This window comes from Dyadobacter chenhuakuii (assembly GCF_023821985.2).
GTDB classification, from domain to species: Bacteria; Bacteroidota; Bacteroidia; order Cytophagales; family Spirosomataceae; genus Dyadobacter; species Dyadobacter chenhuakuii.
Genome location: NZ_CP099631.1, coordinates 1 through 57,671 on the forward strand (window position 1 = coordinate 1; position 57,671 = coordinate 57,671).

56 protein-coding genes and 3 pseudogenes (1 of these 59 running past the window's edge) are annotated in these 57,671 nt (G+C 42.6%); 34 read left to right on the forward strand and 25 right to left on the reverse strand.

The genetic code is table 11. The features are described from left to right. The first annotated feature begins 53 nt into the window (after positions 1–53). From NFI80_RS25140 to NFI80_RS25150, 3 genes are read left to right on the forward strand one after another with little or no spacing between them, the layout of a single operon-like run. On the forward strand, positions 54–716 hold the full coding sequence (locus NFI80_RS25140) for an AAA family ATPase (protein ID WP_254414207.1): 663 nt from the start codon (positions 54–56) through the stop codon (positions 714–716). Beyond that, a complete protein-coding gene (locus NFI80_RS25145; protein WP_254414208.1) occupies positions 688–963 on the forward strand; it encodes a hypothetical protein in 276 nt (91 codons plus the stop codon). The genes NFI80_RS25140 and NFI80_RS25145 overlap by 29 nt, the downstream gene beginning before the upstream one ends. 55 nt (positions 964–1,018) lie before the next feature. After that, positions 1,019–2,152, forward strand: coding sequence for a hypothetical protein (locus NFI80_RS25150; protein ID WP_254414209.1), 1,134 nt, complete (start codon positions 1,019–1,021; stop codon positions 2,150–2,152). Between the two features lie 1,044 nt (positions 2,153–3,196). Here NFI80_RS25150 and NFI80_RS25155 read toward each other — a convergent pair. Both NFI80_RS25155 and NFI80_RS25160 read right to left on the reverse strand, forming a co-directional pair. Then, positions 3,197–3,529, reverse strand: a complete 333-nt coding sequence (locus NFI80_RS25155; protein WP_254414210.1) for a hypothetical protein — start codon at positions 3,527–3,529, stop codon at positions 3,197–3,199. Positions 3,530–3,791: 262 nt separating this feature from the next. Further along, positions 3,792–4,181, reverse strand: coding sequence for a hypothetical protein (locus tag NFI80_RS25160; protein WP_254414211.1), 390 nt, complete (start codon positions 4,179–4,181; stop codon positions 3,792–3,794). Between the two features lie 75 nt (positions 4,182–4,256). On the opposite strand from NFI80_RS25160, the gene NFI80_RS25165 reads away from it, so the two are divergent. Further along, positions 4,257–4,817 (forward strand): hypothetical protein, encoded by a 561-nt coding sequence (locus NFI80_RS25165; protein WP_254414212.1) that lies wholly within the window; start codon positions 4,257–4,259, stop codon positions 4,815–4,817. A gap of 553 nt (positions 4,818–5,370) precedes the next feature. On the opposite strand, the gene NFI80_RS25170 is transcribed toward NFI80_RS25165, so the two are convergent. The 3 genes and pseudogenes from NFI80_RS25170 to NFI80_RS25185 form a co-directional block, all read right to left on the reverse strand. Beyond that, a complete protein-coding gene (locus NFI80_RS25170; protein WP_254414213.1) occupies positions 5,371–5,973 on the reverse strand; it encodes a cytochrome b in 603 nt (200 codons plus the stop codon). A 2-nt stretch (positions 5,974–5,975) separates the two neighbouring features. Beyond that, positions 5,976–7,075, reverse strand: a pseudogene (locus NFI80_RS25180) (catalase family peroxidase). Positions 7,076–7,171: 96 nt separating this feature from the next. Further along, positions 7,172–7,996 (reverse strand): helix-turn-helix domain-containing protein, encoded by an 825-nt coding sequence (locus NFI80_RS25185; RefSeq protein ID WP_254414216.1) that lies wholly within the window; start codon positions 7,994–7,996, stop codon positions 7,172–7,174. Between the two features lie 548 nt (positions 7,997–8,544). Here NFI80_RS25185 and NFI80_RS25190 point away from each other — a divergent pair. The 7 genes and pseudogenes from NFI80_RS25190 (at position 8,545) to NFI80_RS25215 (ending at position 15,939) form a co-directional block, all read left to right on the forward strand. Next, the gene (locus tag NFI80_RS25190) at positions 8,545–9,147 is read left to right on the forward strand and encodes a recombinase family protein (protein WP_310587989.1); all 603 of its coding nucleotides are present in this window, start codon (positions 8,545–8,547) and stop codon (positions 9,145–9,147) included. Positions 9,148–9,438: 291 nt separating this feature from the next. Next, positions 9,439–10,836 carry a serine hydrolase domain-containing protein gene (locus NFI80_RS25195; protein ID WP_254414217.1) on the forward strand — a complete coding sequence of 466 codons (1,398 nt, stop codon included), beginning with the start codon at positions 9,439–9,441 and terminating at the stop codon, positions 10,834–10,836. A 392-nt stretch (positions 10,837–11,228) separates the two neighbouring features. Beyond that, positions 11,229–12,041 (forward strand): S41 family peptidase, encoded by an 813-nt coding sequence (locus NFI80_RS25200; protein WP_254414218.1) that lies wholly within the window; start codon positions 11,229–11,231, stop codon positions 12,039–12,041. A 9-nt stretch (positions 12,042–12,050) separates the two neighbouring features. Next, positions 12,051–12,359: a S41 family peptidase gene (locus NFI80_RS25205; protein WP_256565298.1), complete on the forward strand. Its 309-nt coding sequence runs from the start codon at positions 12,051–12,053 to the stop codon at positions 12,357–12,359. A gap of 196 nt (positions 12,360–12,555) precedes the next feature. Continuing rightward, positions 12,556–12,807 (forward strand): annotated as a pseudogene (locus NFI80_RS25730) (Tn3 family transposase); the annotation flags it as partial. A gap of 1,162 nt (positions 12,808–13,969) precedes the next feature. Further along, positions 13,970–14,518: a hypothetical protein gene (locus tag NFI80_RS25210; protein ID WP_254414220.1), complete on the forward strand. Its 549-nt coding sequence runs from the start codon at positions 13,970–13,972 to the stop codon at positions 14,516–14,518. After that, positions 14,515–15,939, forward strand: a complete 1,425-nt coding sequence (locus NFI80_RS25215; protein WP_254414221.1) for a relaxase/mobilization nuclease domain-containing protein — start codon at positions 14,515–14,517, stop codon at positions 15,937–15,939. The genes NFI80_RS25210 and NFI80_RS25215 overlap by 4 nt, the downstream gene beginning before the upstream one ends. 203 nt (positions 15,940–16,142) lie before the next feature. On the opposite strand, the gene NFI80_RS25220 is transcribed toward NFI80_RS25215, so the two are convergent. The 3 genes from NFI80_RS25220 to NFI80_RS25230 form a co-directional block, all read right to left on the reverse strand. Continuing rightward, a complete protein-coding gene (locus NFI80_RS25220) occupies positions 16,143–16,802 on the reverse strand; it encodes a hypothetical protein (protein WP_254414222.1) in 660 nt (219 codons plus the stop codon). Positions 16,803–17,078: 276 nt separating this feature from the next. Next, positions 17,079–17,477, reverse strand: coding sequence for a hypothetical protein (locus NFI80_RS25225; protein WP_254414223.1), 399 nt, complete (start codon positions 17,475–17,477; stop codon positions 17,079–17,081). A gap of 16 nt (positions 17,478–17,493) precedes the next feature. Next, complete coding sequence (locus NFI80_RS25230) at positions 17,494–17,841, reverse strand: hypothetical protein (RefSeq protein ID WP_254414224.1); 348 nt, start codon at positions 17,839–17,841, stop codon at positions 17,494–17,496. A 5-nt stretch (positions 17,842–17,846) separates the two neighbouring features. Between NFI80_RS25230 and NFI80_RS25235 the strand changes: the two genes are divergently transcribed. From NFI80_RS25235 to NFI80_RS25250, 4 genes and pseudogenes are all read left to right on the forward strand, one after another. Next, positions 17,847–18,698, forward strand: a complete 852-nt coding sequence (locus NFI80_RS25235) for a DNA-formamidopyrimidine glycosylase family protein (protein ID WP_254414225.1) — start codon at positions 17,847–17,849, stop codon at positions 18,696–18,698. 73 nt (positions 18,699–18,771) lie between these two features. Continuing rightward, positions 18,772–19,500, forward strand: a complete 729-nt coding sequence (locus tag NFI80_RS25240; RefSeq protein ID WP_256565299.1) for a DNA-formamidopyrimidine glycosylase family protein — start codon at positions 18,772–18,774, stop codon at positions 19,498–19,500. 106 nt (positions 19,501–19,606) lie between these two features. After that, positions 19,607–20,184, forward strand: a pseudogene (locus NFI80_RS25245) (DUF5712 family protein). Positions 20,185–20,217: 33 nt separating this feature from the next. Further along, positions 20,218–20,667, forward strand: a complete 450-nt coding sequence (locus NFI80_RS25250; protein WP_254414227.1) for a hypothetical protein — start codon at positions 20,218–20,220, stop codon at positions 20,665–20,667. A 241-nt stretch (positions 20,668–20,908) separates the two neighbouring features. Here the strand turns inward: NFI80_RS25250 and NFI80_RS25255 are convergent, their stop codons facing one another. The 3 genes from NFI80_RS25255 to NFI80_RS25265 form a co-directional block, all read right to left on the reverse strand. Further along, positions 20,909–21,538: a hypothetical protein gene (locus tag NFI80_RS25255; protein ID WP_254414228.1), complete on the reverse strand. Its 630-nt coding sequence runs from the start codon at positions 21,536–21,538 to the stop codon at positions 20,909–20,911. Positions 21,539–22,080: 542 nt separating this feature from the next. After that, entirely contained in the window at positions 22,081–22,467 is a 387-nt protein-coding gene (locus tag NFI80_RS25260; RefSeq protein ID WP_254414229.1) for a hypothetical protein, read from the reverse strand. A 105-nt stretch (positions 22,468–22,572) separates the two neighbouring features. Beyond that, complete coding sequence (locus NFI80_RS25265) at positions 22,573–22,749, reverse strand: DUF3606 domain-containing protein (protein ID WP_254414230.1); 177 nt, start codon at positions 22,747–22,749, stop codon at positions 22,573–22,575. A 114-nt stretch (positions 22,750–22,863) separates the two neighbouring features. On the opposite strand from NFI80_RS25265, the gene ligD reads away from it, so the two are divergent. From ligD to NFI80_RS25290, 5 genes are all read left to right on the forward strand, one after another. After that, positions 22,864–25,557 (forward strand): DNA ligase D, encoded by a 2,694-nt coding sequence (ligD, locus tag NFI80_RS25270; protein WP_254414231.1) that lies wholly within the window; start codon positions 22,864–22,866, stop codon positions 25,555–25,557. Positions 25,558–25,581: 24 nt separating this feature from the next. Beyond that, a complete protein-coding gene (gene xth / locus NFI80_RS25275; RefSeq protein WP_254414232.1) occupies positions 25,582–26,364 on the forward strand; it encodes an exodeoxyribonuclease III in 783 nt (260 codons plus the stop codon). Positions 26,365–26,383: 19 nt separating this feature from the next. After that, the gene (locus NFI80_RS25280) at positions 26,384–26,572 is read left to right on the forward strand and encodes a DUF2188 domain-containing protein (protein ID WP_254414233.1); all 189 of its coding nucleotides are present in this window, start codon (positions 26,384–26,386) and stop codon (positions 26,570–26,572) included. 80 nt (positions 26,573–26,652) lie between these two features. Further along, on the forward strand, positions 26,653–27,189 hold the full coding sequence (locus tag NFI80_RS25285; RefSeq protein ID WP_254414234.1) for a hypothetical protein: 537 nt from the start codon (positions 26,653–26,655) through the stop codon (positions 27,187–27,189). Positions 27,190–27,417: 228 nt separating this feature from the next. Continuing rightward, positions 27,418–28,047, forward strand: a complete 630-nt coding sequence (locus tag NFI80_RS25290; protein ID WP_254414235.1) for a hypothetical protein — start codon at positions 27,418–27,420, stop codon at positions 28,045–28,047. Between the two features lie 379 nt (positions 28,048–28,426). Here the strand turns inward: NFI80_RS25290 and NFI80_RS25295 are convergent, their stop codons facing one another. Then, positions 28,427–29,023 carry a hypothetical protein gene (locus NFI80_RS25295; protein WP_254414236.1) on the reverse strand — a complete coding sequence of 199 codons (597 nt, stop codon included), beginning with the start codon at positions 29,021–29,023 and terminating at the stop codon, positions 28,427–28,429. Positions 29,024–29,527: 504 nt separating this feature from the next. Here NFI80_RS25295 and NFI80_RS25300 point away from each other — a divergent pair. Beyond that, positions 29,528–29,842: a DUF6970 domain-containing protein gene (locus NFI80_RS25300; RefSeq protein WP_254414237.1), complete on the forward strand. Its 315-nt coding sequence runs from the start codon at positions 29,528–29,530 to the stop codon at positions 29,840–29,842. A 37-nt stretch (positions 29,843–29,879) separates the two neighbouring features. Here the strand turns inward: NFI80_RS25300 and NFI80_RS25305 are convergent, their stop codons facing one another. Continuing rightward, positions 29,880–30,035 carry a hypothetical protein gene (locus NFI80_RS25305; protein WP_254414238.1) on the reverse strand — a complete coding sequence of 52 codons (156 nt, stop codon included), beginning with the start codon at positions 30,033–30,035 and terminating at the stop codon, positions 29,880–29,882. 99 nt (positions 30,036–30,134) lie between these two features. Between NFI80_RS25305 and NFI80_RS25310 the strand changes: the two genes are divergently transcribed. From NFI80_RS25310 to thpR, 3 genes are all read left to right on the forward strand, one after another. Then, a complete protein-coding gene (locus NFI80_RS25310) occupies positions 30,135–30,641 on the forward strand; it encodes a hypothetical protein (RefSeq protein WP_254414239.1) in 507 nt (168 codons plus the stop codon). Between the two features lie 373 nt (positions 30,642–31,014). Continuing rightward, positions 31,015–31,839: an SOS response-associated peptidase gene (locus NFI80_RS25315; protein WP_254414240.1), complete on the forward strand. Its 825-nt coding sequence runs from the start codon at positions 31,015–31,017 to the stop codon at positions 31,837–31,839. Between the two features lie 348 nt (positions 31,840–32,187). Then, positions 32,188–32,727, forward strand: a complete 540-nt coding sequence (gene thpR, locus NFI80_RS25320) for an RNA 2',3'-cyclic phosphodiesterase (RefSeq protein ID WP_254414241.1) — start codon at positions 32,188–32,190, stop codon at positions 32,725–32,727. Between the two features lie 50 nt (positions 32,728–32,777). Here thpR and NFI80_RS25325 read toward each other — a convergent pair whose 3' ends face one another. Further along, entirely contained in the window at positions 32,778–33,602 is an 825-nt protein-coding gene (locus NFI80_RS25325; RefSeq protein ID WP_254414242.1) for an XRE family transcriptional regulator, read from the reverse strand. Positions 33,603–33,672: 70 nt separating this feature from the next. Here NFI80_RS25325 and NFI80_RS25330 point away from each other — a divergent pair, with 70 nt between their 5' ends. Genes NFI80_RS25330 through NFI80_RS25345 form a run of 4 tightly spaced genes read left to right on the forward strand, consistent with a single transcriptional unit; the run spans position 33,673 to position 39,655 of the window. Continuing rightward, a complete protein-coding gene (locus NFI80_RS25330; RefSeq protein WP_254414243.1) occupies positions 33,673–34,410 on the forward strand; it encodes an ImuA family protein in 738 nt (245 codons plus the stop codon). A 53-nt stretch (positions 34,411–34,463) separates the two neighbouring features. Further along, positions 34,464–35,912, forward strand: coding sequence for a Y-family DNA polymerase (locus NFI80_RS25335; protein ID WP_310587990.1), 1,449 nt, complete (start codon positions 34,464–34,466; stop codon positions 35,910–35,912). A 20-nt stretch (positions 35,913–35,932) separates the two neighbouring features. Next, the gene (locus NFI80_RS25340; protein WP_254414245.1) at positions 35,933–39,166 is read left to right on the forward strand and encodes an error-prone DNA polymerase; all 3,234 of its coding nucleotides are present in this window, start codon (positions 35,933–35,935) and stop codon (positions 39,164–39,166) included. Between the two features lie 12 nt (positions 39,167–39,178). Continuing rightward, positions 39,179–39,655: a hypothetical protein gene (locus NFI80_RS25345; RefSeq protein ID WP_254414246.1), complete on the forward strand. Its 477-nt coding sequence runs from the start codon at positions 39,179–39,181 to the stop codon at positions 39,653–39,655. 321 nt (positions 39,656–39,976) lie between these two features. Here the strand turns inward: NFI80_RS25345 and NFI80_RS25350 are convergent, their stop codons facing one another. The 5 genes from NFI80_RS25350 to NFI80_RS25370 all read right to left on the reverse strand — a co-directional run bounded on the left by NFI80_RS25350 (position 39,977) and on the right by NFI80_RS25370 (position 45,978). Beyond that, complete coding sequence (locus NFI80_RS25350) at positions 39,977–40,615, reverse strand: DUF4241 domain-containing protein (protein WP_254414247.1); 639 nt, start codon at positions 40,613–40,615, stop codon at positions 39,977–39,979. A gap of 198 nt (positions 40,616–40,813) precedes the next feature. After that, positions 40,814–41,587, reverse strand: a complete 774-nt coding sequence (locus NFI80_RS25355; RefSeq protein ID WP_254414248.1) for a hypothetical protein — start codon at positions 41,585–41,587, stop codon at positions 40,814–40,816. A gap of 1,122 nt (positions 41,588–42,709) precedes the next feature. After that, a complete protein-coding gene (locus NFI80_RS25360) occupies positions 42,710–44,146 on the reverse strand; it encodes a TlpA family protein disulfide reductase (protein ID WP_254414249.1) in 1,437 nt (478 codons plus the stop codon). 164 nt (positions 44,147–44,310) lie between these two features. Then, positions 44,311–44,823 carry a hypothetical protein gene (locus NFI80_RS25365; protein WP_254414250.1) on the reverse strand — a complete coding sequence of 171 codons (513 nt, stop codon included), beginning with the start codon at positions 44,821–44,823 and terminating at the stop codon, positions 44,311–44,313. 177 nt (positions 44,824–45,000) lie between these two features. Continuing rightward, positions 45,001–45,978: a TlpA disulfide reductase family protein gene (locus NFI80_RS25370; RefSeq protein WP_254414251.1), complete on the reverse strand. Its 978-nt coding sequence runs from the start codon at positions 45,976–45,978 to the stop codon at positions 45,001–45,003. Positions 45,979–46,262: 284 nt separating this feature from the next. Here NFI80_RS25370 and NFI80_RS25375 point away from each other — a divergent pair, with 284 nt between their 5' ends. Further along, positions 46,263–46,529, forward strand: a complete 267-nt coding sequence (locus NFI80_RS25375; RefSeq protein WP_374760350.1) for an aspartate/glutamate racemase family protein — start codon at positions 46,263–46,265, stop codon at positions 46,527–46,529. Positions 46,530–46,705: 176 nt separating this feature from the next. On the opposite strand, the gene NFI80_RS25380 is transcribed toward NFI80_RS25375, so the two are convergent. The 4 genes from NFI80_RS25380 to NFI80_RS25395 all read right to left on the reverse strand — a co-directional run bounded on the left by NFI80_RS25380 (position 46,706) and on the right by NFI80_RS25395 (position 49,368). Further along, positions 46,706–47,104 (reverse strand): hypothetical protein, encoded by a 399-nt coding sequence (locus tag NFI80_RS25380; protein WP_026632537.1) that lies wholly within the window; start codon positions 47,102–47,104, stop codon positions 46,706–46,708. Further along, the gene (locus NFI80_RS25385; protein WP_254414252.1) at positions 47,104–47,355 is read right to left on the reverse strand and encodes a hypothetical protein; all 252 of its coding nucleotides are present in this window, start codon (positions 47,353–47,355) and stop codon (positions 47,104–47,106) included. Before NFI80_RS25385 ends, NFI80_RS25380 begins: the two co-directional genes overlap by 1 nt. 300 nt (positions 47,356–47,655) lie before the next feature. Then, positions 47,656–48,813, reverse strand: coding sequence for a DUF3800 domain-containing protein (locus tag NFI80_RS25390; protein WP_254414176.1), 1,158 nt, complete (start codon positions 48,811–48,813; stop codon positions 47,656–47,658). A gap of 66 nt (positions 48,814–48,879) precedes the next feature. Further along, on the reverse strand, positions 48,880–49,368 hold the full coding sequence (locus tag NFI80_RS25395) for a hypothetical protein (protein ID WP_254414177.1): 489 nt from the start codon (positions 49,366–49,368) through the stop codon (positions 48,880–48,882). A 483-nt stretch (positions 49,369–49,851) separates the two neighbouring features. Here NFI80_RS25395 and NFI80_RS25400 point away from each other — a divergent pair, with 483 nt between their 5' ends. Continuing rightward, positions 49,852–50,445 (forward strand): hypothetical protein, encoded by a 594-nt coding sequence (locus tag NFI80_RS25400; protein ID WP_254414178.1) that lies wholly within the window; start codon positions 49,852–49,854, stop codon positions 50,443–50,445. Between the two features lie 74 nt (positions 50,446–50,519). Here NFI80_RS25400 and NFI80_RS25405 read toward each other — a convergent pair whose 3' ends face one another. Further along, positions 50,520–50,753 (reverse strand): hypothetical protein, encoded by a 234-nt coding sequence (locus NFI80_RS25405; RefSeq protein WP_254414179.1) that lies wholly within the window; start codon positions 50,751–50,753, stop codon positions 50,520–50,522. A 1,632-nt stretch (positions 50,754–52,385) separates the two neighbouring features. Between NFI80_RS25405 and NFI80_RS25410 the strand changes: the two genes are divergently transcribed. Further along, on the forward strand, positions 52,386–52,838 hold the full coding sequence (locus NFI80_RS25410) for a hypothetical protein (protein ID WP_254414180.1): 453 nt from the start codon (positions 52,386–52,388) through the stop codon (positions 52,836–52,838). 443 nt (positions 52,839–53,281) lie between these two features. Here NFI80_RS25410 and NFI80_RS25415 read toward each other — a convergent pair whose 3' ends face one another. After that, positions 53,282–53,851 (reverse strand): hypothetical protein, encoded by a 570-nt coding sequence (locus NFI80_RS25415; RefSeq protein WP_254414181.1) that lies wholly within the window; start codon positions 53,849–53,851, stop codon positions 53,282–53,284. Between the two features lie 249 nt (positions 53,852–54,100). Here NFI80_RS25415 and NFI80_RS25420 point away from each other — a divergent pair, with 249 nt between their 5' ends. The 3 genes from NFI80_RS25420 to NFI80_RS25430 all read left to right on the forward strand — a co-directional run. Further along, positions 54,101–55,099, forward strand: a complete 999-nt coding sequence (locus tag NFI80_RS25420) for a toxin-antitoxin system YwqK family antitoxin (RefSeq protein ID WP_254414182.1) — start codon at positions 54,101–54,103, stop codon at positions 55,097–55,099. 613 nt (positions 55,100–55,712) lie between these two features. After that, a complete protein-coding gene (locus tag NFI80_RS25425) occupies positions 55,713–56,129 on the forward strand; it encodes a hypothetical protein (protein ID WP_254414183.1) in 417 nt (138 codons plus the stop codon). Between the two features lie 965 nt (positions 56,130–57,094). After that, positions 57,095–57,671, forward strand: partial view of a hypothetical protein gene (locus NFI80_RS25430; protein ID WP_254414184.1) — the 5' end (the start) only. The gene runs 680 nt beyond the window's last position; the window shows 577 of its 1,257 coding nt (coding positions 1–577); its start codon is at positions 57,095–57,097; its stop codon lies off the right edge, out of view.

Consider the following 57,671-nt stretch of genomic DNA (forward strand, 5'->3'; position numbering starts at 1 on the left):
TTTTTGTGTGTGACTTTGCATTAATTGCGGTATAAAATTTAACACAAGAACCAGTGGTAATTTCATTCAATTCAATTAAGGGTGGGGTAGGCAAAAGCACCCTTGCTACAACAATGGCTGGATGGCTCGCAAGCCAAGGGAAGGATGTGTTACTTGTTGATGGCGATGATCAGGAAACGTCTTCTGATTTTACAGCGTGGCGGGAGCAAACACTTGGAAATACCGGATATACACTTGTTAATATGACTGGTGCAAATCTTCGAAAGCAAGTTGAGGCTATGAAACCTAAATATGATCATATTATCATAGACACGGGTGGGAGGGATACCACTAGCCAACGGGCAGCATTGTCGGTTGCTGATGTCTCCATGATACCGTTTGTGCCACGCAGTTTTGACCTGTGGACTATCACGAAAGTAACAGATCTTATTGATGAAATTCAATCAATAAGAGCTGAGCCATTAGTCGCCTACACATTCTTAAGCCGGGCTGACATTCGTAGTGCTGATAATCGCGATGTTGCCGAGGCTCTGTCTCAAATTTCGCAGCTGACGTATCTGGCATATCCAATTAGCAACCGCAAAGCCATCAGTAATGCTGCGGGTTTAGGATTAACACCGTTTGAAGGAGAAAACATCGATCGAAAAGCAACAAAGGAAATAGAGGACTTATTTAACCGTGTTTTAAATGGCAACGACATTACCGCCTCCGCGTAAACCGAAAGTGACCGAAGCCGATATTGAGGCAGTCATAAATAAAGGAGGAAGTACTATTAAAGAGTCTACTCCCAGCGATCCCGACAGAGCAAAGCATATTAACGTGCGGCTGACTGGACAAATCATTAGCGAGATTGACAATCGACGGCTGAAACGCCCGCGTAGGCCAGGATCTCCAAAGCCAGGGATCAGTATCCACGATTGGATTGTCGAAGCCGTATTAGAAAAGTTGCAAAACGAAAAATAGTGCTGTTTTTAGTGTTTGAACTAGTGCTGAAAATAGTGCTATAATTCAATTAATCATGGAGGAAAATGAAAAGGCCCCTGTGGGGAGCATTATAAACGATAATTCCCAATCCGATTTTTTCCTAAGTCGAATTGATAGGAGTGTTGCAGATAATCTAAATGATATAAGGAAATCCTTTGGCGAAGATGCCGGGATAGTAAAGGATTTTATTGTATTCATTAGCAAGAATCTAAAAAAGGATCTTTTTGGGTATACGAAATTCACGTTGAAGGATTTTTGTAAAGAGTCGGGCCGAAATAGGCAAGACTTAGCCAGAAAACATCCATATTTTATTGCCAATCCTAAGGCTGCTATTCCAGAATACTTTGGACACGAGTTCGTTTCTGTTTTTGATTACGCACTTTTTAATATGCTTCAAAAGAATATAATTTTTGCCAAGTCATATGTGGTTAATACAAAAAATGAGGTAATCCAACTCAAAAATTTTCCGATCCTTAAGGATATTAAACTTAATTTGAATCGGCAGTCAAATACAATAAAGATCTATGAGATCAGAATCTCTGATGAGTGGCTTGATGGCTTCATTAGTCGTTACTATACAATCGAAACAAATGGTTACCCGAAGATCGGTAAAGGTAGGGGAGGAGATGGCCGAAAAAGCCTTTATCTGATTCTTCAAAGGACAAGACACCAACTACTTAGCCAAAGAGAAACAACAGCTCAATTTTCAGTCGACTACTTAGCCGATCTTGCGGAGCTGGAAGTTGAAGAAAATCGGTTTAGAAAAAAGTCTTTAAAAAGAATACTTGATTTCTTCCGAGAAAAGGGGGATTTCCCTTTTTCTTACAGATTTGTAAAAGGAGATCCGTCAAAAGCATATCAAGAAGAGTATTGGGTCGAGTTGGACTTCTCAAGTTCCGTGAACATTATATCTTTGTCAGAAAAGAGGGGAGACCATCTATTCTATAATTCACTAATTGTTGAACTCAGGAATGTTTTCAATTCAAAGCATTCGAAAGTTGCAATCAAGGACGAAACAGATGTTTTTCAGCGCTGGTTAACTAATGCAGACGCCGATACGGATACTAAGGCAGAAATTCTAATTTCTGCTTATTATAAGGCTTACAATCAGCAAATTACCAGAATACAGGCCAAAAAATATATTAGAGATGGCTTTTTAAACAGATAGTGCTGTCGAGTATTGCCTCAAATTCAAGAAAACACTCCTCACTGATTTGATCCTGGTTTAATGTTGGGAATAGTAGTGCTGTCGAGTATTGCCTCATTCTTGAAATATTTATACATTTTCTCTTTTATACTTAGCCCGAAAGAGGCTAGTTTAATATTTATCGTTGTAACTGGCCGCCAATATGACTTGCTGTCGAGTAATGCCACAATATATCATTATAAACACCAAAAAATTATAACAAATAGGGTTTGCTGTCGAGTATTGCCACAAACTTGTCGAACATTGGAACATTGCTGTCGAGTATTGGCACATTGATGTCGAACATTGCCACGTTGCTGTCGAAATCTGCCACATAAAAGCAGTTTGTTGTCGACCTATGCCTCGATACTGTCGAGAATTGCCACAACTGGATGACACTGTCGAGTGTTGCCACACCCAAAACGCGCTTTCTAAGCTTTCAGCTACCATTGCTGTCGAGTATTGCCACCATATATATAGCTACTTATAAAAATCTATAATAAAGAAAGCTAAATCGGTATTCGCTCCTACGTCGCTCATGACATATTAAATAACCAGCGCACAAAGTCGGCCTGCGTCGCTTCGCGCACGCTAAAAAAAGGCAATTGGGGTGTTTATATTTGACACATTCTTCTTTTGTTTTAAAACGCTAAGAATAAAGCTGCGAAAAAAGAACAAATAGAAATTCAAGTAGGGGCTGGCGGCGCAATAACTAATTTTATAGTTATATTGATTTTTTGTTCTCTGCTCCTTTTTGTCAGGTTGTAGTAGCCGCTATATAACAATTTCAGCAGAACCAGATTGCCTTACGAAGTTTGATCGATGCCATTGATACGACAACGGCACAAGGACGCTATGCAACATATTTGCTTCCTTGGCTGAATTTGAACCCGAACTGATCCCTGATAGAACAAAAGCAGGTCTTGCCGCAGCGAGGGGCGTGGTAGGATAGGAGGGAAGCCAAAGTGGCTAAGCAAGCATAGTTCAAGGCGCAAGCAGCCACAGAACTTTTGATAACAGGACAAGTCAGTGGCCGAGATTGGCAAAGTCCTTGGCGTTTGCCGGGCTACGGTATACCAATATACTACTGAAGTTCAACAGGCACACTTGTCTGTAAAAGCAAACTAAGTTATCTGTAGACAACGCGCGTGAGTAGTGGACGAATTTATTTTCGATCTGCTGGGTGGCAATGATGGGCGGATATTCATAGCCATGGATGCCAGCGATGATAGAGAAAACGGGCCCATCAGCTTTTCCTTTGATCACCTTTACAGGTAATTCAGCAGCATTAGGGCCGCTGCCCACTCTCAGGATCTGCTCGGAAGCCGAGCCAGGCTGTATGGCTATGTCTAACGTCATAGCACGCTGGGCGAGCCCAATGGACATATCCACCATTGAAATAAGGGATAGCAGAATTGTGAAGGGTTTCCTTCAAGATCTTTGACTGACCTACCAAAATCAGGGTATAAAAAATACATGTCGAGCGCCTTATTGAATTTGCGGCTGAACCGTACATCAGAAAGGTGTTTCCAGTTTATGGACTTTGAGCGCTCATCAGCAAAGCTTAACACTGAGCACAATAGCATAGCGGTGAATATCCAGATCTTCATTTTTCCGATTTTTAATGCTGGCTGTTTTTACGCAGCTGTGCGCTGATGGACTCGATAGCATCTTTCGCATTACGCTGGTATTCCAGCATGGATTCATCTGTCATTTGCGGTGCAGGCTTATGCGTGTGGCCTTCTGTATGCTCATGTGCATGCTCAAAACCGGGAACCTCAATAACAGATTCTTCCCAGATTTCCACCAGGTGGGCCAGGCTGTCTAACCTGATTTTCTCATCGGCACTTGCCTTCCGGCCGAGACTGTCCAGGGACTTTTCCAATTTGCCAGCTATGCTTATAGATTCCAGGTGGAGCTGATTGGCCTGGATTAGCATTTGGCTCTTTTGGTCAGATCCCCCGCAACTGAATGCGAATGCCAGCGGGATGGCATAAATAATTGTTTTCATCACAACGAACTTTACTATTTGCAACAACGTTGCAAATATCAGTAAAATTTATTGATTTCATTCATTTTTGCCGTTATGCTTAAAAAGTCTGCTCTTTCAATACCGATTTCCATTTTCGTTTCCCTTTTACACGTAGGCTGCTGCATTTTTCCTTTGATAAGTATTGCAGTGGGCTCTGCGGCACGTTTTGAGAAGCTGACAAGGTATAAACCATTCTTTTTCGGGTTGCAGGTATTGCTTTTGGTTTACCTTGATGTAACACTAGTAAGGTTCTATTTAGGCAAACGCCTCTTTCATAGCCAGTTTGAGAATTGGTCTTATCATATTGCTTTCGGGATCGCGATAGCTGGAATGATTCTTGGCGTATTCGAGCCCTTCCGGACAGAGCAGCAAGTGCTGGCACAACAGCAGTTTGAATTATTTCGGACCCACCGGCAAATTCAGTTGTCTGTTTCAGGTAAATACAATAGCGAGCAGCTCAAAGAAGATATCACTTCTATCAAAGGCGTTAAACCCACATCTGTAAGGATCAATGGAAGCTCTGTAAAGGCAACCTTTCAAAGTAATCAGGTGAGTTCAGGGAAAATCCTGGCAGCACTGCAAGAACAAGGCTATCAGGTAGCTATAACAGAATAATCATGTAGCCGTGCCGCTTGGTCATAGCACCCAGCTTTCATATTGATGACGGATTGGGTTGTCGGGAATACTACATGTAAGACTCGAAGAAGCTATCAGCTGGCTTAACTTTAAGTCGTGGTTGGGACAAACAACAGAAGACCTAATTTGTCAAGGCAAAGTAAGCGCTGACAACCAATTTCATCAAATAATGAAGTTGGACAAGCCCGGTATCGAAATGCTTGGCTGATTGGAGCCCAACCATTTGCCCAGGACGGAAGTCTTTAAATTGTCCTATACCATCACCGGTCCTGAATATTGGTGCTTATATCACTGCAATTTAATTCTGAAATTTTTTGTAAAAGAGTCATGATGTTTACATCGGAGATCTAATTTAGGCCCATGGGATATGTAATATAGCGAACGGATTTTTACACAATATACAATAGCCCCAATTTTTTTATAGGCAGCCTGGATCGTTCAAACCGTGGATTATTGAGTCATCAAGTGGGGATTTACAGCATTACAATACAGAAATTACAGCCCAAAAAAAGAACCCGGTTCTACTTTTTTATCATGATTCAGCCCCTTCAGTAGGAGACTGTTCAGATCTATCAATTGTTTTTCTTGACCACATAATACTCGAAAACAGGCCGTCACGATATACCCAGGCATGTAACAACGCTGCGGAAAGATGCCCTACTACCATCAAGAACAGCATCCAGGCCATCACCTTGTGGGCATCGTGCAGCCATGCAAATAAAAATGGACTTTGCGGGAGGATTGAGGGAAGGTTTATCCCCGGAAATAGCTTTACCAGAAAACCTGCGGCGGACAATTGTGCCCATCCTGTCAGTGGCAGAGCCAGCATCATGCCATAAAGGAGCCAGTGCAGTATTCCTGCCGCTTTTGACTGAAAACTGGACACGCCAGCAGGCATTTTTGGTACAGTAAAGCTTAGCCTGTTTATGAACCTGATAATGACCAACAACAGTATAGCTATGCCTAATGGAATATGAAGGTCCAGCAGCCAGGGTCTCCACGTCAGGGATGTCATCATTCCCAATCCAACAAATATCATTGTAATTATCATCGATGCCATCAGCCAGTGCAATATTCGGGCAGTAACATTGAAATGCGTAGGCGGAGCTGAATTTATATTTTTAATTTTAGCCATGATTACTTATTGCCAGCGTTATCTTTTTGAGGTTTGCCTACTGCGTCCGTAGCCTTACCATACCCGATCTCGCGTACCCGATCGCTGTGCGAATGAGAATAAATGCCTGCCCGCGCTGCCAGAACCGGATCATCCGAAAGGGTAATTCCCTTTGGTACACGGGTGGGATCGAAGTTAACATCCCTGCAACCACCCTTTTTCTGGTCAAAAACATGTGACACTTCCAATGTGCCGGCCACTATCTGTCTGCGGTTTTCGGGCCAAACCTGTGATGGGTCATTTACCGGGTCGCCTGATTCTGCCAGAGTCAGCACAAGGTCCCAGTATAGCGGCCCCTTTCAAGTCGCTTTTTCAAATCTTCAAACAGGAAGTCGTGGCTGGCCTGTTTACGCTGACTGACATTCCATGATGTAAATTCTGCATGTGGACGCATAGACCAGCGTATCGCCTGCTGTTTACCCTTTGCATCGATTAAGACGAACGAATTAATCACATTATACTGAGCCCCTGCAAAACTACGGGTCCAGGGTGCGGTTGCATCCCATTTTACATATTTCTGAGCCTCCGGATGTTTTTTCAAGAAAGCCGCTACCAGCGCCGGATCGGGAGCACCTGTGTTGGAGACAGGCTTATATGCATCGACTTGTTCTAAGAAACCTTCCGGATCGCGGGTTGCAAAATACGGTTCGTTGTTCAGCTTCATTCGCCATTGTTCCCCGTCATCAGCAGTAAGCATCAGGGCCATACTTACTGTTCGGGTGGAATTATCAGGAGCGTAGGGATCCGGACTACCCAGTGAGAAACGGCCTATAACCGGAACGTTTTTCTGGGCAAAAACCCTGGCTATCGAAAATGGTACCCCTTTACCGGAGGCGCGAAATGTGCCTTCAAAGCAGATTCCCTTTCCATGGGCGCGACGATAACCTGCCGGGTATGTTTTGGGTGTGTCCTTTAAAAATGTTCGGGTGGTAATGCGTTGTCCAATCAGATCAGCGGACCAGGCAAAGGCCAAAACTAACGCTGATGCAATCAGGAAAATCCCAACCATTATAAAGAGAACACGCTTTGTTTTCAGATAGGCAACTAAGGAAGCTGTTTTCATTTTAGTCTTGAAGTGTACTTTTCCGTTTACTTACAGCGCAAATGTAGCGTAACAGAGACGGGGAAAAATTACACTTTCCAGCCCAAAAAAAGGACTTTACTGCTTTACAAATTCTTTGGGCGTCAGGCCTGTATGTTTTTTTGTAAAACGGGTAAGATAGGAGGGTTCGGCAAACCCCAGATCATATGCAATTTCCTTTATAGTCCTTTTGCCGAGATGCAATTCCTTTCGGATTTCCAGAACAATGCGGTCCTGGATCAGATACTTTAATTTTTTGTTGGTGATACTCTCGCAGATTTGATTGAGCTTTTTGGCTGAAATATTCAACTCTTTGATATAAAAAGCCGCTCCTTTTTCTGTGATAAAATGCGTTTCTATCAGACTCATCAGTTTTCCAAAAACAGGATAGTCCACATACTCCCTGAGTCTTGGGCTTTCATCAAAAATAGCTGACACGTGAAATAAAATCGAAAACATATAGCTTTCCATCATTAACGCTCTATTATCGCTGCTATACTCCGCTAGCAGCAGATCAACGATGGATTTCATTGTCAGGGCACTTTTACCCTCAAGCGATACCAATTGATTGATAAAAAATCCATTCAGGTAATCTGAGCCTATCTTTTGATTTATCCCAAAGAATACGTCATTATGGATTAAAAACAAATACCCTTTCTTATCAGTGAGATCAATTTTGATATTCTGGTATGGGTAAATGACGACGGCCTGAGAGCCACGGGTTTCAAAATCATTAAAGTCAATACTAAAAGTGATATTTCCATCGGTCTCCGTACTCCATAGCAACTGATGGAAATTAAACCGCTGATAATGATCGAAAGTACCAGCACGCAATTCTTCCAACCTAAATACCTCTATACAGGGGAATTGTGTCACAGACTTATTTGAAATATCTTTTTTCAAATTATGGTATAGATTTACCTTGATAGATTTCCTTTAAAATCTCATATTGGGCTTAACAACTACTCAAACTGCGATTTTCTCCCCCTGCATGTAGCCTCAATCAGCCGGTAACGTTCTGCAATGTACGTCTAACTCAAACCAATGCGCAGTAATGTTTCGATCTCTGGCCTGAATCTATCAAGCTTGCTCCCGCCCGGGCCAGTCGGGGAATAATGCATAATTTAATACAACGGCGGTTTAAATGGTGCATATAGACTTTTTTTATCGGCTTTAACTGAATAATATTCCGTGGTTCTTCCATACTCTTAGACCTTGACCTGTCCTGAATCCTGGTTCCTATATCACGCCAATTTAATCCTGAAACTTCCGTGCAAAAGAGTCCTGAAGCCTACATCGGAGATCTGATTCCCCGCCATCAGGTATGTATTTTAACGAACGTTTCTTTACATAATCCAAAACCAACAAATCTTCATCAATTTGTTTATTTATATTGACATGTATTTAATCTAAATGTAATATATTTGATTTTATTAAGTTTCGTACATAAAATGATCAAATTAGGATACGCCCGGGTCTCCACCCAAGAACAGAATCTGGACCTTCAACTGGATGCATTAAAGAAGGAGGGGTGCAAGCAAGTTTTCACCGATAAGGTTTCCGGAGTAAAGGCTACCAAGCCAAATTTTGAAAAATTGATGGAGTATGCGCGGCCCGGTGACACTATTGTCATTTGGAAATTGGACCGGCTTGGAAGAAGTACTATTAAGCTGATTGAGCTGATTGAAGAATTAAAAAACAAGGGAGTGAATCTTAAATCACTTTCTGAATCCATCGATACCAGTACGGCGACGGGCAATCTATTTTTTCAGTTCATGTGCGTGTTAGCCGAACATGAGCGTAACATTATCCGCGAGCGTACAAAAGCAGGCCTAGAGTCGGCCCGGGCAAGGGGCCGATCCGGGGGCAGGCCAGAAGGGTTAAGCGAGCGCTATCGCAAAATTGCCCCGGAAGTCAAGGAAATTTATGAGAAGAACAGTCGGAGTACCGATGAAATCAGAGAAATGTTCAAAATAAAAAGTCAGCCTACATTGTACAAAATTTTAAAGTACAGTGGTGTTGATATTAAGGGTTTTTTGAAGAAGAGACGATAGTGCCGTGGCTTTTGATACGGCGGCGTGGCCGACTAGGCCGTTGCCGTACAAACTTGTACTTTAACCCAAGCTAGCAAACGAAGGCCAGAGATATCTAATACGATTAGCCAGGATTGCGGTTGGCATCTGCGTAGCGGACACTATCTCGAAATTTCGTTCAATAGTGAACGCTTTAAAATTCCAAAATCTACCGTTTGAGCGTTTAAAGGAATATTTACTGTATTGGCAGACTATTTTTCCCTCAGTATAGACCTGATCATAAATAACCCAAATTAAAGTACTTTATCCTACATGTTTTCTTCTAAAAACAATCTTTTCCTTACTATTATTTTTTGTTCCCTGACCACATTTTGCACAGCTCAAATCAAGTCGTTGAATGGCAAGGAAATTTTGCCAACAGCAATAGACGCCTTCCTGAAAAAGGAAATGGCGGCCGGGAGTATTCCCGGGCTATCGATCGCTATCATCAATAATGGCAAGGTGGTTTACAGCCGCGAAATGGGGCTCGCGGACATTGAACAACAAACAAAGGTGACTCCTCAAACGCTTTTTGAAGCGGCATCTTTAACCAAATCAGTTTTTGCCTATTATGTGCTCAGGCAGGTAGAGAAAGGATTGATAGCACTGGACACCCCTTTATATAAATACATGCCATATCCCGATATCGCTTACGATGAACGGTACAAACTGATAACAGCGCGAATGGCACTTAGTCACACAACAGGCTTCCCAAACTGGCGCGATGATGTAGTCCCAGACTCACTAAGCACCAAGGTTAAAAAAGGCAGTCTGTACTTGAACTTTCGACCGGGCACCCAGGTGAGCTATTCAGGAGAAGGATTTCAATATTTGGCTAAAACAATCGCCCATCTATTAAACACTAACCTGAGGGGCTTGGGAGAGATCATGAATAAAGAGGTTTGCACATCACTGGGAATGACAAATTCCACTTTAATAAGAAACAATTATGTTAACCAGTTCAAGGCGAGCGGATATTTGCGCAATGACGATGGTTCCAACTGGAAGGGTGATTTTGAAACTTTTGATGAGCTTAATGCCGCAGCAAGTTTACGTTCAAATGCGCCAGAGTTTGCTAAATTCATGATTGCGCTAATAAATAATAAGGGGTTGAAAAAACAATCTATGAATGAAATGTTTAAAGATCAGGCTTATGATAATCCTCCATCACATACAGCGGCAAAAGGGTTAGGTGTGTTTATCCATCATACATCAGCCGGTGACCGCATTTCGCATAACGGGAACAATCAAATTTTTAATGCTGATTACATCATGTATCCTGATAAAAAGAGTGGCTTCGTCATCTTTATTAACAACAACATGGAGGAGCACATCATGCAGCATCTTGAATATTTTTTTAAACATGGTCAAGAATATCCGGTAAAGGATGCTGATATCCCTATTGATGTAAATAGTTACGTTGGAGAATATAGAAGTTCAGATCCAACAACACCTAATTTCGTTCTTCTTACGGAAAAGGGAAAGTTATTTGTGTATGTTAAGAATAATTCCCAACGAAAATATGAGCTCCACCCTGCCGCAAAAGATGACTTCTTTCTTAATGAGGTCATTGCCAAGTTGGTTTTCATCAGGGATAAAAATGGGATGATTATCGGTTTTGAAAAAGAACAGCAATCTTTTTATAACGAAAAGTTTCGAAAAATAGATTAGTTTATCTTCCAGCATTGAGAGAGCATTAGCTTCTCTGAATCCCAAGCCCTATGTAAAGGCATTTCCGAAAATGTGAACCAATTATGCCTTATTTTATTACTTTTTTGATTGCATTTTGTTTTTGCAACCCGGTTAAAGCACAAAACAGGAAACCTACTTACAATCCACCACCAATAGCACTTAGAAAGCTTAACGAAGGGTAGCTTAAGGCAGATTTTGACAAATTAGAACATGCGCTTGTCGAAACATATGGAGGTATCTACCGTCTGAGCGATAGCATTAATGTCCAAAAAAGGTTCGATAAATATCGCAGACAGTTAGCGACCATAAATGACCAGGCTGACTTTATTTCACTATTGACAACCTTAATTGCCAGTTTCAGGGAAGGCCACATGAAGGTGGAATATGATGATGAGACGAACAATCTTTTAAAAACATCGAAACTTTTCCCCTTCACTATTATGGTAGAAAATGGGAAATTGAGAGTGCTTTATAATGAAACTGCAGAAGACCAGTCAATTACCCCAGGCATGGAGATTCTAAGCATTAACGGCCATCAGTCTGGGCAGCTTATTAAGGCAATGATACCGCATATTTCAGCTGATGGATATGGCTATTCACACCGGAACAAGCGGCTCGCTGATAATTTTCCTCAAAACCTATGGCTATATTTTGGTCAGCAGGACCGGTTTACTATGAAAGCAAAAGACAGCGCCGGTAAGGTGATCACTACTAACGTAGTAGGGGTAACGGACGCGAACCGCGAAGTTAATAGACTTTCAATTGTCAACCTGCAAGTGAGAAAAGGTGTTACCCAATTTGAAGGTCGGGGTCCAAACGTATCTTTAAGCTTTACAAATGAAGGTAAAACTGCTAACCTGCGCATTCAGGGATTCAAAGGCAAAGAATTTGAAAATGAGTTGGATAGTGTTTTTAGAATTGTCGATCAAAAAAATACTAAGACACTGATACTTGATCTGCGGGGCAATGGTGGAGGTGAAGATGTTTATGGCGCAGCACTTGTTTCGCATCTTACATCAGCACCTTTCAGATATTTTAGAAAAATACAAATGCGGACAATTAAACCTTCATTTGGTGGGTGGAGCCAAGATCTGCTTAATATACTAGACACAGGCACAGTTGCAGATCCTGTCGATCGACATCTCCTTACCGGTGCAATAAAAGCTGGTATTAATATACAATAACCATCTTCAATAAATTTCAAGGGGAAATTGTTCGTTCTGACAGATGGTTATACCTTCTCTACCGCCGCAGATGCTGCCGCTTTGATAAGGCAGATCACTACCGCGATCTTCATTGGGGAAGAAACAGGTGGAGGTGCGGAAGGGAATACTTCGGGCATATTTTTACAAGCGAAACTGCCCAATTCTGGATTGAAGGTAAATATACCTTGCCTGTGCTATTGGAATGCCGTTACCGTCCGTAAGAAAAACAGAGGTGTTTTGCCCGATCATCCTTTAATAGACAGCGTAACTGATATATTAGAAAGCAACGACAGGTAATGGAAGTATGCCGCTGCATTAGCCTTAGAATCTAATTAATGGTGATCCGTGAACCCCTATCATTTCCAACCTAAACATTGACAATACTCAAACAATGCGCCGAGATTGGCATGGTCACAAATCTCACTAGGAAGAGCTTGATCAAACCCACGGTACTTTTTGTTCCATCTTTTAATATAACCCAAAACAGGAAGAACAACAGCAAAAAGTAGTCAGGAGCCTGAACCTGATCACCAATATCGTTCTGGTCTGGAACACGGTTTATATACAAGAAGTTATCAAACAATTACACCAGGAAGGATACCCGATTGACGAAAATGACTTCGAATTTATCTCTCCTGCCCCTTTTGCTCATATTAACCGGCTGGGGAAATATTCTTTTAATACAGACCCGGATCTTGGTGGCAATGGTTTACGGCCCTTGAGAAAGCCAAAACTAAATGCTTAGTTCGCTAACGCCGTTTTTCGCCCATTTGTAAAAAAAACCTCATTAACTACAAGGATACCACAAGTGGACCGCAAGCCCACCTCAAATTTTGTTCGTAAATTTTTTTGAATAGATTACCAGGTTGATTAAACTACAAGGATACCACAATTAGACCGCAAGCCCACCTCAAATTTCGTCCGTAAATTTCTTTAAATGGATCGCCAGGTTGATTAAACTACAAGGATACCACAATTAGACCGCAAGCCCACCTCAAATTTCGTCCGTAAATTTCTTTAAATGGATCACCTGGTTGATTAAACTACAAGGATACCGCAAGCCCGCCTCAAATTTCGTTCGTAAATTTTCGTAAATGGATTACCAGGTTGATTAAACTACAAGGATACCGCAAGTCCACTTCAAGAATGTCTGATTGAATACTGTTAATCGCTAAAGGAGGTTTTTCCTGATTCCATTGGCGATCATATTTGCAGTTTTCTTTGAAGAAATCCATAAATATGTCAACATCGTATAAACAAATATCGATAAAGTTCAATTTAAGTTAGACAGTTCGTATACAGCCCGTATACAGCCCGGATAGAGTCTTTTTATTAATTTTTGTCATTTTATATAAATTATACAGCCCGTATACAGCCCAGATACAGTCCGTATATAGCCCGCATATAGCCCTTCCATCTTTAAAGAGAGTGTGTAAACTTAGGTAAGGGTATACTCTTTTTGATTTGAACTATTAGAATAGTTCAATTATTCACTCTTTCATATTTAAAGTACATGCATGGTACACGTATAGTACATGCATCTACGCATTTTGAAGAATATTGTGGGTAAATTTTTCTTCCGCTTAAATTAAAGTACATGCATAATACTCGTAAAGTACCAGCATATATCGTTGTTTATTATACGAAAAAGGGGTTTGATCAATCTGCCGAGCTTCATTACTTATTTTTGTTCAATTTTTTGAGTCACATTCTATCAGAAAAAGGATATTTTATTACAAGAGGTATTAATCGAAGACCTTTTTTAAGGTACTTTTGCTTATACTTTTAAGAGTCGTAATAGCAAGCTATGTTTTCACCCGGTTAAAATTACACTTCGTTCATTTTATCCGTCTGAAAACCGCTTGCCCCCTGGGAGTCAATTCGCCCTCCGGCTCATTGTAGAAAAAATGGAAAAGAAAGAAAGAGCTAAAAAAGCGGGGAGACCTAAGCTGGCCGCGAACCAGGTGAGAGTAAAAGTGACCCTGATGCTAACGCCTGATGAGATCACTAAGTTGAAAGCTGAGCAGGAAGGATACTCAGTTGACTTTACTGTTTTTTGTAGAGAAAAATTGCTTAACCGAGAATCTAAGATATTGCGCCGGCCAATTCCGGAAGATGTCAAAGCTGAAATGACCAACATTCTTCGTATGGCAGGAAGTGTGCTTTTGCTTGCAAAAAATACATCTGCCGACACCGTAATTTCGGATGAGTTTCGAAACATGGCGTCTGGTCTAAAACGCATGGTTCAAAGGGCAGATTTTTCGATCAATGAAATGGTATTAAGCCAAAGTCTGATTGCCAGTATTGTTTCCCTGTTTATCAAAATTGAAAAATTGGTCAATAAGCTAGATAGAGACTTAGAGCCGGTGGCCGAGATTGATCTACTGCTACAAAAAATCAGGGAAAAGCTGCACTCATTTGCTGATATGTATAATCTTACCAGTGATTTAAAATGATTGGAAATATTGGTAAACCTGGTGGTGACTTTCTAAACGCTATGATATACTGTAAGTATGATCGAAGCAGCGTTGATGAAAACGGAGATTTAAAAATCAGGGGTGAGCTGGTTTATTTTCAAAACATCACCGCATTAGAATTATATGGTCCAGACATAGACCTTAGTTACATTGCTGATGAACTTCATGGTGTGGCAGACCAAAACACCAGGACAAAAAGCCCTGTTGCGCATGTTAGCTTTTCTTTCCCGCCAGGTGAAAGCCCATCCAATGAAGTTTTGCAAAATATTGTGAAAGATTATGCAAAGGAATTTGGGTTGAGAGAGAATGGACTTGTTGCTTATAAACATGTTGACAAAGAACACGAGCACATACATATTATAGCAAACAAGATAAATGAGCTGGGCAAGAATACCGTTTCAACGAGTTACGACTTTTTGGATATGGGTCATTTTTCCAGAAAAATGGAGAACAAGTATGGCCTTCAATCCACTAAACAAATGGATAGTTTATTGATTGATGGCAAAACAGAAAGGAAAAGCAACCCGATCCATACCCAGCTCAGAAACCATATTGACAAGATGATTCCAGAATCAGGAGATTTGGAATCCCTACGGGTGATGCTTCTGCAAAAGGGTTTTAAGACCAAGATAAGCAACGGCATTACATTTATTCAGAAGTCGTCAGGTGTTGTTATCAAAGGATCTGATTTAGGGCGAGAGTATTCTAAGCTCAACCTTGAAAAAAGGATAGCTGGAAGCTATCTGACCGATGATAAGTTTGGTGTCGATAACCCCAAAACCACTGAAAAGGACAAATTGGAACAGTTGATTAAACGGACAGCGCCTGTTTCTAAAACATTCCCAGATTTTGTGGCTGCTTTAAACAAGGAAGGTTATGGTGTTCAAACGAAAGACATGATTAACAAAAAATCGGGAAAAGCTTTTACAAGTATTCTCTTCACAAAGAATTTCAGTACTCCGGACGAAAGCAAAGCTGATCTGCCAACCAGGAATTCGAAAATGATCACCGGAGCACAACTTGGGCCTGAATTCAAATATTCTGTCATTAATGGCAACATTAACAAAGGAACCTGGAACGATATCGGACACGGTTCTCCAATTACGAAATCTAAGGACAAATCTGAAAGCGAAAAGCCACTAATTAACAAGTCGAATAAATCTGGCATTGAAACTTCCAGCAGCGCGGGAAGCCCAGGATTAGACTATATAATTGAACGATTGCTAACCAGCAATAATGCAGGACAAATTGAAGCCGATTCAGCTAAATCGCGTGGAAAAATTGCAGCAGAAGTAAAACGAAATGCTTCTGGTTATGATAATGAGTTTGGGACCCGTGGACTGGAAGAAATGAAAGAAGAAAAGAGGAAGGATCTTCGGGCAAAACCCAAGAAAATGTAAAGCTTAGTTAAACCAGCTGGCACCGGTAAGAGCAGCTTGATTAATTCAAAACTAAGATCTAGCCTCGCTTCTTACTGATTCGACATCAGTGATATATGCAGACGGTTATCCCCTCAGAGAAACAATTTTATATCACTGGATCAAAAGATGTATCAAGAAGTGTCAAAAAGTAACGTAACGGTCGCTTTTCCACAGTATCAAATTTAGAGGAGCTCATACTTGAAACGAAGATATTGTAAATCCTTAACAGCGGCATGTTTAAACGAAAGCTTCGCCTTTCCATTAAGAAAAGACAACCGTTGCTCAATTTGTTCAGGGGTTTGCTCCGTTTTTTTTAAAAATTGTTCGCTATCATCGGATGAAAGGATGTTCTCTAACCATGCCACAATTTCGTCCATTTCTTGTAAAAAGAGAGCCTTATATATGATTTTATGTCGCAGCTTCGCCTGTTTAAAAGCTAGTTTTGAGTCGGGAGCCCAATAAGTGCCGCCCATTCCCCATTGTTTAGCTGGATCTTTAATCTTAGCTGTACGCGTCCGTAATATATAGTCGATGTCTTGCTCTACTGTATTCTCTTCCAAGTCAGTGCCTAGAATATTTGATTTGTCAAACAAATAACCGTCCCCATCCAGAGCTACAGAGTAGGGTAGTAATCCCGCTTCAACTAAAGGTGCGTATTTATCTACTGGCAAGGAGTTATCTTTTGCTAAGACCTTTTTTACGGAAGCCCCTCCTTCAAACCTAGACAATTTTTCAACGAGTTTATCGATGGTTCGTTCGTTGCTAAAGGCTGCAACCGGATTTGCTTCGTCCGGCTCAATACCAGGGAAAAGCAAGTAAACTACATTATTTTCGGTACTCATGACTATCAAGCTTAAGCGTTATGTTTCTTATCAACGTGGAGCCAGTACACCCACCTTTTCAGGTATCAAGGTGTTATGGTGGTCACCTTATTTTTCCGCTACTTTAAACATCCTGTCACAAATGTAAAAGGGTGTCCGTAACCCACTACTTAATTATCAACCTTTTTTATTTTCCTTGGCAACTTCTCTTGTAAGCTAAGCCAATGCTTTTCCTATTTGGGATATATAACAGGGTTCAGTTTTTGCTGGGTACAGTTGGAAGCGCAAAGGGATTATTTATTCTGAGACTTTCTTGATCTGTTCTTTGATAAAGGCAATGAACTTTGAGCGTGATGTAAGAATGTTGGCCTCTTTTAAATCCGATAGGCTAAATGAGCCTGTTTTGTCAGGCTGGTCTAACAAATAAAATTCAAAGTGATACACAGCTCCTTTCCCATTCTCTATTGTCTCTCTTTGATAATATTTGAGATACGCGCCTTCATCTTCAAATATGTGCTTCTGAAATGGACTAGGAAGATTGTCGCCAGGTCCAAATTTTTCATACCATGCCCGGGTTAAACCTTCAATCTTGTCTTCCGATAGATCCGGAAGTTGTTCTGCATAGAATTGTTTTAACTCTTTTATCGGGCTTACTCTAAATAGGCTCATGTCGGTATGTTTCAGTTCTGTTGGCATTTGTTGCTGGTTTGGTTTATAACGTCTGGCTCAGCTTGTTAAATTCAACTGTTGGATAGAAAAAGTCATCATTCATCAGCGAGCATAACCCTAAGATTTGGTCCCCTTCAAACGCCACTTTTACCAGATGTCCTTCCAAATCTCGGGTTTTATCCACAGAACAGATCTGAAAGCACCTTTGAATAAAGTGTCCTACCAGATTGACCCCGGAGTTAGGGATCGACGAAAATAGGTCCGGGCCCCCAAAAACAACGTATTGGTCGTGCAGTTTTAATTCTATGCTTGCAGACAATGCATCTAGGTCTATTAATTGGATCTGAAAATCAATGATTTCGCCGATCCCAATATGAATTTTCTCGTTCATCAACATTGTTTTGCTCCAAACTAATAAAAAGTTGCATCATCTTATTACTTTCAGAATTCGAAAATCAACTAGCCATGCCAGAAGTACCCGAACTTAATCTTGTGGGCCTGACCCTGCAGAAACATTTTAAAGGCCAAAAATTTAAAAGAATTGAAGTGCTTTGGAAAAAGCGCGTCAAGGCCAGTGAAGAAGAATTTAACGAGACATTGAAAGGGGCAACCCTGAAATCTGTTACCCGAAATGGAAAGGAGCTTCACTTAAAATTTGATAATGATGCTATTTTGGGCATCCATATGATGTTAACGGGCAAAATGATTTTGATGCCAACCGACCAAGATTTAAGAAATCCGATCTTCGAATTAACCTTTGAGAACGGTGCGGGCATCGTTGTGTTGGATGGGCTCGGCCAGGCAAAGCCTATTTTGAACCCTGAGGTACCCGCCGTGCCCGACATTATGGGAGACGATTTCACGGGCGAGTATTTGGCAAAGGTCCTTGCAAAGGCGGGCGGCAAAATAAAGGAGGTGATTCAAAACCAAAAATGGATCCGCGGAATTGGCAGTGCTTACGCCGACGAAATCTTGTGGGCTGCCAAGATATCTCCTTTTTCCGTTGCCAAGAACATCCCTGCTGACAAAGTAGAAGACCTTTACAAGGCAATCCGGGACGTCACGGTTGAAGCCACAGCACAGTTAGAGCAACTTAAAACATCCGATGATGTTTTCGAGATGGAAAACAAAGATCACCGCTTTGTCCATAATCCTAAAAAAACACATTCTCCTGAAGGAGAGGAGATCATTGTTGGTAAAATAGGAAGTGGAAGGACTTATTATACTAAAAGTCAGACCTTATATTAATTTATGCCATGCCAGAAGTCCCGGAATTATTAACATTACGACATAATCTCCTCAAACGCTTTAAAGGTCAAAACTGACAGAGTTTAATATAACCTGGGAACGAAAACTTAAAATGCCCAAGGAGAAAATAATCTCCGCAGTTAAAGGCGCCAAGTTGGTAGCCATTGAGCGGGTAGGCAAAACCTTAGAGCTTTACTTCAACAACAAAGAAACTATTGGCTTCCATTTGATGCAAAGCGGCCGGGCATATTTGATCCCAGCTGATGGTGAGATAAAATGGAAAATTTGGGACATGGGCTTTGAGAGCGGCCATGGTTTCGGGATACATGACCCTTCGGGTCAAAGTCAACTGCACCTAAATCCTGTCACCCCGAAGGTGCCTGATGTTTTAACCGATAGTCTAACATTTGACTATTTGAAATCTAACTTTCAAAAAAACAAACAGGTACTTTTAAAACCCTTGTTGACTAACCCAAAATATATACGTGGGCTGGGCAACGCGTATGTTGATGAAATCTTGTGGGAGGTCAAAGTTTCGCCTTCATCGGTTGCTTGTTTAGTTCCAGATCAGAAAATACATGATATCGTTTCCGCTATCGAATCAGTGCTATTGAATGCCGAAAAGGAAATCAGGAAAGTAACTGGCCCCGATGCTTTGATGATTGAAAAAAGGGATTTTATGAAAGTTCATAACCACAAGCTTGATAGGGACCCTGATGGGAATGAAATAATCAAAGGTATGGTTGGTAGGGCAAAAACATACTGGACTGAAAGTCAGGTAATTTATGAGCGGAAACACTAGTTATATGGCAGGACATTAGGATCATGACGATTCAAACCCTTGCCTAAATAGTAATATAAGTCCTTCCGGAAAGGAGCTCGACCACTTTGGCAATGACCCACAAAAGCTGAAAGCATTTGCGCGTGAAGTGATGAAAGAGTATGCAGAGAATTTCAACAAAGGGTTATCTGAGCAGGATATTAAGTATTACGGCAAGATTGAATACAACCGGTATTACACCCATGAAGATCCGGAAGTAAAGCAGGGCATCCGCAGGCGCGGCGAAGCAAAGGAAGGGAGCCATATACATGCGCAGCTGATCGCGAGCCGCAAGACGGCAGACAATGCCCGGCTGAACAGCCCCTTGACCAAACACCGGGGAGCAACGTCGGCCACAGTCAGAAATTTGGACAGTTTGACCGGCTAGATTTTACGGAGCGCTGCGAGAAAGCTTTTGACCGAACGTTCGGCTATGAACGTGAGCTAAGCAAAACGTTCCAATATCGGAAGGTGATGCTCAACGGGACTGCTATGGAGCGTGCCGATATGATTGTGGCTGAACGAAGCCACCAGGAAAAACAGGTTAAAGAGCAAAGCCTGGCTTTGGAGCCGAACAAAGGGGAAAAGAAGGAGCTGGCGCAGCAGCCGGAAATCAAGCCCCGGCAGGAGCAGCAGAAAAAGCGTGGTTTCGGATTTAGTATTTAATCATCAACACTTTAATTTCAAACTAACTGTCTTATGACCAAACTAGCAAAGTTGCTTTTCGTTCTGCTTTTTCTTTTGGCTTCAAGTGCAAACCAAAAATGCTTTGGTCAAGATTCTTTTGGTTTAGACTATATAGACAGTTATCCAGTTAAAGTTGATGGCGAAAGTAGCTACTTCACTTATGATACGACCAGTTTGGCCAAAGGAAAGTTTGTATTTGTTGTTAGCGGGAGCAGAACAGCTTTTTTTAAAACGGATGGCAAAATTGTAATTGTCAGTGGACTAAAAAGGCAAGCAAAGCAAAATGGTTATACTGACCGCTTTGAAGGCTCTGGTTATTATATCACATTAGATGTAAGTAAGGGCAAGAAAATTAGTGAAAGCCAGACAAATTACGTGGGAGAGCTAAAAATTTCTCAGGGTAACAAAGTGAAGACCATCAAGATCAATGGAATAAATGAAGAGTACGAACTTAATAAGTAATTATGGTACTTGAATAATCCAATCTCCAAGTAGTAGAATCGGCGGCAACAAATTGGATGAACCCCAGAATTGGCCTACTGAGTTTAGATAACCCTTTTTATGTTAAACAACAAAACATAGAACAAGAGGGTGAGAGGTGACTTGGCGAAGTTCTTCGAATAGTACAAGGAAAGCGCACTTCTCCCATTTTGTTCCGGATCAGCAGTTGCATTAAGTCGCGCTGCCTCAATGCCGTCGTTAGCTAAAATCTTTTTCCAACAGACAAGGAAAATTGTGGAAAGATTACATCTCCATTCGTATCCAATTGAAGGCCAGCCAAAGCACCAACTACAATATTTTTTCTAAATGTATATCTAGCAAACAGCTGTGTTATTGCAACGGCTGCAATAGTGCGTTGTGGCTCAGTATTTCTAAGAATCCTTACTGGTACAGGATATCCAGTAAGAGCAGGAAATAGTATTTCTCTATCATCTGCCAATGAAGTTGATTGATACCGAGCAGCGACACCCAACTTGATACCATAGTCAGCGTTTTTTGTACGAACTGCATGATAACCGATCTTTCCTGCTAATTGCATTCCTGCTGTGGTAAATCTATAAGACATGTCTTCACGAGGAAAATTATCTAGCTGCACTAACAATTGATCTTCACCATCATGAATGGTCATTGCAAGTTCGGTTGACCAAGACAATTTGGGCCGAAATTGCTGCTCATATTCAAAGCCGACCATTAGCCCATATAAATCGCCAGTACCACTTTTTCCAGTACCAAGGTTAACGCTGAATATCCGTTTGGGCAACTCTTGAATTCTTTGCCCGAAAACACTTATGTGCATAAGAAGGCCTACAACTACTAAAAGGATATTTTTCATACCGATGTTTAGATGGCCGGGTAGTCCCCAGTCTCACCAATATATAGCAAATGGTGGGATTTCCTTTAATTTATTCATACACGTCGACACTTCTAAGGACGAAAAACTAGTCTCACCAAACGTCCATTCTGTGCGACACTGCGTGTGGGCGCCACGCTAGCCGAATCCGGTTGAAAAAGCGCCTCAAATAGCGGTCTCGCGAATCAATGTATCGCCTCAAGACGCGGAATTGAGTTTGTAATACAGGCAATTTAGTGCAACAGAATAAAACGTTGGGATCCACAATTCTGCGACGGGAGGACGAGACAGGACCAAATATCACAAAACCCAGCTCTACAAATGACAACGGAAGCAGGCCGAAAAGCTGGCATAAGTAGCCATCGAAGTGATGGATTATGTGCTAACAGTCAAAGATGGATGGATAGTGGACCTCAATAAAGATGGGACATTTAAAGGGCTACCTAAATGGAAAAATAGGTAAATTCTGTTTGGCTCAGATTCATAAAATTTCTTGGCTTGTAATTATTGAATCCCACTAGTGATCACTCGTCAGTATGATCACCTTTTTCCAATTTCTCAAAATCCAGGCCGGGAAAGAAGAACTTGTCGCTATCCAGAGAAGCAATTGCAACTACCTTACCATTACTTATTAGCGCTTTGATCGTCATGCCCTCCATTTCACGAGTGCTTTTCACAGAGAGTATCTGAAAGCAACGCAATACGAAATGGCCGAAGAAATCTAAACCTTCATTTGGAATGGAAAAGAACATACTGGGCCCGCCAAATTCATAATAATCTTCTCCGACTCGCACCTCAATTGATGCTGAGAGCGCACTTCCCGAGTTCATTATGGCAGAGCTAAGATCGCCAATCGCATGAATTTCAAAATCAACTACTTCGGCTATTACTGGCACTATTGGATTATCCATAATGTATTTTGTTGAATACTTTTATCCAAGCATCTGCCTAAATATAGAGTAAAAAGATTTCGATTGAACTACACAGTGTAGCGACAACCCAATTTTGTTAGGGGTTCATTTATTTAAATACTCCCTTACAGCCTTTGCAGATGTGCCCGCCTTTTGTACTGCCTGCTTTAACTCTTCCTTAGAAACATTTAAGGCTTTCGTCCAGTAGTCCAGTTCATAATCTTCGTTAACGTTAATCTTGCTGCTGTCAGCTGGTCCTTTTTTGCTTTTGTCGTCGGCCATAATTGAATTATTATTGATTGTTGATCAGGATCATAAAAAAGCCGTACCCGAACGCTTGGCACATACTTTGATGGATAAGTTTTCTGGATCTCAAACTCTTACCTATCACGTGTTATGAGCCTTACCAAATACAATGAAAAGCGGTCTTCAAGTAAAACGCCCGAGCCATTTGGCGGAAAACCTGATAAAAAGGTTCTTCGGTTCGTTGTACAAAAACATGCTGCATCACATCTACACTACGATTTTCGTCTGGAAATGGACGGGGTGCTTAAAAGCTGGGCGGTTCCCAAAGGGCCCTCACTGGATCCGGATGTAAAGCGGCTTGCAATGATGGTTGAAGATCACCCTTATGATTACCGCACTTTTGAAGGGATTATCCCCAAAGGGGAGTATGGTGGGGGGACGGTGATGGTCTGGGACCAGGGCACCTTCGAGCCTTGGGAAGATCCAGCAAAAGACAAAAAGGACAACGAAAAGAAACTGCTTCACCAGCTGTACTCGGGCAAGATTAAATTTGTGCTTAATGGACAGAAACTCAATGGCAGCTTTGCTTTGGTCAAAGCGCATGGTAGGGGAGAGAATGCATGGCTGCTAATGAAACTGGAAGACGAGTATGCCTCAAAGGACGACGTAGCACTGCAAGATAAATCTGTCGTTTCTGGTCTGGACTTACAGCAGATCGCAGCAAGTAGCGATAACGTCTATGGCAGCGATAAAAAAAGAGGCAAAAAGACGGCCTCAAAAAAGGCAGTTAAAGAAACACTTGAAAAGCAAGTTGATCCCGATGATACGCAGGTGCCGCAGCCGGCCACGGACGTCGCAGCGATTTTGACAAAAGCCCCGAAAGGTAAATTTGATAATACCATCAAACCTATGCTGGCTACGCTCGTGGACGCCCCTTTCGACGATGAAGGATGGCAATATGAAGTTAAATGGGATGGCTACCGCGCGCTGGCCTTCATGAATGGGGCAGAAGCAGAGCTGAAATCCCGGAATAACAAATCCTTTGATGATAAATTTTATCCGGTGCTTGCCGCTGTCAAGAGATGGGGAGTGAATGCGGTCGTCGACGGTGAGATCGTCGTAGTCAATGAGAATGGCATAAGCAATTTCAATAATCTTCAAAACTGGCGAAGCGAAGCGGACGGGCAGCTCCTTTTCTACGTTTTTGACGTGCTTTGGCTGGACGGCAAAAACTTGATGGGATTGACCCAGCAGGAGCGAAGTGCCGTGCTTCTTTCGCTAATACCAGAAGATGACATTATCCGCACCGGTTTCAGTGTCCAGGCCACAGGGACAGATTTTTTCAATGTTGCCAAAGACATGGGACTGGAAGGGATCATTGCCAAAAGGTCGGATAGTACTTATGTGCCTGGTGACCGCTCAAAAAACTGGCTTAAAATTAAAGTCCAGAAAAGGCAGGAGGTCATCATCGCGGGCTACACAAAGAATGATGGTTCACCCAAATCATTTAGTGCGTTGCTGCTGGGCGCTTACCGCCATGGCCGCCTGGAATATGTAGGCAAGGTTGGGACCGGCTTCAATGATAAACAGCAAAGGGAGATGATTGCGCAATTTAAGCCTCTCATTATTGAAGACGCGCCATTTGACGCCATGCCCGATTATAATAAACCATCCCGGTTTCGCCGTAACCCGCCACATGCAAGCGCAACATGGCTTAAACCGGAACTCGTATGTGAGATTAATTTTACGGAAATCACGGAAGATGGCGTGTTTCGCCACCCATCGTTCCTAGCACTTAGGGAAGACAAGAATGCCAGGGAAGTTGTCATTGAGACCGCATCAGATACTGAGGAAGTAATCGAGAAAACTCCTGGCCCGACGATCAAAGACGTAATAAAGCCCCCACAACGCAGCGCGGTTAAAACGCTTTTGAACCCCAAAGAGAAGACACAATGCAAAAAACTCAATGGGCAGGAGCTTAAATTTACAAACCTTGACAAAATCTACTGGCCGGATGAAAAGATAACCAAGCGCCAGATGCTCAATTACTATTATCAGGTTGCGCCCTACATCTTGCCTTACCTGAAAGACAGGCCAGAATCACTTAACCGGCATCCGGGTGGTATTAAAGGTCCCAGCTTTTACCAAAAGGATGTCACTGGCAAGGTGCCCAGTTGGATGACCACCTATCTTTATCATAGCAATGATGAGCCCGAAGACAAGAACTACCTGATTGCAAACGATGAAGCAACGCTTCTATACATGGCAAATCTGGGTGCGATTGAAATCAATCCGTGGAGCTCAACGACCGATAACCCTGATAACCCTACATGGTGCGTGATTGATTTAGATCCCGCCGACAAAACGACGTTTGACCAGGTGGTCCAGGCTGCGCAGGTCACAAAAAGCGTATTGGACGAGCTGGGCGTGCCATCGTATCCTAAAACAAGTGGGTCAACCGGCATCCATATTTATATTCCTTTTGAAGGCCAGTATACCTATGAGCAATCCAAGGAATTTGCAAGGGTTGTTGTAACGCTCGTACACCGTCAAATACCAGAATTCACGAGTCTGGAAAGGGCAGTTAAAGCCAGGAATGGAAAAATGTACCTGGACTTCCTGCAAAACCGTCCTGGCGCAACGCTGGCCGCACCATACTCCGTACGTCCCAAACCCGGTGCAACCGTGTCGATGCCGCTGCACTGGGACGAAGTAAAACCAGGGCTTAAAATGTCTGATTTCACGATTTTTAACGCAATGGAGCGGCTGCAAGGCCAGGGCGACCTTTTCAGTCCCGTGCTGGGAAAAGGAATTGATTTGCGCAAGATCGTTGGGGAAGACTGAAAACTTCGAATAGCCTAAGAAAAAGTGAAGATAGCCACATATAATATAAACGGGATTAATGGGCGCTTGCAGGTACTGCTCAGGTGGCTGGCCGAAGCGCAGCCTGACATTGTTTGTTTGCAGGAGCTGAAAGCTCCGCAGGACAAATTTCCCAAAAAAGCGCTGCTGGATGCTGGATATAATGCTGTCTGGCATGGACAAAAGATGTGGAATGGTGTAGCTATCCTGGCAAAGGGAAAAGAGCTTCAAGAAGTCAGAAATACATTGCCTGGGGATGATCAGGATGATCATAGCCGCTATATAGAAGCAATCGTTGACAGGATGCTGATCTGCTGCCTGTACCTGCCTAATGGAAATCCTGCTCCGGGGCCGAAGTTCGAATACAAGCTTGCCTGGCTGAAAAGATTAAAGAAGCATGCAAAATACCTACTTTCCGAAGAAGTCCCAGTTGTTTTAGCAGGGGACTATAACGTCATACCCACAGAGAGGGATGTTTATAAACCCGAGCGGTGGGAAAGCAATGCACTTTATTTCCCCCAAGCCCGCAAAGCATATAAAGAATTAGTTGACCAGGGATGGACAGATTCTATTCGGCACTTGTACCCACAGGAAACCGTATACACGTTCTGGGATTACCTTCGAAATGCCTATGGCCGCAATGCCGGCCTTCGTCTGGACCACCTGCTTTTAAGCCCTCAGATTGCCGGCCGCCTGATCGGGGCAGGTGTCGACACGCATGTTCGTGGGTGGGAAAAGTCAAGTGACCATGCACCAGCATGGATCGAGCTTTTGGAAAATGAAAATTAACATTTAACCTAATATTGCTATGCCCTGGTATAATGGAGATTACCCACCATCCTATAAAAACCAACCGCTAAAAATTCGGGAGAAAGCGGTAGAGATTGCCAATGCCCTGTTGCTTGATGGCACAGACGAAGGCATTGCTATTGCAACAGGCTTAAAAAAGGCCCGGGAGTATTTCGATGATTTGAAAAATAAAGCTAACAATGAATAATGCTTAATGGGAGTCCGTTAGCAATATTTACTAAGTTAACGCCCCAAAGTCCGTTATTTAGGACGACATAACCAATTCCAATGAAAAACGTCAGCACAGTAAATGTTGTAATCGACATTCCGCACGAAATACATCAGGAAGTCATTGGTAATCTTCCTTTCTCTTTGGCGGAGTTTGCTGGTATTACACAGCAGGGCCTGCTTATTGGCCAAGTGGAAAGTGGTGATAACATTGAAGACTACCGCCAAATCTTAAAAGGTTTAGCACTCAGAAGGTTTCGGCTGGAATTTGGAGCTTTCAAAACCAGAAGTTACCAGAACAAGGAAAACCCGTATGAGCTTTTACTGAGCATTAAAAAAACCAAGCAGTACAATGCCTTTAAACAGTCGCTGGTCCAGGGCATTGCAATGGTACCGATCAAAGATGTAGAATGGCTCATTGCTAGTGAGATTCCAATGTCATACGATGAAACAATGGAGGCAGTTTCGCATTTTCAACCTAAGCGTGTTAAGTCGTTTCTAGTCAGCCGCCTTCTGCTGACGCGTGAAGCAAGTGGATATGTCGAGTTTGACCTTCCCTTAACCCAGGAAAGTTTGCCATTATTCCCACTTCTTTAACCATGGTCATGATGAGATGATCGCTAACTTTATGGTGTTTTACGAACTCAGTAATTTCTCCTGCTGATTTGCGAGATGGCTATTTAAGCCGCTTTCCGGCAGTTCTTGATGCGCCTGGCGGCAGCCAGCCAGAGTAGCAGGAAACGGACGTTATTTGGACTTCAGTGTAAATTGGTTGCATCGAATTGTTTTGGACATATCTTAATCCTTTGAACATTCCTACTGCGTATGCTTTCTGACCTGATAGATTTAACCAATTCAAAGGAATTTTTTGATAATTTATCTATTTCAACTAAGTCGCTCCGGATGACGCGCTCAACTTTCGAAATGGATTTTCAGATCTTCAATGACTTGACTGAACAAGTCTTGTTTGAATGTAGCTTGCAAGCTCATGGCCTTGCTTACTCCGCGGAGTCCCGGATGATTGAGACTGGTGTTGGCTATAAGCAAATCAACCTTTACGACAATCACCCAATTCTCTGGAACTACCAAACCAGCCAATATTTCATCCTTCATGGGCCAGTTATTGACCTTCCAAGTCTATTAGGGGAGTTATACTTAGTTCATCAGCAGGTTTCTGGGAATTGGATAAATTTCCACTCGCTTGTTTTTGGGATGTCGAAAAGGTTAAACACTGCCCAGGAAACTGGAATTGAATTGCCTGAACCACTTATTAAATCCTATCTAACTATTTTCCAAAAACACAATTTAAACTTTACTCCAAAAAATCTTAGGAAGAATGATGGACAGTACAAAACACTTATTGTTGGCAATGAAGCTATTACAACAACCGAACTGAATTTAGGCCAGCCGTACATAATTGCACAACGGTTCTCTGCTATTGTCACTCCAATGTGATTACTAAACTTGCACAACGGTTCTCTGCTATTGTCACTCCAATGTGATTACTAAACTTGCACAAACAATAAATTCGATTGAACTGGGCGCTACATTCCTTCAACAGTCTTAGCTTTAAAAATAGCTCGGACATTTGAAAAAATGATCAAAGAAATCTTCCAATTGGAAGATCAGATTAGTTAACGGTTGCTTCAACCTGGTGCAGCTGCTGCTCCGGAACAAGTTGGAAAGAGTGCGCTCTCCTTGTACTATCCCAAAACTTTCCAAAAGGCGCTGCCTTGGTCTTGTTCTGTGTTCCGTCACTTAGCATAAAATCTGTCTCATGAAATGGACCGTTTCATGAAGCAAAATTGATTGCCTTGGTTCTAAATAGAAAATTTTAAAAAGAATAGCCGATGCCAATTCTGCCACCAGGATTGATAATACTCTGTCGGGTACCACTATCCTGTTTTCCCAAACCAACCACTCCATGGCGCTGGAAAAATGGATTCAAGAAGACATTAACTTTCCTGTATTTGTATTTCAATCCAATACCTAAACCCAGACCAATACCAGTCTGTTTATCTATATCGCTTACTTTTTTGTCAATTTCAAGGTCAAATAGTAAACCACCATTTACAAATAAATATCTTAGAAATGTTAAATGTGCGTAAACCGGAACAGAAATTACTTTTATGGACTGCGTAATGTCTGGAATAGCTATATCCGGTATGCCTACATAGTCGAGCTTGAAATGGAATGAGCTGTAATCAATCCCTGTTTCGAGTGTGATAATCTTGTTGCTTTTTACAAAATAACGTAAGCCAAACGAATTTGAGGCAACCGCCTTGTACCCAGCACCACCATCAACCGACCTATTGTAAACAGGCTCCGGATTAGAAAGAGAGTATGTAAAAAAAATCGAATTAGCGTTTTGCGAGAACGATTCGATAGAAAAAAGCATAGCAAACAAGACAAACATGAATTGATTTCTCATGAAATAGAGTAGTTTTCAACAGCTAATGTAACCGTAATATACTCTATCATGTAATTATATACAACGCGTTTCATAGACTTAGTAAAACAAATCGGCTAGATTGAAATATAGAATAAAGTCCCGTTTTCTTGTACAAAACCAGGAACTTTCCTCTATCGGCCACCAGGTCCTTGTTCTGTGTTCCGTCACTTAACATGAAAAGGGGTTATAAAAACTAACCGGCGGGTTTCTGGTTTTTTGTCATGGTTTTTGAACCGAAAGGGGGGGGCAGATAGTTTATCAAAGGATTGTCTAGCTTAGAACATTTGGGAGGCTTTGCGTCTCTAATCTTTCGAACAGACACTTAACAATAGTATGTATGCGTTGTTTTTTAATCTATTGACCAGTAAGTGATTGGATTGTACTAGTATCACAACCAATTTCATCGGCGGTGTGTCATCTAAATACGAGTCTTGAATTTTAAAACATATGTTGAAAACTTATTTACTTCTTCTGGCTGTAATATTGCTATTTAGCTGTTCTGACAATGACATCGCACAGGACACGCCAAGCTGTGTCAAAAAGATCATTGAGGATCTCAAAAACGGAGAGGTCGATAATCCCCCAGCAAAGATCTACCGCTATCAATATGAGGGTCGCACAGTTTATTATATCCCTGCCAAATGCTGCGATATTCCCAGCGTTCTCCTCGATGATAATTGTCACTCAATATGTAGTCCCGATGGCGGACTTGGAGGAGCCGGTAACGGCACGTGCACTGATTTTCATAAGAAAGCCACCGATCAGAAGCTTATCTGGGAAGACAAGCGTGGAAAGTAAGGTCTTTCTTACAACTTATTTTTGGGGCTTATCCCGATCAATTGCGAGCTGAAATTATTTTCACATCCCAAACCCGAAGCCTCTTTTTCTGCTGCTCCTGCTTAAATTTGATTTCAGGCTGTTCCGCCAGCTCCTTCTTTTCCCTCTTGTTCTGCTCGACAGCCTGGCTCTGCTCGGCCACAATCAGTTCCATGCTATTCCTATACTTTCTAAAATCTCTATTCGATAAAGAAATATACAGAACAATATTGATATTTTTGATATCTCGATTGTGGTATCAATAACATCAATCATGGTAAGTAACAGGAATTTTCGGGATGACAGATATTTGAAAATAGGCGATGTCATTTTAATGGAGCCGGGCACGCCAGTGCTGTGCGCTGATTGCCCCAAGTATTTGGACGAAAATGCATCTCCATATGCGCAGGGCACTTTTGACTCTGTTATCAAAATCGATATACCGCTTGAACGTAGGATTAGCCTTAATACAATTCGAAAAGCCCTCTCTGACCAAATCAAAGGCCTTTTTGAATATTACAATATCCCATTAGATGAGAGTATCATGAAGCGTTTCATAGCTCACCAGGTACCGGTTCTTCAAAACCAAACATTCATTGTCCCAGCAGGCTTATACCAGATTACTGATATTGAAATGCGTCCCAGATGCCAAAAAATTATGTTAAGCTCTTATAAGCCTGCAGTCGGCAATGCCACATATAAAATATACGTTTATCAAGGTGGATTTCATAAGACACACTCAGATACAATGAAAGTTGTTGTTGATCCTGATAGCTTTTAAATAACGTCCGCGCTCATAAATACAAAAGGGAGGACCCAGTTGCGAAACAAATAGTGTTGCAGCAATTCGCAGTAGTCGTTAATGAGAACAGTCCCAAGGATCCAGCACTGAAGTTTACTTTTTGATGTTATGTTCAACGCCGACGATTTTCAAGTTACAGTAGAAGGGCAAGTCCTGAATATATCGGTCAGAAACGCAAATGATAGGATATTGTTTATTGTGACATTTCCGGATAAACGGCCAGAGCTGGTTTTGACCAGGTTAGTGAACTTGAACGATAAGAAAGTTTGGACATCGATTCCTGAGGGTCGGATGCCTGAAGCCCAGTTGATTGGTCCGGAAATTGTTAAACATTTTAAAAGCTTGAAGTGATATGTGTGTTTACAACGGTCAGAGGGTAACCAAGGTTGAATTTATCGAGTTGAAGAAACTGGAAAAGGCTATTAAAGACATTGATGCTTTGAAAAGGCCGGTTGTAAATGCAATCGAGTGCGCCCCGCTTGCGGTGATTAAACCAACGCTTGATAAAACCAATTTTGACATCGTGACGATGGAATGGAGCTTTCTGCCAAGCAACGTACGTAATAGGGATCAAGCGAAAGAATTCCGAAAAAAATATGATACCGAAAATGCGAAAGGGGAGGAGCTGCTTTTGATCGGTGAAAACGGTAAGGAGAAAATGTTCCGCAAATCGGCCCTGGAGCGTAGATGCTTGATCATCTCGGACCGGTATTACGAGTGGCGGCATATTTACAGGAAAAATAAAAGGACTGGCGAAAACCTTAAAACCCCCGATAAGTTTCCCTACCAGATCATGGTTAAAGACCGGCCGTATTTTTACATTGCTGGTGTCTATAATAACTGGACAGATCAGGATAGCGGGGAGAACGTGGATACAATTGCAATGGTTACCACGGCCGCAAACGAGCTTGCCGCCAAAGTCCACAATTCAAAGGAACGGATGCCAACGATACTTCCAGACGATTTGGCATGGGAGTGGGCCATGGAAGATCTTACCGAGCAGCGTATTACAGAACTTGCTACCTACCAAATGCCACAGGAGCTGATGGTAGCAGAGACGATCAATCAAAAATTTCAGCAAAGCCCAACAGAAATACCGTACTTGGTAACATATCCTGAAATTGAGGCCTTAGATAATCCAGGCTCGTTTAAGCCAGCCCAGATGTCTCTATTTTAAGCAATATTTGATACAATCATTTTTGAGTGGCCTTCCAATTGACGATGCAGATTTATTTAACTCCAAATTGAGTATCATACCTAATTGGGCGGATCCAAACTTCTCTACCATCGAAGGATTTGGATCAGCGTTGGGATTCGACACCCTTGTATGTGGGGGAATTTGTAGTTGCTAGGGACCGGCAAAATAAAGATAAGATCTGGGCATTTATTGCTGAGTGTAAAGGGCGGGGCCCTTATTTTGAGTAATGGAGAATGAAAAAAAAGATAGTTAGGATCGCTTCTTGCGGGGTTGAGTCTGGTAATTATTAAAACAGGTTGCTTCTAAAAAAACGGTTACTTTTGAGATATGAGGCGTAATCGTTTATTTATTGGTGTGGCAGTTGGCCTTGACACCGCAGAACAAATTCAACAGCACCTCCCTGATCTGGCTTTTCTCAGAAGGCAGGCACCGGGAAACTATCACATTACACTTTTATTTTTGGGTACTGTCAATGAATTGGCGGTAGTAGTGGACCGTTTCGAATCTATTAGCTTCGATTCATTTACCATTTCAATTGATAGTATTCAAGGGTTCTATCAAAACGATAAGCTTCAAGGTGTATATCTTAACGTTGCTGACGACTTAGAGGCGCTAACAGACTTAAACAATCAAGTGAAAGCTTTATTTGCTGAATATAGCAGCCAGCAATACCCCACCTTTGTACCCCATATTACTTTGTGCCGCAACTTAAAGGGTGCAGAAATTAAACAGGCCGAAGCTATTATCGGCCACAAATTTTCAGAAGCTATTCGATTTGAAGCACTCAAAATTGTGCTGTATGATAGTTTCAATTTAGGATTCGCCTCGCAATACACTCATGTTGCTTCGGTAGGTGCCAACCCGTAAATTGGGTTCTTAATTTTTCATATTCTGGATTTGATACTAGAATTACCACTTCATACAGATCCACCCACTTTTTCTTCCACAACTTTCATCCGCTCTAATATCTCATTGACCGTCTGGGCAATGTGGTGCATCTGGGAAACAGGCTCTGGCAGGTCCTTGGACTGATAGCTATGGTATTTCCATATTTCCAACACGTCACTGGCCACCACCTGGTAAGGCTCATACAATGGGTTGAGTGATTCTAAAAGCACTGTTTTATTGACCGGATCAACAGTGAGCCTTTTGAAGACAAAATCCTGCTCCCCGCGCAGCATGGCAATGCATAGTGTGCCTGGCTTTAAAAGTGTCCAGTCTTCCACAAACTGACAAATCACATCAGATCCTTCGGGAAGTGGCAGCATGGAATCACCAATCGTTGGGAACATCCGGAAGGTGCCGCCAGCAGGAAGGTTAGGCATAGAAAACTTGGGAAGCTTGGCAATGAAGTCCGGGTCAGCATACCCATGACGATAACCTGCCTTCGCTTTGATGGGCACATACTCGACATTTTCTTTACTTGTCTGATCCGTTGAAATAGCCAGTACCCGCAAATTGCTACCGGTAATGTAGACATCACTTCCTGATTCCAGTTCTCGCAGCTTCAACTCTGAGAGTTTGGTAAGGTCAACGCGGAAAAGCGTGTCAATGCTGATATGAAAGAAATCTGAAAATTTCATCAGGTCAGCTGCGGTGGGGTTTTCTGTCCTTCCTGCTTCAAGGGAAGCCAGCTTAACACGGGTTAAACCAAGCTTTTGTGAAAAATCATCCTGGGTCAGCCGCTTGCGGTCGCGCAAAAAACGGATGTTGGTGTGGAAAAAAAATTTTGCGCTTGTCATGGCATAATGTTATTATTGAAATCACAACTTTGTTATTAATAATATCAAAGCTAGAAATAAATGCTATGATATGGAAACTGCAACTGATAAAAATGAGCTGATTACCAGGCTGAGAGCCGAAATCCTTTCCTTGCAGGGCATACGTGTGGCTTCACACCATAAACAGATGGGGACAGGATTAGGACCAATCCAGGATGCCTTTCCCCAGGGGGCATTTCCAGTTGGGGCTATGCACGAATTTATCAGTACGGACCAGCGGCAATCCGCAGCAACCAGCGGTTTTATGGCCGCCCTTGCAGGTTTTATAATGAAGCAGGATGGTATCTGCCTTTGGGTCGGGATGCACAGGACTGTTTTCCCACCAGCTTTAAGCTTCTTTGGGGTAGCACCTGAAAGGGTTATATTTATTGACGTCAAAAAGGAGCGTGACCTGCTCTGGATGATTGAGGAAGGGCTTCGTTGCCAGGCGCTTTCAGCAGTAGTAGGGCAGGTACAAGAAATTGGGCTAACTGCATCCCGGCGGCTTCAACTTGCCTGCGAGCAGAGTAGGGTGACCGGCCTTTTGCATAGGATAAATCCACGTAGTATGAACCCGGTTGCCGCCGTCTGCCGGTGGCAGGTTACCCCGCTGCCGACAGAAGGGCAAAACGAGCTTCCAGGGGTAGGGCATCCCCGCTGGAATGTGCAGCTGCTAAAAATCCGCAACGGCCAGCCAGGCAGCTGGCAGGTAGAATGGCGAAATCAGAATTTAAAATCCATCATAACGCAGGATAGCCAGCATACGGGCGAGCTGCTTCAAGTAGGGTAGGGATGGCGCGCTTTGTATCCATATGGTTCCCTGATTTGACCACAGACCGGCTCGTGCTAAAACGGCCGGAGCTGGCAGGCACCCCTTTTGTTCTGGCTGCGCCCAGCCGCGGCCGGGTTGTTGTCAAAGCAGCCAGCCCACAGGCCAGGGGCTGCGGGATTGTGGAAGGCATGGTAGTGGCAGATGCGCGGGCTGTTTTGCCCTCGTTGGAGGTGATCGAAGACGATTCCGAGCTGGCAGGGAAACTTCTGGCTGCCCTTGCCAAATGGGCGCTACGCTACACGCCACTTGCAGGGGTTGACCTTGATGATGGATTGATCCTGGATGCAACCGGCTGCACGCATTTATGGGGTGGTGAGATGGCTTACCTCAAAGACATCGTCGCCCGCTTGAAAGGCAGTGGTTATGATGCGCGCGCAGCCATGGCAGATACGATCGCTGCTGCGTGGGCTGTTTGCCGGTACGGTAAATCCGAGCGTATCGTTGCACCTGGCGCGCAGCTTGATGCACTGCTGGCCTTGCCGCCCACGGCACTGCGTTTAGAGCAGATCACGCTCGAAAAGATGCATAAGCTTGGGTTTTATCAGATCAAGAGCTTTGTTTATATTGCCCCATCTGTGCTTAAAAGGCGTTTCGGGCAAGCACTTTTGGACAGGCTAGGGCAGGCGCTTGGCCATGTCCATGAAGCCTTCGAGCCGATCCAACCACCTGAGCCATTTACTGAGCGCTTGCCTTGCCTGGAACCGATCCGCACCGCACCAGGCATTGAGATTGCCATGCAAAAGCTGCTGGAAATGCTGTGCAGCCGGCTTGTCAAAGAAGGGCAGGGGGTTCGCAAAGCGGTACTGAAATGCTACCGGATTGACGGTGAAATGCGGCAAGTGGAGATTGGCACCAGCTTTGCCAGTTGCAGCGCCGGGCACTTGTTTAAACTCTTTGAGCTAAAAATCCCAACCATTGAGCCGGCATTGGGCATTGAGCTTTTTGTATTGGAGGCACCGATAGTAGAACCGCTTGGAGAGCAGCAAGACCAGCTCTTTAATATAGGTGCGGCAAACAAATGGGTGGAAATTGCAGAGCTCCTTGACCGCCTGGTTGCAAGGGCAGGCCCCGACATTAGCCATCGCTACCTGCCCGCCCAGCACTACTGGCCAGAGCGCTGCACCGTTGAAGCAGCCTCTTTAAAAGAGCAGCCGCAGACTACCTGGCGCATTGACCGGCCCCGGCCCGTGCATTTGCTACCAGAACCCCAGAGGGTAGAAGTCTCAGCCCCCGTTCCGGATTACCCGCCCATGCTTTTCCGCTATCAGGGAGAAGTCCACAAGATAAAAAGGGCAGATGGTCCCGAGCGAATTGAACAAGAATGGTGGATCCAGCAGGGCCTGCACCGCGATTACTATACCGTCGAAGATGAAGCAGGGGCCCGCTTCTGGATATTCAGGCTCGGCCACTACCAGGATGATAACAAACCTGAATGGTTTATACATGGATATTTCGCATAAGTCTTAAACAAATCCCAGGCATGGCTTATACTGAATTACAGGTAACGACAAATTTCAGCTTTCTCAGGGGCGGCTCGCATCCCGAGGAACTGGTCGAATATGCATCTGCGATTGGCTATAAGAAAATAGCCATCACCGACCGCAACACTTTGGCCGGGATCGTGCGCGCCCATGCTGCGGCGCGTGAGAAGGATATTCAGATCATCCCCGCAGCGCGGCTTGATTTGATTGATGGCCCAAGCCTTCTTGCATACCCAACAGATAAGCTGGCCTATGCCCGGCTGTCTGGACTTCTTTCAACGGGTAACCTGCGGACAGAGAAAGGCAAATGCGCACTTTACCGAAGAGATGTATACGCGCATAGCGAAGGGATCATATTCATAGCCGTTGCACCTGATGAGCTCAATGCAGATTTTGATTTTGAACCTGGCTTTGAAAGGGCGCTTAAAGACTACCGCGCTGCGCTAGGTGATCAGCTTTACATTTCGGCCTGCCGGGGTTACATGGGCAACGATGCCAAAAAGCTTTACCGCCTTTCGCAAATTGCTGACCGACTTGGCATCCCGCTCGTGGCTACCAACGATGTGCACTATCACCATCCCGAGCGCCGGCAGTTACAGGATATTTTAACCTGTATCCGTGAAAAGTGTACGATCTATAATGCAGGCTTTTTGCTGCACCAAAATGCAGAGCGGTACCTGAAACCAGAGAAAGAGATGGTGCGCCTGTTCAGGGCATACCCAGATGCAATAAGACGCAGTCAGCAGATCGCCGATGCATGCCAGTTCACGCTTGACAGTTTGAAATACGTATATCCAGAAGAGATCACCAGTGAAGGCCGCACGCCGCAGGAAGAACTTACCTATCTGGCATGGAAAGGGGCCAGGGATTTTTATGGTGAGCAGCTGCCGGACAAGGTGGTAAATGCCATAAACCATGAAATGAAATTCATTGAAGAGATGGATTATGCAGCCTACTTTTTGACTGTATATGATATTGTGCGGTTTGCGCGTCAGAAAGGTATCTTATGCCAGGGGCGTGGCTCGGCGGCCAACTCGACCGTCTGTTTTTGCTTGGGAATTACGAGTGTGGATCCAACCAAGTTTGATCTGTTGTTTGAGCGCTTTATTTCATCGGCGCGAAACGAGCCGCCTGATATTGATGTGGACTTTGAGCATGAACGGCGCGAGGAAGTCATACAGTACATTTATGAAAAGTATGGACGTGACCGTTCGGCAATTGTCGCCACGGTGACCCAGCAGCACCAGAAAGGGGCGATCCGTGATGTGGCCAAAGCCATGGGCATGTCTGTCGATGCCATTAACCGGCTCTCTGGCTCAATTTGGGAATTTACAGACGAATGGTTTGAAGGTAAGCGCATCACTGAGCAGGGCTTTAATGCCGATGACCCGCATTTGGTTAAAGTGCTGGATTTGACACGCCAGTTTATGGGCTTTCCCCGGCAGCTGGGCCAGCATACGGGCGGCTTTGTGATCACGCAGGGCAAGATCACAGATCTTTGCCCGATCCTGAATGCCAGGATGCCGGGACGTACTAACATTGAATGGAACAAGGATGATATCGATACGCTTGGTTTTCTTAAAATTGATGTTCTGGCACTAGGGATGTTGACCTGCATCCGGAAAGCGTTTGATTTGGCTAGCGAGCATTACGGTCTTTCCCTGACGCTTGCTAATGTGCCCCAGGATGACCCGGTGGTCTATGATATGATCGGGCACGCGGACACTATTGGTGTGTTTCAGATTGAAAGCCGCGCGCAGCAATCCATGCTGCCGCGGATGAAACCCAAAGATTTCTATGATCTGGTTATTGAGGTCGCCATCGTAAGGCCCGGGCCCATTCAGGGGGATATGGTGCACCCGTATTTGCGACGCCGGAATGGAGAAGAAGCTGTCGAGTATCCATCCAAAGAGCTGGAAGCGATCCTGGGGCGAACGCTGGGCGTACCACTCTTTCAGGAGCAGGCCATGAAAATCGCCATTGTAGCCGCAGGCTTCACGCCGGCAGAAGCCGACAAGTTGCGCCGCAGCATGGCAACCTTTAAACTGAGCGGGATGGTTTCGCAATTTGAAAAGAAGCTGATCGATGGTATGACGTCGCGTGGCTACTCGGAAGATTATGCTAAAAGGATCTTCCGGCAGCTGGAAGGCTTTGGAAGCTACGGGTTTCCCGAAAGCCATGCGGCAAGTTTCGCCCTTTTGGTCTATGTGTCTTGCTGGCTCAAATGCTATTACCCAGATGTCTTTGCTGCTGCGCTGCTTAACAGTATGCCCATGGGTTTTTACCAGCCTGCCCAAATCATTATTGATGCCCGAAAGCATGGGGTTGTGGTAAAGCCCGTCGATGTGAATTTGTCTTATTGGGACAACATGCTGGAACCAGCCGAAGGGAAATATAAAGTGATCAGGCTGGGTTTCCGGCAGGTAAAAGGGATCAGGCAAGATGAAATGGAGCTGCTGGTTGCGGCAAGATCCGAGCCTTATGCATCCATTCATTTGGTTCGTGATGCGGGCGTCTCCCAGGGTGCCATTGAAAAGCTTGCTGATGCCGATGCATTTGTCTCAATGGGTCTAGACCGCAGGCGGGCTATGTGGGAAGCAACGGCGCTGGCTGACCGGCCGTTTGGCCTTTTTACCGGTCAGCAGTCGCAAAGCGCATTCGAGCAGCCAGTCGAGCTTCCAAAGCTTACCCCGGCTGAACATGTCGTGCAGGATTATGCATCCACTTCCCTTTCGCTTAAAGCGCATCCGGTAAGCTTTGTGCGGCAGCAGCTTATAGCCAAACGCGTCGTTGCAACCCAGGGTCTTTCCAGCCGTAAAGCGGGAACGATTGTCCGTGTAGCAGGCCTGGTGCTGGTCAGGCAAAGGCCCGGGACAGCTGGTGGGGTTTGCTTCATTACCATCGAGGACGAGACCGGCGTAGCCAACCTGGTTGTCTTTCAACACCTTTTTGAAAAGTACCGCAAGGAAATCCTGCGCGCGCGGCTTTTGATGGTAGAAGGCAAGTTGCAGATTGAAGGTGAAGTTGTCCATGTGATCGTCCGTCACTGCTATGATGCATCCCCAATGCTTCGCGAGCTCAATGCTGCTAGCGGCGAAGATCCGGACGTGCAAACGCTTTCCCGTGCTGACGAAAAAGATGAATACGCGTCAGCGGCCGTGAACAAGAAAACGCAGGTAAGAATGAAAGACGTCCAATTGGAAATCTTCCCATCAGGCCGCAATTTCAAATAAACAGCCAAGCATATGACTGCATCGTACAATCCATTTGTAGTCCTGGATATGCCTACTCTAAAAGACGTGATGTATAGTGGTAAATATTTTATTGTTGTGCAGCGATTTAGGTGGCCAGGCTTGCCAGACGGCCAGGCTTTTATAGCGACGCCCTACCAAGACCAGAAGGCCGCTCAAAAACATGCAGCCAAGCTAACGGCCCAGGAAGGGAAAATGCTGGATGTGCGGGCTGAGCGGGATAAATTCGCCAAGCTCTTTAATGATCCTAGATACGTCGTTTTTGTTAGCAAGTTTAAGGAAGGGGACTGGCAAGCCAGAGTAATCAAGCACTACCAAAAGAATATTCATTCTTTTCTAACTGCTAACATTGGTATTGTGTCAGATGAAAAGGCTAGCATTGAATTGACATTTGAAGACGGGCATCTAATGGCCCACATCATATCAAATGGGGAGCAGTATCAATGGGAGGCTTGCGAGGTGATTAAGTAAGACGCCGACAGCATCTTAGCCAAATACTCAATTTTGATAGATTTCGGTTGTTAAGAATGCAACATGTTAAGTCTTTCAGGCATTGCATAATCTAAGGATGCAGTTAAGCTGTTTTTCCTTTTTCATCAGCATAGGCCAGCATTGCGAAAGCTATTCATGCCTACATACTTTTCAGCCACTTGCATCTGTCGGCTATCACCACCTAGTCAAGCTCATTGCCACTTAAATGTACCAGTACAAAAAGAGCGTATTAGGAATCTACAGAGTGCTCATTATTGACGCACTGATTACTGTCAACCAATTTTAGTAGATATGTCCACTCTAATTTACGAACAAATTGAAGTCGGTGATTAATTGGGTAATATTATTGTTCGCATCATAGGTGACATAAGATTTGTATGTGCCATCGCCGAACCCAGCAGTGAAGAATGCTATATTAGAAGTTCCAAGTTCTAGCAGGTACCAGCTGCGGGTATGTTCATAGTTGTCATTCATCTTTTTTTCGATCTTCTCAAACCAATCTTCATCGTCGTCAGTAATTTGGTCCAGATCACCCAAGACGGTTATATCGAGATAACAAGCCGTACCGGAATCAACCGAAAATTCATCACTTTCATCATTTTTCACTAGCTTAGTCGCCATGTCTATTCTTACGCTATGCTCCTCAGAGAACAATATTCGGGAAAACGCAATCCGCTCATCGCCTTCTACTTTCATAAGGGACAATTGAACAGGAAATTCTCCAACGGGGAATAGCATATCAAACGGAGTGACCGAATCCACCTCCAATGCATCAGCGGCAACAAGTTGGCCAGATTTAACCCTAAGATTGCCAACCTGGGTGTTCGCAAAAAAAATATTAACTGAAGGGTTTGATGGGATCTCAATGGGCATCTGAATATGGTGTCCGTTTATGAAACATTTACTAATAAATTCTAAATAGTCTAGTTCAGGCTTCATAATGAATGTACGCTTGATAGTTGAAGTGGCCCTTATATGTTGTTTAGAAAACTATTCTTTGATAACGGATATTGCTAAACCACATGAAAGATATTTTAGGAGTAAATGTATTTTCAATATATCTATTAAGACGAACATTGTAATGTTTGTTTTAATAATATCGGTGTTAATTTCAAGGCGCTCTCATTTTGTAAGTCTTCACTCTATTTCAAACACCAGTTCGCAGCTGGGGACCCCAGTTAGCTTTGCGATTTGTTTAGCTCTTTCTAGATCTATAGTACGATATCCAGTGATCTTAGATTCCACTAGCGCAGCAAGAAGTCTATTGGAAATATAGTTCTTTGTTGATAAAAACTTACAACCCCACAGGTCCAACTCTTTATTGAAATCTCTATTGAAAACTAATTTTGTAGCACTTAGGGCTGTTCCTGTATCAAAGAAAATACGCATATAATCTTCGTATGATTGAACCGGAAAATTTTGTTCTGCTAGTTTTAAATATTGGGCATGAAAACTAAAATCGAATGTTGAAGCAGAAAAATTAATCGTCATTTCACCTGTTTCCTTTTCAAAAAATAAATACCAGTAGTCCTTGATTTGATGTGTTTCCCCTGTTTTTTTGTCTCGTTGATTAAAAGATACAGGATAAAATCTATGACCTGGCAACCGAAACCTTTCCAATAACGACCGAAACTTAGAGGAAATTACAAGGCCGTTAAGTAGTGGAGTAAGGTAAATCAAGTCTGTATGCTTTGCATTTTTGTGCATAGGCAGACCGATAAAGTCAAGATCAAACTCAGGAGGAACTCCCATACTGAAACGTTGATCGGATGGATTTTTAGGCCACATAAATTGCTTTATATGTGGATTTCTTAACCAAAAATCGTCATCGAACCACGATTGAGCTGATCCATCTCTTACGCCTGTTACTTTAGGCTCCCCACCGTCGTCTTTAAATATTAGATATTCCACTAGCTGTTGATTTGTTTCACATAATTATTCAAGCTCATTCCACTATTATTCGCCTTGAATGATCCCCTCCATTTCCTGAACTACTTTATTTACATGATCAACTGTCAATTTACCCCTATTTCCGATTGCAAGGTCTGTTAATCTATTTACAACGTATCTACTGTAAGTGGGAGATGGTTTAGTATGAAGAGATACGCTTCTACAATAGAGTAGATAGAATAGAGAGAATGAGCCCTATGGATAATACAATTGGCAAAGCTCTATTTAACATAATGTTAATTATACAACAAACCATATGTTACTGTTTTTAGTGTACACTTTAATAGTAACATCATGAATGCTAACGACTTACAAAGAAATAAAAAAAGTAGAAAGTCACTGCTTTTTAAAAGAAAAGTTGTGGAAATTTATCGTGCTGAATGAGCGGATAAGCATGAGATCCATAAACATCTACACATCTCACAGACACAACTTCGTTGTCTGAACCGCTGGTACTTTAAGCATCGATTAAAACCGTATCTATTTCTCGAATCATTTATCCAAAACATGAAAAAGAAAACCGACGCGTCTTATCTGAAAGCCTTGGAGCAACGGCTTTTGGAAACTGAAAAAGAGGCAACTATGTAGCAGTTGGGACAACATTGAAATAGTGCTTGGATTCTCAGTATATTGCTTTTGACAAACCACTTGACTATGAAAAATCTACTTCGCTGGACACTAAGGATTATATTCCTTCCATTTTGGCTAGTTGGTAAAACGAGCGGCCGTAGGATTATTTATAAATAAGTCATAGAAGCCATGATAGACAGAATTTTAAGATGGATCGGAAAGGTAATCCGCCTTCACATTACATATGTGTAAATAGAGAGCTATTTAAGGGAATATTTTTCGAAGAGGCTAAATGCCTCTTTTCTTTGTCTGTTGTTAAAGGTAAAGCTCACTTTTAGGGCATTCGCTCGTTGTTGCCTTCTTGTCCTAAGTAGCATATAGTTGCCTAAATATTAATGCGGGAACACTTAAAAAATAATTACTTTATATACCCTAACTAAAGCATACGAGCTTTATCGCCCCTGGTGCTTTGTTTGTATTATTATTTTAAACGTGTGGATTTACACAGTTAAATCACCTTGCCTTAAAAACTCTGGTAATCGCCTCATAAGCTTGGGGTGAAGATGGCCGTGGGGCATTAACATCTGCTAGCTTACCCTCCTTGTCAACCAAGATGTACTTGGGAATAGATGCAGATTGATAACTTTCTAGGAAACGATGGATCTCCGCATCGTCTGATATATTAATGTGCAACCCCTTTATATCCTTATTAGCTTCAAGATACCGTTTCCATCCCTGTTGCTTATTGTCTATCGAAACATATAGGAACACCACATTTTCATTGTCAGCAAGTAGCTTCTGCAATGCTTTGGATGCCGGAAACTCAGCTATGCAAGGTCCACACCAGGTTGCCCAAACATCAACATAAACAACTTTACCTTTTAGGTCAGCTAATGAAAGTGTCTGACCGTTTGGTGTAACCCCAGTTATTGAGGGTGCTGGTTTACCGGGTGCCAGTTTGTCCCACATTGCGTACTTCTTTAACACTTGGGGTTCATAGGGATTGTAAGTTTGCTCTTTTTTTAACCGAACAATCAACGAATCGGTTACATCGTTTTTTCCAGTAGATAGTACGTCCATCAAATTGCGTATACGCAGCAACATGCTCACATGTGCAGGATAACCATTGCTAACAATTAAATCATCAGCAACCATAGCAGTCTGGCCGCTCATTTCCCTGACTTGCTCGGGCGTTTTGCCTTTTTGAATAAAATCGTAGATACTCGCCTGTGAGTAGAAAGCTAGGGCCAGTCCATAATCATACAAACCTGCGTCCAGTATTTGGTCGCTTAAGGGCACATTCTTGTAACTGTTTTTAATGGATGGAGCTATTTCTCTTGGGGGATCCGCGAATTGGTTTATTGCAGCAAAATTCATCTTAGCATTTATTATGCTTAGCATATTCCGCTGTTCAAGCAGATATCTTATATTTTTGGCGATCGGGTATTTACTAAAAAAGTCGGCGTTGAGCGTTTCGTAAGCCGCATTCATTTTTCCAACTGCCGAGACGAACGCATTTTCATCCAGTCCGGAGATATGCTTACCGTCAACTGTTTCTAATTGCTTTCGTATTACGTCTGATTCAGCAAGGTAAGTCGAAGCGCCAGCACCTCGCCCTGCAAATCCAAACGAGGGAGCAACTTCTTTATCAAATGTGACATGCAGCGCGTCTCCTTCGCTCAGCAGCATCGTACACATTTGTTGACCAATTGTCAGATTCACGAAAAGATGCTTATCCACCGGAACTGCAAACGAGGCCAGTCCTTCAGGACCAAATTTCTTAACCGCGATTGTATCGACGTCAAACGTAAGCAGGTTTGGCCGTGACAAAAGAACAGGTTGATTGGCCATATTATTCGCCTTAACCGTAACCCTGACATCCAAAGCAAATGAATACAAATGCCCGCCGATAATGATAGATGCTAGTAATACAATCTTAATTATTTGCATGAAATTGAAGTCACTTAATTGTTAAAATACTAAGTCTGTTACTTTTCGATATCCATTTGCGTGGATTCCTTGCAAATGGCGTACTGCCGGGTAAGCTGAAATACAGCTAAGAATATGAAGGCTATCAAGGCTTTGGGGAAAAATACATGTTAAAATTTGATCAATTAATACATACTTTTTCTGAAAGGAGCCAATGTTTTGCTGCCAAGCGACTTGTCTTTAACAGCTTCGACTATAAAAGGATAGAATAGCTTTTTGCGTCTAGCAGGCGCATGCCAGGCAATGTACCAGGCCTTCACAGCGCTCCCCTGTTCTCCCGTCTGTGTTGGCCATTTGTATAGTTTTAATAACCTCAAAAATAACGCTTGGATGGATTGATCGTTGATCGCCATTAACTGCCAATCTCTAAGTGTCTTTGGATCTTGGTCACGGGGATGTGGATTTCGTTTGGAAGACCAACCTTTCATTACTTTAATTCTGTATTTCTGGTCCAGGGTGTACATCCTATCGATAAGCTTATTATATGCCGATTCATTTAGGCTGCTGATGTCCATTATAGAATCAATTTCTGGGATGTCATTTAATCTGGCAAAGTCAAAGACAGGTTTGTTCAAGAACTGACAGCTTCCAGGCCATGCACCGCAAATAACAAGCATGCACACCAAAAAGCTTTTCATAAGTATGTAATTAATATGTTACCGTATATGTCTTAAAATCCATCACTTTCCAGATCACCTTGTACACATCCGCTGCCAATACATCATTTTTGCCTTCTGTGGCCGTATGGAACATTCACTTTTTCTAACTGTAAATACCAGGATCCGCCGATCCATAGTTCCTTCTCCAATATCAATTTATCGGAAGACTTTCGTTTCTGTTACGATTTTTTCTATTGCGCGGAAATTGTTTTCCCTGGCTACTACAACACCTTTCTGGTCGATAAGGAAATACGTGGGGAATTCGGAGATATTGTAAGCTTTCATTACCTCACCCCGATCAAACTGAAAGTCAGTGAGATGAATCCAGTTGGCTTGGTGTTTTTCTATGGTTTTAAGCCAGGTTTCTTTGTCCTCACCCCATTCGGCACCAATGCCGATCATGGTGACTTCACCTTTATACTTTTCACGAAATGCCCGAAGTTCAGGCATCGACCGGATACACGGTCCGCACCAATGCCCCCAAAAATCAAGCAGCACATATTTCCCTAAATGCTGAGATAATTGTACTGAATCGCCTTTGGAGGAAACCAGTTTGAAATCCGGAGCTCTCTTGCCTCTTACAGGCTGATTTTTGATAATTTCAATGCGTTCCTCGGCTTTTTTACCAAAGTAACTTTCGCGTATCTGCGGGGGAAATTCATGGAAGGCTGTGTCCAGATCTTCAATTGTAAGACTTGGGTCTTTGGTTAGCCCGTTCAATAAGTACATGGACGTTACGGAAGGCGTGTTCAGTTTCATAAACGCCCAGGTTTTCAGCTTTTGTTCTTCGTTCAATTTTTCTACCACTTCGGCAGATTGCCCTATCGCCTTTTGACGGTAAGCCCATTTAGTTTGATTGTAGGCTGTAAGCAGGTCGTTTTCCTTAGTGCCTTTGATTTTCAGTTGCTCTGGTTTGTCGATGTTGCCCGAAACGGTAAGGTTTCCGGCTTCAAACCAAACGCCTCTCCAGGCCGGGTTTTTAATGAAAATATCGAACATGCCGTCGTCAGGCTTTTGAGCAACGTACCGGAAGCGATCGCCTTTGGCGACAACCGTATCTATTTTATTAATGCCAGTCTGAATGTATCTGAATTGAATCGGGGTATCGCCAATGCCTTTGATCTCGCCGGTCAAAATGCAACTTTGAGCGACTACTCTCCAACTGCTAACAAGTAAGGCTAAGATGAAAAGGACAGTAGTCTTTTTTGACGGTGATATTACTCGCATTTCCGAAAGGGACTAAAAGATGTGTAGCCAAGTAACTTGTTCTAAACTTAATTTATGTTTTGGAATAATATCAATCAATCTACCAGAAAATGTAGGCATAGTAGAAATTATTCTCACCTATTTAACAGAACGGCCAGTTATATAAGAACATTTGCTATTTGTACAACGATTCAGTTGGCCGGGATTGGCAGATGGCCAGTTTTTTATTGAGATTCCCTACAATGACTGAAAGCTACCATATTGTGGGTGAACAGTTCGCTCAGAGAAAGGTCTTGGCCCCGGGCCGGCAGGAATTTAGGCGGATTCTGCAAGATTTAATTATTCTCGGAGCGCAAGGTATCATATTAGGTTGTACCGAAATGGGGCTTTTGGTGTCACAGGCAGATAGCTCCGTTCCACTGTTTGATATGATGGAGCTCCATGCCTTGGCTGCGGCAGAACAATCTGTCTGTAATTAGCAGATCTGTTTGAATAGCGGTTGTCGGAAATACTACATCAAAGATCCAATCCGCAGCTTAAATAATTGCTGGATCCTACCCTTCTGAATCCTGTTTAATGAAGTGTCGAAGGAAGATAACAACAGGTCTGTCTAAAAAACCATTATTGAATGCATTCAGAGTCATATAATTTGTCATCAAGCAGAATAACCTAGCATCCTGATTTGATCAACCAGCTTAAAAACATTGCCGACAGGTTCAAGCTCATCACCGAAATAGTGTTCTATGGAGCCATCATTGGATATGTGAATATGGCGTGTGCTGCCGCTTCCATATTTTTCCCATAAGGTTATATATCCGAGCTCGGAGTCTTCCACGTAGCCAAACTCTGTGGGCCCGCACCCTGCTGTTACAAGTTCGAAGATTGCTTTACAGGCACTTTCATCATTTCTGAGCTGGGTCAATGGTATGTATTGCATGGTCCTGGGAAGGTTAGCTTTGAAGACTTCATACTGCTCGACTTTTAAAGAGCTGTAAATTCTGCCGGTCAAATTAACCATAATATAGAGTCGGGCATACATTGCTCTCAGGAACATTACATTTGTTTTTCTGGCAAGGCCAGGTAAGCTGTAATGAGGCAATCGTAAATGGTCGCTTTATTTAACCTTCGCGGATCCCTCAGTTTGAATTCAAAGAGCCTGTCCGTGTATTCATCATAGACAAAGAATAGCAACGGATCTTCGCGTGTATAAATCTTATAGGGCTTGTTTCCAATCCATCCCATATAAGCCATAAAATGGTCGAGCTTGAATGCTTGGATCTCCTGGATAAATTGATAATCGGTCATACCAGTGAATTTCTGGCTATTTAAGATATACCAAAGCCAATGCACGAATCCAGTTAGCCGCCGGTGGGATTGATTTAACTAACGGCAGTTCCTGAATAATCTCAGGACTTGCATGTTTAATTATGATCTTATGATTGTTTCACTCGCGGTAGCAGGGATACGCGGAGGTGAGCGCCAGTGTTTTTCATTGATTCGAACAAACCATTGCTTTGTTGGCTTGGCAAATGTGTCATCAAGCAGAAAACGCGCCTATCAACCTGTTTACGACTTACTGCAATAATCCTCCGATGACGACTTTTATTAATCAATCACTTTACGGATTACTTTGTACTCATCGGCAGCCAGCACATCGATCTTTCCATCAGTAGCCATATGGATCTGGTCACGAAACCGTTTCACACGCGAAAGCATCGGCTCAATGATCGTGTTACTGTGACCTACGAAATCATATAAGTCTTGCTGGCTTGCCGGCAGCTTATAGCCACGTGAGCTGCTGGCAATCAACACACCTGCATCCCGGAGCGGGGCAATCACCTTTGTTTGAAAATAATGAAGCGAAACATTTTTTCCCCTTCTGGCCCTGATATGCTCCATGAGCTCAAAGCTGGTGATGTAACGGGTTGGGCTAATATGCCGGAAATGAAAAAGCAGGTAGCTCAAACTGCTGACCTGGTCAATGGCCTGCGGGGCCTTGTCAGCTGATTTACGATGAAGGAAATCATTGGCCAGGTTCACACTAAGCTTGGACAAGAGCGGATCGAAGCTGGGTCCTGGCTGCGGCTGATTAATCAAATTATGCGCAAAGGCGTCCGGCCAAAACCTGATGGTTAAGACCTTCCGTTTAAGGATTTCTATGAACTCCCCTCTTTGATCAGTGATTACCGTTTCATCATAGCAGCGCGCGAGCGTCCCTGCAATAAAATGGGCGAGCTGGACAATCGGACTGTCGTCAGAGGCCACAAAGCCAAAGGAGGATTCATTGAAAAGGTTAGCAATATGGTTCTGCTGGACATAAGTAATAAAACCTTTCATAAAGGTCTCATCACCGGTGCGGCCAGCGACCATTTCCAAATCCGGAAAAATCCGGAACAACTCCCGGTCAGCCAGTCCATGCAGGAACTTGAAAAAGGAGCCTTTGTAGCGTAGCCCCTCCCCTATCAACTGGCGTTTATCGACGATAACTGAAAACACCTGGAATGGCAACTCTTCCAGGTCTTCCAGCACTTCTTTCCTTTTAAGATGGTTATTGCCGGTCTTTTCTGAGTCAATTTGTCCACCATTAAAGTGACGCTTACTTATCGCCCCGAGCACGGCCAAAACCTTTTCGACGTCTGCCTTGCCGATGATCAGGGCAGTCACAATAAAATGGGTTGTTGGCAAGATCCCGGATGGGCCCTTTTTGGAAAAGTCAAGTGCGTTGTTGCCCCACTCACTTAAAAAGGCTGTGTGATGATGCATAATGGCTTAGGCCGGAGACCGGCAAAAGTGATTATCGTTTAGTGCCTACCGGCAAGGGTACTTTGATTATTCTTCGGGCTGATCAGCAGTTTGCTGGCTATCCTTTGGCCTGCGTCCCCGTGGTTTGCCGGTATACGGTCCCTTCTCAGATGCCTGCTCAGGTGAGATTTCCAATGCGTAGCCAACTGAGCCCTCGTGCTGGAAGATTGAAGCGGTGAAGACATATTTCTGACTACCATAATCGATACCTCCTTTGCTAAGGATTAATTCCAGCGGTAAGGAGTATCCACGACCGGAACGTGTGATAGAAAAAGCGCCATCCTGATCTGTGGGGATTAGGTAAAGGTTTTTGATCTTGCGTTTGCCATTATCAGTTCCTACCAGGAACCTGGTTGTATCGGGCTGGATACCCAGCTCTTCAATGGCCAGTGAGGGGAACACGATTTTGCCGGCAGCGGAAATATAGCCTTTGGGAAGTGATTTTACCTTTGCTTTCTTGTCTGCTTTTTGCTCATTTTCCTGCACGGAAAAGAAGCGGATATTTTTAGTTTTCATTAATGGGTTTGGATTGGTGAATAACGCAGTGTGCAATATATAAAGCAGATGCCAAACAAAATATAATTTTGTCAAAGTGGTGCCAGCATAAGCAGTAGGGCCAGACAGTATACTACTTGAATTGGTTGTCGGAAATACTGCATCAAATATCCAGATCTGTGCTAAACTAATGCTGGAATATCCAGCAATTCATTTTTGCTAAGGCCACGACAATCATCCTATAGAATAAACGGGATGGAGCTCGGCCGTTAATCGCCTGCACAATTCATGATTTAGATTGCTCTGCCTGCTCATTTTGCCATATATCTTTTAACGTTTGTGTATTCTGTTTACCTGGCAGGTTTTTCTTAAATATAGACATTGAAGTATTATCTAATTGTATTTATTAAATGGGGCCGGTCCATAAGTTGTCTACTAGTGAATTGTTTTTAACAAAAAGAATATTTAGTATATTCACAACTGGCGGCATAATTCTCACATACCATGAAACTGCTCATATCGTTTCTGATCGCAACAATTACCAATTCTTCAATTGCCCAGCAGATAGTCGTTAACGCTGATGGGACGCATTCGACAGTACATTCCACAGGTAGCGGAACGGGCATTATTGTAAATCCAAATGGGACGCATTCGACAGTACATTCCACAGGCAGCGGTACGGGCATTATTGTAAATCCAAACGGTACGCATTCGACAGTACATTCCACAGGTAGTGGTACCGGCATTATTGTGAATCCTAACGGTACGCAGTCAACATTTCACTCTATTGGTAGCGACGCCGGGGTAATTGTTAACCCGAACGGTACCCATTCGACTTTTCATTCGGCGGGTAATAATGCAAAAGTGATTGTCAATGCGGATGGAGCTCATACTATATTTCACTCGTACGGAAATAACAACGATGTAATAGGTAATTCTAACAACACATTTCCTCGATTTCACACTAAGGATTCCAGCGCTACTCCCGATTCGTCCCATCGGAAATCATTTAATAGATCAAGCAAGGACGCGCCTTCAAAATGGAGGGAGCCCAAAAGGCCTAAGAAAGAACCAGATCCTTACCCAGAAAAAGAATAGCAACAGTGAGCGGTTAGTCTAAACCCTGACTTCGCCGATGCTCAAATTACAACAGCAGCAGCTGGCATAATTGCTTAAAGTTCTCTAAGTGTAGATAGAATAGCTAAAACAAGACTTTTGTTAACATGGCCTGCTCCGTTTGCATCATCAACAACCCGGTATTCACCCTGATCGTCTTTTTCAAAAACTAGCTTTTTGCCCTCAATTTCAATTTGAAGCTGATAAGTATACCCTCGTGTGATAATTGTCAGTGGCAATTCAATAGTTGCGCCAAGATATTCGACTGGAAGTACATGGATTTCATTCATACCCAAAAGTAGATATGAATGTATACAATATGAAACATTTTTGAACGGGTAAACCTTGATAAACCAGCTACGCTCACACCAATATACCTAAACTTCAGGCCTAAAATATAGCCACATCCACATTACACCACTTATAAATGCCAGACTACCAGTAAGACGCGTATTTGTAGCCGGCCTGGGAACCTGCCGAATTGGCTTTTTTTCGCTGTAAGCTATCCATGCCTGGTTTACATATGGCCATAGATGTGCTAATATCAGAAGACAATAGACGAGTGCGATTAAGCCATACCATGTTTTATCACTCCACATAAGCTCTTTTGTAGTTTTAATATCCTTTCCCCCAGTTAAACACTTTGGTTCTTAGATTCGTCATTTAACACAGAATCATTATCTGAACATAGGAGAATTTTCTTGATTCTGTCATATACATTACTAGCATTCAAGCACATTGTCAGCCTAATCGATAGTTTCTGAGCAGGCTCAATTCCTATCGTAATCAATTTGTAATACCTCACCATAGTTTAGCCATACTTAAATCGGGCAGAACTACTACCTCCTGTACGTGAAGCAAACGGCTAACCACATAAGGGCAAACAGACAGACCATCGCTGTCTTCCAGCGCCCAGGCCAATTCCGAATTGAAAAATAGAGTAGGACTTCCACCCCTAAAGCTGCCATGCCAGCCATCAAGTAATATTGGAATGGGAGCCTGTCAGCGTCGACGCTTCTCTCAAAAAGCGTCTGGAATATCGAAAACAGCATGCTTCCAATGAGCATGAAGCGCCACCAGTCTTTTTGTAATTCCTGCTTCTTAACCTGATCCATACGTACGCATGAAATATAATTGAACTTATGTCGACCGTCCTACTATTACTGCCAATTGAAAAGGCAGCCAAACCCGTTCAAATACTGCTTAATATTTTAATTTACACTTTCCGACAGTCCATGGTAAGCTTTTCATCCAACTTAAAGATGGTTCAAATGTCAACAGTATTCACCGGCGAAAGTGATCGAGTGTCAGAAATACTGCGTTATTTGTGACTATTTTTGAAATGTAACTTCAATTGTTAGGTCACCTGCAATTGATAGGCTCAATGTTATTTCACCCATGAACCTTAACATCAACAGATGACATACTTTAAAAATAATTTGGTTGCTATTACCGGCTTGCTGCTCATGGCCTTTTTCATTTACAAAGATTATCAGAGACCAATTTATGAGCGGAGTAATGCAACACCGATATATATTGCAATTTTTACTATCCTGCTCATACTCCTGATTCTAATCTATTTTAAGAAAAGCGTGTAGGCTTCCCATTTTTAGAGGAGCAGTGATTTAGAGTTGGTTGTTGATTTTATCTAACTTTTGTCCTGAAATAGCCTTTTCCAAAATGGTTTGTCACTCTTCCATCAGAGGCAGTTTCAACTGACTCGAATTCTATTCTGCCATACATACTATCACCGGGGGTATAATTTGGTTTATCAAGCGTAAGTTCTTGATATATAATCTTATGAAAAGGATTAATGCCATCAATGTCAATATCTGTATAAAATAAGAGCCTACTTTGTATACTGTCTATTGGGCCGCACGTCAAGCGTGAATACTTAAATTTGATATAATAATACTCTCACTATGAATAGGTTCAAAATCTTTATTTACGTTTTTGCTTTGCTATTTCCTTCAACTTTTGTTGGCTGCACAAATAATAAAGAAGAAAAAGATGAAATAGGATTGAATAAAGCCATTTATGTGGACGAGTTCAAGCTTACTTATTTTCGAAAAATGCTACTTAAAACATATAACAACGCTGACGCTGCCCGGGAAATCATCGAGCAAGATCATAGTGGATTTACAGAGATCGTTTTAACAATGGCTGACTATAAGCTTTTGGACAGTTTAACAAATGCTGACAATGAATTCCTCAAGGCAGATTCTGCTTATAGCATTGGGAGACGAGCTGAAGGAGCGGAAGGCAAAAAATCACTTGGACTAATATTGGACAGAATTAGTAGCGATTGGCTTGACAGCTTAGCATTGAGAAGGTTTGAAATTTCCAATGTGAACAGTTCCATGCCTTATGATTGACGTCGAGCGGCCAATCATCAATCTTGCTTGTACCGCTACTTGCTGATGATGCTTGGATTCAACATAACACCTTTTATACAACACCGGCTATCAAATGATCATCAAATAAAAAAAATGCTCTCACTATCTTGAAAAGGTGTTTTTATATCAATAAGACAAGAAATAGAACATAGTCATCAAATAAAAGTCTAATGCATTGGAAGGTTTCCTTTAGATCATAATTGTATTTTATTGAATCAATAGTGCAACAACTTGTTGCACTATTATAACTACTTCATTATTGCTCTTTACAATTTATCAGACAGAGCTCGCAACTCCTTCTCGAGTTCCTGTATCGTCGGCAATTTTCCTTTCAAATTTGCAGGGATAGACTCGGTGATCCGAGGCTCCAATAGCCTTTGATTTCCTAAGCAGCAAACATAACATACATCACCAGCGGCGTCTTATACCGGCAGCAACTTTTTATAAGTACCATCTGCGTTAAAGACAATAAGTAATGTGCCACCATTGCCTCCAACCATCCTGTGTGCCCCTTGTGTAATCTTCTTATTTGTAATTGGCCTTAGACTATCCGCCCACCGGCCTTTGATCGTTGGCCGGGTATAAACGCGGTCGCCGGTGATTTGTTCAAGGCATTGGTTTAGCCGATTTTTATCCCCTTTTGCAGGAATAACGTTCTGCATAGAGTCAGCACTAAAAATTAAAATGATGTCCCCTTCGAAAGTGGCGAAGCGCTCAGGCGGGTTATCCTTATAACTGTCATCAATCGAAGGTATCAGAAGCCAGCAATCCTGGCCCAGCTCATTTCTAAATTCCCTGAGCATAACAATCCCTTTGTCGTTTTTCCACTCCTTTTTAACACAATAATCTATGTAATCGGACAGGATTTTCTTCTTTCTTTGATCCGTATCAATTTTAACCTGTTTAACTTCTTTACAGGGCGGAAGTTCCTGGCTGGCACTTTTACATACAAGGCCAGTGATTGCAAACGCTAAAACTATAAGATTTCTCATGAGTAGAGAGAAGTTTATGGTTACAAACAGTAAAAACCGACGTTTCTGAGCTATTACTGAAAACATCCTTATAAGGCAATGCTAGTTACAAATGTATGTCGACAACCAACCTTATAGACAGGAATACCAAAAGTTGGATTAACACAAATTCAAATAATGAAATTATTTAAAATAAGTTTACTGTTAATTTTCACAGTTTTCTGGCGATCATCCTTTGCATGCAGCTGCCTAAACGATTTTGACCGGCCAATGCAGTTAGATGACCTGAAAAAGTACAATTTTATTGCCTTGGTACGTATTAATAGCGAGCAGGTTATCAAACCTTCCGATCCTAATACGATTGGGTTTCAAAGTCTTCTAAGCATCAAGGTTATCGAACAATTCAAGGGCCAAGTAACTGCCCAAATTATTGAAAATCAAGTCAATACTTCTTGTGATATAGGCGTCGACATTGGAGAAGAGTGGCTGGTTTTTGCAACGGTGCCCAATGGAACTCCTGCAATGTTCCCCTGTGACCGGAACGTCCAATTTAAAGCCAAGGATGGGCTACGGGATTGGCACTTTCAGGGAGGTTTCCGGCAGCTGGACGAACTTCGGATATTGTACGGACATAAAACCAGATTCAAACCAGACGGAATTTATGTTGAACATTATTCTAATGGGAAGAAAGAGTTAGAAGAAAATTATGTAAACGGCCTTAGAAATGGGAAAAGAACAGTTTACTATCCTAATGGCGGCATTTATGGGAAAGAGAATTATCTAGATGATTCTTTGCAAGGCGAAGCATCTTGGTATTATCCTTCCGGGCAGCTCTACGTCCGAAAGTATTTTGAGCGTGGACAGCCCAGAAATGTGACAAAGGTTTACTATGATTCAACGATTGACCAATCCTATAAAAACTTATTAATTAGGGATTTTTATAAATCCGAGGACTCATTGCGATTTGTGTATGGACGCTTTCAACTCAAACATGAAAATGTATTTGATTCTTTTGGGCGAGAAGTTGTCTTTCGAGAGTTTGACCGGCTTGGAATTATCAGACACGAATCAATTTATAATCCTGAACCCGGTGTAGTGACCCGGATTTATTATCATAAGAATGGGACCGCAAAGGGAATCAGCTATACAAGGGACGGTAAGGATTATGGCCACTATCAGGAGTATGACGAGAACGGTGCGCCGAGCAAATCATGGGACTACGATCAAGACGGGCAGCAAATCAAGTCAAGTATCTGGATGAAAAAGTGATGTGCTAGACTAGTTGAGCCGAAAATTTTGTACGATCGAAAAAGCTGACTCTTCATCCACCTACCTGACTGGCAATTTGCCCAGCCACCCACAAGCACTAAACATAACGCCTGTTATATAACAAGCTGTATTACACCGAAATAGACCTACACTAACCTTGTAAGCTCCTGAAAGTGAATGTTTTAATGGAGCGGCTAGGAGTTGAAGAGGACCTTTTTGTCTCAGTGCTGGGCGAAGGGATTGATTTGCGTAATATTGTTAGGGAAGTTAATGCTGAAAGAAGTCAAAGTTTGCCTTTATTACATTCTGAAAACATGTTGATTATGATCATTGCCACGAATTTTCCCGTTTTTATAAATTCAGTATATCCTAACTGTGACACATTGATTTGTGAGATGTCACTTTAATGCACTGCTGAGGCGGTTCTTGATGCGCCTAGCGGCAGGGTCGCGAGAAACGGACATGAGTTTGAACATTTTATTCCTAATTTACACTGCGTATAGACATCCGATGATAGTGAAAGAATTCTGCCGAATTGTTTTGACTATATATTGGCAATACGTGCTCCATGAAAGATCCGGCAGTTCCGACTAAATCCTAGACTAACAAAGAAATGATAGAAGAACACGACCTTACACTACCCACTTTGAACCAGGATAATGCAGTTAAAATTTACTCGAAAAGGGCAATTTTGGGTTTCTCGGTGTTTTTCTCCCCGGTGTTCGGAGGATTTTTACTACGTCAAAATCTACTAGACAGCAATAGAAAGAAAGAAGCCAATCTTATTTTGTTGATTTCAATTGCCTTTACAGTGTTAACAATACTGATTGTGAACAGCCTACATACAAAAGGTGGCTCGTTTTCGTATCTTTTCAATATGGTATGGGGGGCAATCTTATCTGAGTATTTTTTTGGAAAATATTTCCCTGATGATAATTACGAATATAAGAAAATTTGGAAGGCGCTTTTAATATCAATCGCGATAACCGCTCCAATTATATTGGCCATGATTTTTGCACCCGCAGGATAATATTGACTACGGACGATAAGCACCGCGTCAAAACTCCGTTTTAGAGAATGGAAAATGCCAATTTTACACTCGAAAACCGGCTAGCTGTCAACCGATTTTAGTAGCAATGAGATATAAAACATCATACTAGCGTTACCTCAAAACTTATATTCTAAAATAACTTACTCACCGCTGTAACCCTACAACTATAAAACCTCCGTGGTTCTGCGTAACCGGATAACAATATATATAGCCTTTGGGAAAGTGATTTTGCTTTGGCTTTCTTTTCAGTTGTTGGCTCGTTTTCCTGGGGGAGAAAAGAAGCGGCGGATATCCTTAGCTTTCATTAATGGGTTGTTTGACTGGTGAATAACAGAATATGCAATATATGAATGAGATCCAAACAAACATATTTTCAGTAAGTGCTGCTTGCAGCCGGTTACATATGAAGACAACAATTACTCAAAATTGGCTGTGTTAGCAACAAGAGATCGGGTTTTGTAAACGAGAAGGGACTCAAATATTAATTGAGCTCAAAAGAATTCAACCTCTGTTCTGTAACCGGTTATTTACCCTCGAAATGCACAAGCGAGCCAAATCTAGAAGAATGATTGTTATAAGTCATGGGCAGTTGCCCGAGTTTATATATAAGATCCATAGTCGGTATCACTTCTCCGGGATTTTTTCAATTATCTAGTAGTACTTGAAAATTGAATTTGTTAACGCTTGCTGACAAGCAAGAACTTGCAGTTAAGACAGTTAAGCGGATACTAAGCAGGTCGCCTTTGCACTACGTTTTTCGTGTACACATAAGATTAACAATAACTTGGCGCCATCATTCGGCTATCAATGCTAAGTTTAGCCTATAAATTGTAGAATTAGTTTAATTTTCCTGAGTAAAACGATACTATTGGTTACTTAAGCGGATAAAACGCAGTATTTATAGTTTAGTTCAACTATTTATCACCATATCTTTTACAAACTTTATGAAACGAATACTACTCTTTTTATCTTTCCTTTATCCACTAACTGGGTTCTGCCAGCAGTCAGAAATTGGTCAAGTTATATTACAGCCTATGCAAAAGAGGATATTTAGGCAAGAAATTAATTCTTACAGCGAAATCGACGTACAATTTCAAATTCAAAAAACCAAAAAGAAAAAACCCCTAGTACCCACTCTGATGGCAACTGGGTTAATTCTTTCCAACGGTTATCAAAATCCTCAGAATGAGACCCTAGTAGATAAACGTCGAATCAATACCATAACCCTCTCATTCCTTACTGGTGTTGGGATCTTAGCTTCGCACCGACGTGAGGCTGAAATTGTAGTAAAGCAGTACGCAACAGATGGGAAATTAATTAGCAGACTAAAAGTGCTAAAAAATAAAAATTCAGAGTATCGGGTGATAAAAGTTAGCGAAGAACCCGGTTTTCTGGTGATATCATTAATAAATCGAACTAAAAAACCTTTAACAATTATTGGATTAGGCAAAAGTGATTCGGATTCGACAATGCGTACAATGATGACGGACCCCTCTATCGATGGAGATGACAATGGCGGTG

Coding starts and splice junctions, on each gene's coding strand:
- NFI80_RS25415 (WP_254414181.1), bottom strand. CDS start 53,851: ATGAGAAATCTTATAGTTTTAGCGTTTGCAATCACTGGCCTTGTATGT.
- NFI80_RS25425 (WP_254414183.1), top strand. CDS start 55,713: ATGATAGAAGAACACGACCTTACACTACCCACTTTGAACCAGGATAAT.
- NFI80_RS25145 (WP_254414208.1), top strand. CDS start 688: ATGGCAACGACATTACCGCCTCCGCGTAAACCGAAAGTGACCGAAGCC.
- NFI80_RS25310 (WP_254414239.1), top strand. CDS start 30,135: ATGGTAAGTAACAGGAATTTTCGGGATGACAGATATTTGAAAATAGGC.
- NFI80_RS25160 (WP_254414211.1), bottom strand. CDS start 4,181: ATGAAAACAATTATTTATGCCATCCCGCTGGCATTCGCATTCAGTTGC.
- NFI80_RS25385 (WP_254414252.1), bottom strand. CDS start 47,355: ATGACCGATTATCAATTTATCCAGGAGATCCAAGCATTCAAGCTCGAC.
- NFI80_RS25280 (WP_254414233.1), top strand. CDS start 26,384: ATGCCCTGGTATAATGGAGATTACCCACCATCCTATAAAAACCAACCG.
- NFI80_RS25155 (WP_254414210.1), bottom strand. CDS start 3,529: ATGACGTTAGACATAGCCATACAGCCTGGCTCGGCTTCCGAGCAGATC.
- NFI80_RS25400 (WP_254414178.1), top strand. CDS start 49,852: ATGAAACTGCTCATATCGTTTCTGATCGCAACAATTACCAATTCTTCA.
- NFI80_RS25395 (WP_254414177.1), bottom strand. CDS start 49,368: ATGAAAACTAAAAATATCCGCTTCTTTTCCGTGCAGGAAAATGAGCAA.
- NFI80_RS25210 (WP_254414220.1), top strand. CDS start 13,970: ATGGAAAAGAAAGAAAGAGCTAAAAAAGCGGGGAGACCTAAGCTGGCC.
- NFI80_RS25200 (WP_254414218.1), top strand. CDS start 11,229: ATGAAGGTGGAATATGATGATGAGACGAACAATCTTTTAAAAACATCG.
- NFI80_RS25290 (WP_254414235.1), top strand. CDS start 27,418: ATGCTTTCTGACCTGATAGATTTAACCAATTCAAAGGAATTTTTTGAT.
- NFI80_RS25305 (WP_254414238.1), bottom strand. CDS start 30,035: ATGGAACTGATTGTGGCCGAGCAGAGCCAGGCTGTCGAGCAGAACAAG.
- NFI80_RS25150 (WP_254414209.1), top strand. CDS start 1,019: ATGGAGGAAAATGAAAAGGCCCCTGTGGGGAGCATTATAAACGATAAT.
- NFI80_RS25350 (WP_254414247.1), bottom strand. CDS start 40,615: ATGAAGCCTGAACTAGACTATTTAGAATTTATTAGTAAATGTTTCATA.
- NFI80_RS25295 (WP_254414236.1), bottom strand. CDS start 29,023: ATGAGAAATCAATTCATGTTTGTCTTGTTTGCTATGCTTTTTTCTATC.
- NFI80_RS25315 (WP_254414240.1), top strand. CDS start 31,015: ATGTGTGTTTACAACGGTCAGAGGGTAACCAAGGTTGAATTTATCGAG.
- NFI80_RS25260 (WP_254414229.1), bottom strand. CDS start 22,467: ATGGATAATCCAATAGTGCCAGTAATAGCCGAAGTAGTTGATTTTGAA.
- NFI80_RS25170 (WP_254414213.1), bottom strand. CDS start 5,973: ATGGCTAAAATTAAAAATATAAATTCAGCTCCGCCTACGCATTTCAAT.
- NFI80_RS25345 (WP_254414246.1), top strand. CDS start 39,179: ATGACTGCATCGTACAATCCATTTGTAGTCCTGGATATGCCTACTCTA.
- NFI80_RS25325 (WP_254414242.1), bottom strand. CDS start 33,602: ATGACAAGCGCAAAATTTTTTTTCCACACCAACATCCGTTTTTTGCGC.
- NFI80_RS25365 (WP_254414250.1), bottom strand. CDS start 44,823: ATGAAAAGCTTTTTGGTGTGCATGCTTGTTATTTGCGGTGCATGGCCT.
- NFI80_RS25250 (WP_254414227.1), top strand. CDS start 20,218: ATGACCAAACTAGCAAAGTTGCTTTTCGTTCTGCTTTTTCTTTTGGCT.
- NFI80_RS25285 (WP_254414234.1), top strand. CDS start 26,653: ATGAAAAACGTCAGCACAGTAAATGTTGTAATCGACATTCCGCACGAA.
- NFI80_RS25340 (WP_254414245.1), top strand. CDS start 35,933: ATGGCTTATACTGAATTACAGGTAACGACAAATTTCAGCTTTCTCAGG.
- NFI80_RS25195 (WP_254414217.1), top strand. CDS start 9,439: ATGTTTTCTTCTAAAAACAATCTTTTCCTTACTATTATTTTTTGTTCC.
- NFI80_RS25230 (WP_254414224.1), bottom strand. CDS start 17,841: ATGAACGAGAAAATTCATATTGGGATCGGCGAAATCATTGATTTTCAG.
- NFI80_RS25410 (WP_254414180.1), top strand. CDS start 52,386: ATGAATAGGTTCAAAATCTTTATTTACGTTTTTGCTTTGCTATTTCCT.
- NFI80_RS25360 (WP_254414249.1), bottom strand. CDS start 44,146: ATGCAAATAATTAAGATTGTATTACTAGCATCTATCATTATCGGCGGG.
- NFI80_RS25165 (WP_254414212.1), top strand. CDS start 4,257: ATGCTTAAAAAGTCTGCTCTTTCAATACCGATTTCCATTTTCGTTTCC.
- NFI80_RS25265 (WP_254414230.1), bottom strand. CDS start 22,749: ATGGCCGACGACAAAAGCAAAAAAGGACCAGCTGACAGCAGCAAGATT.
- NFI80_RS25375 (WP_374760350.1), top strand. CDS start 46,263: ATGGCCAGTTTTTTATTGAGATTCCCTACAATGACTGAAAGCTACCAT.
- NFI80_RS25190 (WP_310587989.1), top strand. CDS start 8,545: ATGATCAAATTAGGATACGCCCGGGTCTCCACCCAAGAACAGAATCTG.
- thpR (WP_254414241.1), top strand. CDS start 32,188: ATGAGGCGTAATCGTTTATTTATTGGTGTGGCAGTTGGCCTTGACACC.
- NFI80_RS25420 (WP_254414182.1), top strand. CDS start 54,101: ATGCAGTTAGATGACCTGAAAAAGTACAATTTTATTGCCTTGGTACGT.
- NFI80_RS25220 (WP_254414222.1), bottom strand. CDS start 16,802: ATGAGTACCGAAAATAATGTAGTTTACTTGCTTTTCCCTGGTATTGAG.
- NFI80_RS25215 (WP_254414221.1), top strand. CDS start 14,515: ATGATTGGAAATATTGGTAAACCTGGTGGTGACTTTCTAAACGCTATG.
- NFI80_RS25405 (WP_254414179.1), bottom strand. CDS start 50,753: ATGAATGAAATCCATGTACTTCCAGTCGAATATCTTGGCGCAACTATT.
- NFI80_RS25390 (WP_254414176.1), bottom strand. CDS start 48,813: ATGCATCATCACACAGCCTTTTTAAGTGAGTGGGGCAACAACGCACTT.
- ligD (WP_254414231.1), top strand. CDS start 22,864: ATGAGCCTTACCAAATACAATGAAAAGCGGTCTTCAAGTAAAACGCCC.
- NFI80_RS25330 (WP_254414243.1), top strand. CDS start 33,673: ATGGAAACTGCAACTGATAAAAATGAGCTGATTACCAGGCTGAGAGCC.
- NFI80_RS25255 (WP_254414228.1), bottom strand. CDS start 21,538: ATGAAAAATATCCTTTTAGTAGTTGTAGGCCTTCTTATGCACATAAGT.
- NFI80_RS25380 (WP_026632537.1), bottom strand. CDS start 47,104: ATGTTCCTGAGAGCAATGTATGCCCGACTCTATATTATGGTTAATTTG.
- NFI80_RS25225 (WP_254414223.1), bottom strand. CDS start 17,477: ATGCCAACAGAACTGAAACATACCGACATGAGCCTATTTAGAGTAAGC.